49 protein-coding genes are annotated in these 57,671 nt (G+C 71.2%); 17 read left to right on the forward strand and 32 right to left on the reverse strand.

Translation table 11 applies throughout. The annotated features are described in order from the left end of the window. Nucleotides 1–166 precede the first annotated feature (166 nt). From rny to ABD259_RS15335, 6 genes are all read right to left on the reverse strand, one after another. Nucleotides 167–1,750, reverse strand: a complete 1,584-nt coding sequence (gene rny / locus ABD259_RS15310; RefSeq protein WP_425573529.1) for a ribonuclease Y — start codon at nt 1,748–1,750, stop codon at nt 167–169. A 391-nt stretch (nt 1,751–2,141) separates the two neighbouring features. Further along, nucleotides 2,142–2,756, reverse strand: a complete 615-nt coding sequence (locus ABD259_RS15315) for a regulatory protein RecX (protein WP_344163198.1) — start codon at nt 2,754–2,756, stop codon at nt 2,142–2,144. Beyond that, nucleotides 2,749–3,972: a recombinase RecA gene (gene recA, locus ABD259_RS15320; RefSeq protein WP_425573530.1), complete on the reverse strand. Its 1,224-nt coding sequence runs from the start codon at nt 3,970–3,972 to the stop codon at nt 2,749–2,751. The genes ABD259_RS15315 and recA overlap by 8 nt, the downstream gene beginning before the upstream one ends. A 212-nt stretch (nt 3,973–4,184) precedes the next feature. Further along, on the reverse strand, nt 4,185–5,510 hold the full coding sequence (locus ABD259_RS15325; RefSeq protein WP_344163203.1) for an ABC transporter permease: 1,326 nt from the start codon (nt 5,508–5,510) through the stop codon (nt 4,185–4,187). Further along, the gene (locus ABD259_RS15330; RefSeq protein ID WP_344163205.1) at nt 5,510–6,289 is read right to left on the reverse strand and encodes an ATP-binding cassette domain-containing protein; all 780 of its coding nucleotides are present in this window, start codon (nt 6,287–6,289) and stop codon (nt 5,510–5,512) included. The genes ABD259_RS15325 and ABD259_RS15330 overlap by 1 nt, the downstream gene beginning before the upstream one ends. 258 nt (nt 6,290–6,547) lie before the next feature. Further along, on the reverse strand, nt 6,548–6,742 hold the full coding sequence (locus tag ABD259_RS15335) for a DUF3046 domain-containing protein (RefSeq protein WP_344103918.1): 195 nt from the start codon (nt 6,740–6,742) through the stop codon (nt 6,548–6,550). Between the two features lie 107 nt (nt 6,743–6,849). Here ABD259_RS15335 and ABD259_RS15340 point away from each other — a divergent pair, with 107 nt between their 5' ends. Next, nucleotides 6,850–11,766, forward strand: a complete 4,917-nt coding sequence (locus ABD259_RS15340) for an ATP-dependent helicase (RefSeq protein WP_344163206.1) — start codon at nt 6,850–6,852, stop codon at nt 11,764–11,766. A 405-nt stretch (nt 11,767–12,171) separates the two neighbouring features. Here the strand turns inward: ABD259_RS15340 and ABD259_RS15345 are convergent, their stop codons facing one another. Further along, nucleotides 12,172–13,422, reverse strand: a complete 1,251-nt coding sequence (locus tag ABD259_RS15345) for an ROK family transcriptional regulator (protein ID WP_344103910.1) — start codon at nt 13,420–13,422, stop codon at nt 12,172–12,174. A 269-nt stretch (nt 13,423–13,691) separates the two neighbouring features. Between ABD259_RS15345 and ABD259_RS15350 the strand changes: the two genes are divergently transcribed. The 5 genes from ABD259_RS15350 (at nt 13,692) to ABD259_RS15370 (ending at nt 19,257) form a co-directional block, all read left to right on the forward strand. Next, the gene (locus ABD259_RS15350) at nt 13,692–14,966 is read left to right on the forward strand and encodes an extracellular solute-binding protein (protein ID WP_344163208.1); all 1,275 of its coding nucleotides are present in this window, start codon (nt 13,692–13,694) and stop codon (nt 14,964–14,966) included. 227 nt (nt 14,967–15,193) lie between these two features. After that, the gene (locus ABD259_RS15355; protein ID WP_344103906.1) at nt 15,194–16,180 is read left to right on the forward strand and encodes a carbohydrate ABC transporter permease; all 987 of its coding nucleotides are present in this window, start codon (nt 15,194–15,196) and stop codon (nt 16,178–16,180) included. Continuing rightward, entirely contained in the window at nt 16,177–17,052 is an 876-nt protein-coding gene (locus ABD259_RS15360; protein ID WP_344163210.1) for a carbohydrate ABC transporter permease, read from the forward strand. The genes ABD259_RS15355 and ABD259_RS15360 overlap by 4 nt, the downstream gene beginning before the upstream one ends. 93 nt (nt 17,053–17,145) lie before the next feature. Further along, nucleotides 17,146–18,636, forward strand: coding sequence for a glycoside hydrolase family 3 protein (locus ABD259_RS15365; protein ID WP_344163212.1), 1,491 nt, complete (start codon nt 17,146–17,148; stop codon nt 18,634–18,636). Nucleotides 18,637–18,804: 168 nt separating this feature from the next. Next, entirely contained in the window at nt 18,805–19,257 is a 453-nt protein-coding gene (locus tag ABD259_RS15370) for an RrF2 family transcriptional regulator (RefSeq protein WP_344103900.1), read from the forward strand. A gap of 141 nt (nt 19,258–19,398) precedes the next feature. On the opposite strand, the gene ABD259_RS15375 is transcribed toward ABD259_RS15370, so the two are convergent. From ABD259_RS15375 to ABD259_RS15415, 9 genes are all read right to left on the reverse strand, one after another. Further along, a complete protein-coding gene (locus ABD259_RS15375) occupies nt 19,399–19,758 on the reverse strand; it encodes a helix-turn-helix domain-containing protein (protein ID WP_344103898.1) in 360 nt (119 codons plus the stop codon). 158 nt (nt 19,759–19,916) lie between these two features. Continuing rightward, on the reverse strand, nt 19,917–20,459 hold the full coding sequence (locus tag ABD259_RS15380) for a CinA family protein (protein ID WP_344163214.1): 543 nt from the start codon (nt 20,457–20,459) through the stop codon (nt 19,917–19,919). An 8-nt stretch (nt 20,460–20,467) separates the two neighbouring features. After that, nucleotides 20,468–21,076, reverse strand: coding sequence for a CDP-diacylglycerol--glycerol-3-phosphate 3-phosphatidyltransferase (gene pgsA / locus ABD259_RS15385; protein ID WP_344163217.1), 609 nt, complete (start codon nt 21,074–21,076; stop codon nt 20,468–20,470). After that, the gene (gene rimO, locus ABD259_RS15390; RefSeq protein ID WP_344163220.1) at nt 21,073–22,542 is read right to left on the reverse strand and encodes a 30S ribosomal protein S12 methylthiotransferase RimO; all 1,470 of its coding nucleotides are present in this window, start codon (nt 22,540–22,542) and stop codon (nt 21,073–21,075) included. Before rimO ends, pgsA begins: the two co-directional genes overlap by 4 nt. Before the next feature lie 219 nt (nt 22,543–22,761). After that, a complete protein-coding gene (locus ABD259_RS15395; protein ID WP_344163223.1) occupies nt 22,762–23,817 on the reverse strand; it encodes a helix-turn-helix domain-containing protein in 1,056 nt (351 codons plus the stop codon). A gap of 178 nt (nt 23,818–23,995) precedes the next feature. Beyond that, the gene (locus tag ABD259_RS15400; RefSeq protein WP_425573531.1) at nt 23,996–26,518 is read right to left on the reverse strand and encodes a DNA translocase FtsK; all 2,523 of its coding nucleotides are present in this window, start codon (nt 26,516–26,518) and stop codon (nt 23,996–23,998) included. 152 nt (nt 26,519–26,670) lie between these two features. Continuing rightward, complete coding sequence (locus ABD259_RS15405) at nt 26,671–28,356, reverse strand: ribonuclease J (protein ID WP_344163226.1); 1,686 nt, start codon at nt 28,354–28,356, stop codon at nt 26,671–26,673. Then, the gene (gene dapA / locus ABD259_RS15410) at nt 28,353–29,330 is read right to left on the reverse strand and encodes a 4-hydroxy-tetrahydrodipicolinate synthase (RefSeq protein WP_344104584.1); all 978 of its coding nucleotides are present in this window, start codon (nt 29,328–29,330) and stop codon (nt 28,353–28,355) included. The genes ABD259_RS15405 and dapA overlap by 4 nt, the downstream gene beginning before the upstream one ends. 273 nt (nt 29,331–29,603) lie before the next feature. After that, a complete protein-coding gene (locus tag ABD259_RS15415) occupies nt 29,604–29,981 on the reverse strand; it encodes a phage holin family protein (RefSeq protein ID WP_344163229.1) in 378 nt (125 codons plus the stop codon). A 273-nt stretch (nt 29,982–30,254) separates the two neighbouring features. Between ABD259_RS15415 and ABD259_RS15420 the strand changes: the two genes are divergently transcribed. The 8 genes from ABD259_RS15420 to ABD259_RS15455 all read left to right on the forward strand — a co-directional run bounded on the left by ABD259_RS15420 (nt 30,255) and on the right by ABD259_RS15455 (nt 38,490). Then, nucleotides 30,255–30,797: a GNAT family N-acetyltransferase gene (locus ABD259_RS15420; protein ID WP_344163232.1), complete on the forward strand. Its 543-nt coding sequence runs from the start codon at nt 30,255–30,257 to the stop codon at nt 30,795–30,797. A gap of 194 nt (nt 30,798–30,991) precedes the next feature. Next, nucleotides 30,992–31,873 (forward strand): 1,4-dihydroxy-2-naphthoate polyprenyltransferase, encoded by an 882-nt coding sequence (locus ABD259_RS15425; protein WP_344163235.1) that lies wholly within the window; start codon nt 30,992–30,994, stop codon nt 31,871–31,873. A 118-nt stretch (nt 31,874–31,991) separates the two neighbouring features. Further along, nucleotides 31,992–32,552, forward strand: a complete 561-nt coding sequence (locus ABD259_RS15430) for a hypothetical protein (protein WP_344163238.1) — start codon at nt 31,992–31,994, stop codon at nt 32,550–32,552. Continuing rightward, nucleotides 32,536–33,165 carry an OmpA family protein gene (locus ABD259_RS15435; protein WP_344163241.1) on the forward strand — a complete coding sequence of 210 codons (630 nt, stop codon included), beginning with the start codon at nt 32,536–32,538 and terminating at the stop codon, nt 33,163–33,165. The genes ABD259_RS15430 and ABD259_RS15435 overlap by 17 nt, the downstream gene beginning before the upstream one ends. Before the next feature lie 269 nt (nt 33,166–33,434). After that, nucleotides 33,435–34,202 (forward strand): IclR family transcriptional regulator, encoded by a 768-nt coding sequence (locus ABD259_RS15440; protein ID WP_344163243.1) that lies wholly within the window; start codon nt 33,435–33,437, stop codon nt 34,200–34,202. Between the two features lie 207 nt (nt 34,203–34,409). Next, entirely contained in the window at nt 34,410–35,906 is a 1,497-nt protein-coding gene (glpK, locus tag ABD259_RS15445; protein WP_344163246.1) for a glycerol kinase GlpK, read from the forward strand. Nucleotides 35,907–36,128: 222 nt separating this feature from the next. Then, nucleotides 36,129–36,875, forward strand: coding sequence for an MIP/aquaporin family protein (locus tag ABD259_RS15450; RefSeq protein ID WP_344104603.1), 747 nt, complete (start codon nt 36,129–36,131; stop codon nt 36,873–36,875). A 415-nt stretch (nt 36,876–37,290) separates the two neighbouring features. Then, entirely contained in the window at nt 37,291–38,490 is a 1,200-nt protein-coding gene (locus ABD259_RS15455; RefSeq protein WP_344163249.1) for an alpha/beta hydrolase fold domain-containing protein, read from the forward strand. A 284-nt stretch (nt 38,491–38,774) separates the two neighbouring features. Here the strand turns inward: ABD259_RS15455 and ABD259_RS15460 are convergent, their stop codons facing one another. From ABD259_RS15460 to dapB, 7 genes are all read right to left on the reverse strand, one after another. Further along, a complete protein-coding gene (locus ABD259_RS15460) occupies nt 38,775–39,533 on the reverse strand; it encodes an urease accessory protein UreD (RefSeq protein ID WP_344163252.1) in 759 nt (252 codons plus the stop codon). Next, nucleotides 39,530–40,279: an urease accessory protein UreG gene (ureG, locus tag ABD259_RS15465; RefSeq protein ID WP_344163254.1), complete on the reverse strand. Its 750-nt coding sequence runs from the start codon at nt 40,277–40,279 to the stop codon at nt 39,530–39,532. Before ureG ends, ABD259_RS15460 begins: the two co-directional genes overlap by 4 nt. After that, nucleotides 40,272–41,177, reverse strand: coding sequence for an urease accessory protein UreF (locus tag ABD259_RS15470; protein ID WP_344163256.1), 906 nt, complete (start codon nt 41,175–41,177; stop codon nt 40,272–40,274). The genes ureG and ABD259_RS15470 overlap by 8 nt, the downstream gene beginning before the upstream one ends. An 11-nt stretch (nt 41,178–41,188) precedes the next feature. Further along, nucleotides 41,189–42,889, reverse strand: a complete 1,701-nt coding sequence (locus ABD259_RS15475) for an urease subunit alpha (protein ID WP_344163260.1) — start codon at nt 42,887–42,889, stop codon at nt 41,189–41,191. Continuing rightward, complete coding sequence (gene ureB, locus ABD259_RS15480) at nt 42,886–43,233, reverse strand: urease subunit beta (RefSeq protein WP_344104638.1); 348 nt, start codon at nt 43,231–43,233, stop codon at nt 42,886–42,888. Before ureB ends, ABD259_RS15475 begins: the two co-directional genes overlap by 4 nt. Then, a complete protein-coding gene (locus tag ABD259_RS15485; protein WP_344104640.1) occupies nt 43,230–43,532 on the reverse strand; it encodes an urease subunit gamma in 303 nt (100 codons plus the stop codon). Before ABD259_RS15485 ends, ureB begins: the two co-directional genes overlap by 4 nt. 234 nt (nt 43,533–43,766) lie before the next feature. Further along, entirely contained in the window at nt 43,767–44,507 is a 741-nt protein-coding gene (gene dapB / locus ABD259_RS15490; protein ID WP_344163263.1) for a 4-hydroxy-tetrahydrodipicolinate reductase, read from the reverse strand. Between the two features lie 218 nt (nt 44,508–44,725). Between dapB and ABD259_RS15495 the strand changes: the two genes are divergently transcribed. Then, entirely contained in the window at nt 44,726–45,400 is a 675-nt protein-coding gene (locus ABD259_RS15495) for a VIT1/CCC1 transporter family protein (RefSeq protein WP_344104645.1), read from the forward strand. A gap of 55 nt (nt 45,401–45,455) precedes the next feature. On the opposite strand, the gene ABD259_RS15500 is transcribed toward ABD259_RS15495, so the two are convergent. The 5 genes from ABD259_RS15500 to ABD259_RS15520 all read right to left on the reverse strand — a co-directional run bounded on the left by ABD259_RS15500 (nt 45,456) and on the right by ABD259_RS15520 (nt 51,317). After that, a complete protein-coding gene (locus tag ABD259_RS15500) occupies nt 45,456–46,904 on the reverse strand; it encodes an FGGY family carbohydrate kinase (RefSeq protein WP_344104647.1) in 1,449 nt (482 codons plus the stop codon). Nucleotides 46,905–46,909: 5 nt separating this feature from the next. Next, nucleotides 46,910–47,968 carry a 2-hydroxyacid dehydrogenase gene (locus tag ABD259_RS15505; protein WP_425573532.1) on the reverse strand — a complete coding sequence of 353 codons (1,059 nt, stop codon included), beginning with the start codon at nt 47,966–47,968 and terminating at the stop codon, nt 46,910–46,912. 23 nt (nt 47,969–47,991) lie between these two features. After that, on the reverse strand, nt 47,992–48,558 hold the full coding sequence (locus tag ABD259_RS15510; RefSeq protein ID WP_344104650.1) for a ribose-5-phosphate isomerase: 567 nt from the start codon (nt 48,556–48,558) through the stop codon (nt 47,992–47,994). A 330-nt stretch (nt 48,559–48,888) separates the two neighbouring features. Continuing rightward, nucleotides 48,889–50,631, reverse strand: a complete 1,743-nt coding sequence (locus ABD259_RS15515; protein WP_344104652.1) for a dihydroxyacetone kinase family protein — start codon at nt 50,629–50,631, stop codon at nt 48,889–48,891. Next, the gene (locus ABD259_RS15520) at nt 50,628–51,317 is read right to left on the reverse strand and encodes an HAD family hydrolase (protein WP_344104654.1); all 690 of its coding nucleotides are present in this window, start codon (nt 51,315–51,317) and stop codon (nt 50,628–50,630) included. The genes ABD259_RS15515 and ABD259_RS15520 overlap by 4 nt, the downstream gene beginning before the upstream one ends. A 115-nt stretch (nt 51,318–51,432) precedes the next feature. On the opposite strand from ABD259_RS15520, the gene ABD259_RS15525 reads away from it, so the two are divergent. Both ABD259_RS15525 and ABD259_RS15530 read left to right on the forward strand, forming a co-directional pair. Continuing rightward, the gene (locus ABD259_RS15525) at nt 51,433–52,227 is read left to right on the forward strand and encodes a DeoR/GlpR family DNA-binding transcription regulator (protein ID WP_344104656.1); all 795 of its coding nucleotides are present in this window, start codon (nt 51,433–51,435) and stop codon (nt 52,225–52,227) included. 600 nt (nt 52,228–52,827) lie between these two features. Continuing rightward, nucleotides 52,828–53,067 (forward strand): hypothetical protein, encoded by a 240-nt coding sequence (locus tag ABD259_RS15530; protein WP_344104658.1) that lies wholly within the window; start codon nt 52,828–52,830, stop codon nt 53,065–53,067. Here the strand turns inward: ABD259_RS15530 and egtD are convergent. Genes egtD through egtA form a run of 4 tightly spaced genes read right to left on the reverse strand, consistent with a single transcriptional unit; the run spans nt 53,064 to nt 57,393 of the window. Continuing rightward, entirely contained in the window at nt 53,064–54,026 is a 963-nt protein-coding gene (gene egtD / locus ABD259_RS15535) for an L-histidine N(alpha)-methyltransferase (protein WP_344163266.1), read from the reverse strand. The two genes, ABD259_RS15530 and egtD, sit on opposite strands and share 4 nt — an antisense overlap. A 19-nt stretch (nt 54,027–54,045) precedes the next feature. Continuing rightward, entirely contained in the window at nt 54,046–54,792 is a 747-nt protein-coding gene (gene egtC / locus ABD259_RS15540; RefSeq protein ID WP_344104662.1) for an ergothioneine biosynthesis protein EgtC, read from the reverse strand. Between the two features lie 46 nt (nt 54,793–54,838). After that, complete coding sequence (gene egtB / locus ABD259_RS15545; protein ID WP_344104664.1) at nt 54,839–56,194, reverse strand: ergothioneine biosynthesis protein EgtB; 1,356 nt, start codon at nt 56,192–56,194, stop codon at nt 54,839–54,841. Further along, the gene (gene egtA / locus ABD259_RS15550) at nt 56,191–57,393 is read right to left on the reverse strand and encodes an ergothioneine biosynthesis glutamate--cysteine ligase EgtA (RefSeq protein WP_344163269.1); all 1,203 of its coding nucleotides are present in this window, start codon (nt 57,391–57,393) and stop codon (nt 56,191–56,193) included. The genes egtB and egtA overlap by 4 nt, the downstream gene beginning before the upstream one ends. Between the last annotated feature and the right edge of the window lie 278 nt (nt 57,394–57,671).

The raw sequence follows: 57,671 nt of genomic DNA on the forward strand, positions 1-57,671 counted from the left end.
GAGCTCAACACCCGGCCGCGCCAGACGCTGGGGTGGGATACCCCGGCCCAGCGTCTGGCCGAGCTGATCGCTCCCGACCCGGTGGCGTGAGCCATGGTTGCACTCACCACTTGACGCGGCCCGCCGGAATTCGGTCGATACCGCCGAGATCAACGGAGGATGGTCGTCAGCGGGCGGTCTCCGTGGCGCGCGACTCGCGGATGACGGTGACGCGGACGCGGCCGGGATAGGTGAGTTCGTCCTCCACACGCTTGGCGACGTCGCGGGCGATGACCTGGGCTTGGATGTCGTCGACGGTGTCCGGGCGGACCATGATCCGCACCTCCCGCCCGGCCTGCATCGCGAAGACTTTCTCCACCCCCGTGTTCTCGTGGGCGATCTCCTCCATCCGGTGCAGGCGCTCGGTGTAGGACTCCAGGGACGCCCGGCGGGCGCCCGGCCGCCCCCCGCTGATGGCGTCGGCGGCCTGGGTCAGGACTGCCTCCACCGTGCGCGCCTCCACCTCGTTGTGGTGGGCCTCGATGGCGTGCACGACCTCCTCGGACTCGCCGTACCTGCGGGCGGCCCTCGCCCCGGCCAGCGCGTGGCTGCCCTGCGCCTCGTGCGTCAGCGCCTTTCCGATGTCGTGGAGCAGGGCGCAGCGTCGCATCATCGCGGGGTCAAGATCGAGCTCGGCGGCCATCGTTCCGGCGAGGTGCGCCGATTCGATGGAGTGCTTGAGCACGTTCTGCCCATAGGAGGTGCGGTACCGCAGCCTCCCCAGCAGGGCGACCAGTTCCGGGTGCATGCCGGTGATCTGGGTGTCGACGAGCGCGTCTTCACCCGCACGCACGCACTGCTCGCCCACCTCGGCGCGGCTGGCCTCGTAGACCTCCTCGATGCGCTGGGGGTGGATCCGCCCGTCGAGCACGAGCCTCTCCAGGGTGCGGCGCCCGACCTCGCGGCGCAGCGGGTTGAAGCAGGAGAGGAGGACCGCCTCGGGGGTGTCGTCAATGATCACGTTGACCCCGGTGGTCATCTCGAAGGCACGGATGTTGCGGCCCTCCCGCCCGATGAGGCGCCCCTTCATCTCCTCGCCCGGCAGTGGGAACACCGTGACCACCGACTCCGTGGTCTGCTCGGTGGCGAGCCGCTGGATGGCCGTGGTGATGATCTCGCGGGCCCGCGCCTCGCCGTCCTTGAGCGCGTCCTTCTCCATCGAGCGGACGAGCACGACCGACTCCCGCTTGGCCTGACCTTCGGCCTCCGCGACGAGGGCGGCCCTGGCCTCCTCGGCGGTAAGGGACGCGGCGGTCTCCAGCGCCCTGCGGCGCTCCTGCTCCACCTCGGTGACGCGCTGTTCGCGCTCGTCCAGCAGGGATGTGCGCTCGTCGACCCGCCGCTGGGACTCGGCCAGCCGACCGAGGTCGTCGTCGAGCCGCCGCTCGCGTTCCACCAGCCGGGCCTCGCGCCGCTCAAGTTCGCCGCGCCGGTCGGCCAGTTCGGTGCGGACGGCCGCCCACTCCTGCTCCGCGTCGGCACGCCGCACGGCCAGCTGCTCCTCGGCCTCCTGAATCTTTTGGGCGGCGGCCCGCTCCGCCTCGGCCGCGACGCGCGCGGCCCGGTCGCGTGCCGCGGCGATCTCCGCCCAGGCGGACGCCTGGCGTCGGCGCGCGGCGCACACGGCTCTGCCCAGGGCGACGAGGACACCCGCCAGCGCGACGAGGGCCACGAGTCCGACGAGTAGCAGGCTGTCACTGACAGCCCCCAATTGCCCCACCCCCACCATGTCCGCGACGGCGGGAATCCCCCGTCCGCCGTCCGGCCGACTGCGGCAACGACCCGCGACCGGCCAGACCGATACTCCTGGTGCACACGTCGTCTCTCTGCGCGAGAGGGCTACCCCCGCCTGTGACGTTGACTCATCGTTCACTTCGTCGCTGCGGCGAGGGTAGGGGTGCGCGCCCCCCGCGGCAACCGGAATGCGCGGCTGACCTGCGACGAACCAGAAGTCCGAGTTGCTGGCAGCGGGTGCCACCTGGGCGGACGGCCCGATATCGGATGTCCGCGGGGAGGGAAAAGTTCGCCCCGACACTGGGGCGGACACCCGGCCACCTGGAACTCCGGGCCGAGGCGCCGGACCCTACGTCGGCGCCCGCCTGCTATGTACCGAGGTCGGGGTCGGGCAGATCGAACTCGGACCCCTCGGCCTCCAGCTCCTCGCGGACCACCCGGTAGGCCAGGCCCGCGGCGTAGCCCTTGCGCGCCAGCATGCCCATGACACGACGCACCCGGGTTGCGTCGGGCGCGCCGCGCGAAGCGTCGAGCTTGCGCCGGACCAGGCGCCGGGCGGTGGCCTCCTCCTGCTCGGCGCTGATGTCGCCGACGGCGTCGCGGACCGTCTCCTCGGCCACGCCCCGACGCCGAAGCTCGGCGGCGAGCGCTCGGCGGCCCAGCCCGCGCCCGGTGTGCCGGGAGTCGACCCACGCACCGGCGAACGCCTCGTCGTCGATGAGTCCGGCCTCGCTGAAGCGGCCGAGGACGTGCGCGGACACCTCCTCGGGGATACCGCGTTTCCGCAACGCCTGTTCGAGCTGGGCCCGGGTGCGCGGCGCGGACGTGAGCAGCCGCAGGCAGATGCCGCGCGCCGTGGCTTCCGGGTCGTCGTCCGGCCGGGCGGCCCCGCCCGGCACGGTCGCCCGCTCGGTCCCCTCCTCTGTCACCCCTGCTGCGGGATGCGTCAGATCCTCGTCCATCGCCGTGCGCGGATCAGGCATCCGTCGACGGCGTGGCCTTGGACTTGGTGGTGCGCTTGGCGGCGGCCGCGGCGGACCCCTTGACCGGGGTCTCCTTGGCCGTGGTCTCCGTGGCGGCGCCGTCCTTGGCTCCGGCGGCGGGGGTGGTGGTGGAGCCGGCGCTGTCGTCGCCCTGCGTGGGGATGCCCAGCTTCTCCTTGATCTTCTTCTCGATCTCGTTGGCCATGTCGCCGTTCTCGCGCAGGAAGTTCCGGGCGTTCTCCTTGCCCTGGCCCAGCTGGGTGCCCTCGTAGGTGTACCAGGCACCGGACTTGCGCACGATGCCCTGTTCCACGCCGAGGTCGATCAGACCGCCCTCGCGCGAGATGCCGACGCCGTAGAGGATGTCGAACTCCGCCTGCTTGAAGGGCGGGGCGACCTTGTTCTTCACGACCTTCACGCGTGTGCGGTTGCCGACGGCGTCGGTGCCGTCCTTCAGCGTCTCGATACGGCGGACGTCGAGGCGGACCGAGGAGTAGAACTTCAGCGCCCGGCCACCGGTGGTGGTCTCGGGCGACCCGAACATGACGCCGACCTTCTCGCGCAGCTGGTTGATGAAGATCGCGGTGGTCCCGGTCTGGTGCAGCGCACCCGCGATCTTGCGCAGCGCCTGGGACATGAGCCGGGCCTGCAGGCCCACGTGGCTGTCGCCCATCTCGCCCTCGATCTCGGCACGCGGCACGAGCGCGGCGACGGAGTCGACGACGAGGATGGAGACGGCGCCGGACCGGATGAGCATGTCGGCGATCTCCAGCGCCTGCTCACCGGTGTCGGGCTGGGACAGCAGGAGGTCGTCGGTGTTGACGCCGATCTTCTTCGCGTACTCGGGGTCGAGCGCGTGTTCGGCGTCGATGAACGCGGCGATACCCCCCATGCGCTGGGCGCTGGCCACCGCGTGCAGTGCGACGGTCGTCTTACCGGAGGACTCCGGGCCGTAGACCTCGACGATCCGCCCCCGGGGGATCCCTCCGATACCCAGCGCGACGTCCAGGGAGATCGCGTCGGTGGGAATGGACTCGATCGGCGGGCGGTCGTCATCGCCGAGGCGCATGACGGAGCCCTTGCCGAACTGGCGCTCGATCTGCGCGAGCGCGGTTTCGAGAGCCTTGTCTCGGTCAGCAACTGCCACGGGGAACCCCTGTTGGGTCGGTGTCTTCTTCTTCATCTCGGGAGTGACGCTACGCGGTCGTACTGACATTTGACGACGGTTCCGCGTCACCCTGTGGATGGCCGCCGCGCTGGTAGCGCTGTGTGGGCCCAGCGAACTTCCGCCATCATGGGCGCTCCGTAGACCACTAGTGTCTCACGCCACTTCCGCGGACTCCGATTCCATGACCACACTACCCGAACTTCTGTTCGACTGTTCGACGCGGGGGCGGCGCGTCGCCGCGCACCGTGCCGGCCCCGCCATCACCCCAGCCAGGGCAGCTCCTCGGGGGCGACCTCGCACGCGTCGATGCTGCCCTGCTCCTCGCGGATCCACGCGCGCACCTCGTCGCCCGCCACCGTCCCGAAGAGGGAGTCGTCGGGGGCGGCGCCGTCCGGGTGCCGCGGGGTGTGGCTCTCCAGCCAGGCGCCGAGCTCCACCAGTACGGCGGCGCGCCGCTGTTCAGGTTCGGCGCCGGGATGCAGGCGCGCGACCCCGCCGGAGCCGCACGTCGCCGTGGCGTCGGGGACGAGCCGCCGCGCGATGGCCCCCGGAACCTCGTGTTCGGGGGCCCACCCGGGACGGATGCGCAGCCAGACCACCCCGTGCCGCGACCCGATGAGCACATCATCGTGGCTGCGCGCCAGGCTGAGGTCGCGCACCTCGTGGAAGTCCACCGCGTCGGGCCCGTAGGCGTCGACCACAAGGGCGGCCCGTTGGGCGGTCGCGGCGAGTTCGGCCTCGTGCCCGCGGTGGACGCAGACCCGCACGGAGGCGCGGTCCTCGCAGACCTCCGGTTTGCGCGGGTGGTGCTCCATCCAGCCCCACGCCGGGTGCTGGGGGACCACGGCGAGCCCCACCCCCAGCAGCACCGCCACCGCGCCGTAGGGCGCGACCGGCTGGCTCCGACCGACCCGCATCAGGTGCGCGGCCAGTACCGCCGCGACGACCAGGGCGAGGGCGGAGAAGGCCAGGCGGAAGGCGGCGAACGGACGCTCCTCGCGCATACCCAGGTGCGGCAGGTCCGCTGCCACAGCGGGGGCGAGCGCGCCCCACTGTCCGAGGAGGTCCGGCAGGTACAGGATCAGCAGCGCCGCGCCCGCCGCGGCAGGTACGGCCAACGGGGTGGCGATCACCGTGCCCACGAGGTACCCGAGGGCAACGAGAGCCGCGAATCCGAGGAAGGCGCCGCCCGCCACCAACGGGTCGGGGATGCCGTGTCCGGCCCGCACGGCGGTCTGCCACAGCAGCGGCACCAGCCCCAGCAGGTAGGCGCCGAGGAACCAGCCGAGGGCTGTAAGGAGATGGCGCCGTACGGTCGGCCAGCCGGTGCGGACCTGCCATGCCTGGGCGAAGATCCGGGTGCGGGGGGTGAGACGGGAGGCGATGAAGCCCGAGGACGCTGCTGCCAGGACGGTCGGCAGCCGGGCCTGGTCGGCGATCAGCCCCGAGGTGCGGGTCCAGTCCGGGGCGGACAGGGTGAGCTGGTCAGCGGTGGCGAACCAGGTGACGAGGGTGATCGCAGTGGAGGGCAGGAGGAGGACCAGGGGAGGTAGGGGCCAGCCGAGGCAGAGGAACCGTCGTGGCATCACGGCCCTCCTTGGGGCTGCCGGGTGTCCCGCCGGAGGCCGCCGTTCCCGACGCACGGCTCGGAGATGCCGACGCGCGACCCCTGGGAGAGCGCTCCGTTCTCCACCAGTGCCCCGGCCGCAGCGGGGCTCCCCCGGTAGACGATCCGGCCGCCCGCCAGCACCGCCGTCTCGTCGCACATATCGGCGATGTCCGCCGCGGCGCAGGAGGACAGGATGATCGTGCGGTCGCGCGCCAGGCGGGTGACAATCACGCGCAGTCGCGCCCGCTGTGCCTCGTCGAGGCCGTCGGCAGGCGCGTCCATCACCAGGATCTCGGGGTCGTGGGCGAGCGCCGCGGCTATCCCGACGAGGCGGCGCTCGTCAGCCCGGAGAGCGCGGACCCGGCGCCGCTCCCGCCCCGGCAGACCGACCAGGCGCATCGCGCGCTCCGCGGCGGCGTCGCACGTGGTGCGGCCCACCCCGCTCACCCACGCGGCGTAGGCGACGGTGTCGGTCACCGTGAGCTCTCCCGCCAGCGTGTAGCTCTGCGGGACGAAGCCGATCAGGCGACGTGCGGCACGCCGCCCCGAGGGGCGGGCGGCATCGTGCCCGCCGATGAGCAGGCGGCCGCGCTGCGGTCGTTTGAGCGTGGCGATGATCGACAAAAGCGTCGTCTTGCCCGCCCCATTCTCACCGATAAGTCCCGTGACTCCGGAATTGACCACCCACGTGGCCCTGTCGAGCACCTTGGATTCGGCGGAGTAGCCGAATTTCACGCCTTCAGCCAGGACCTTCATGGAGACCGCCCCTGGTCGATCACTGGTTCGCGCCGGACTCAAAAAAACACACGAATTCCATCCTACGACCACGCCGATTTGCGTCGACCCAAAATAGAGGAAGCGACTGGACGGACGATTTCAACAATCGAGCGTTTGTCGAAATGGGAGAATTCTACTGTGTCGTCGTCCGGGGGCCACCGGCGGCCCGTACTCCTTCTCGCACGGTGGGCACGCCGACAGCGCCGAGGAGCCGTCCAGGAGCGAGCGGCGCTGTGGCTAGCGGACGGTCGAGGGCAGGTTGAAGGTGTCGCAGACCGCCCGCCAGACCTCCTTCGCGCCGACCCCCTCGGCGAGGGCCTGATACACCGTGCGCGAGCCGAGGGCCTCGATCACGTAGTCGCGGGCGAGGCTTTCGGCGTAGGTTTCGCCGAACTGCTCGTGCATGCGGTTCCAGAAGTGGGAGAGTCTCATCCCTACCAGTATCGGGGGCGGCACGCGTGGTGTCGATTCGCAGCTGGGAACCACCGCGGGGAGGGCCGCGCCGCGACTCTGTCGGCGCGCCGATGCACACTGGGGCCATGAGCTCCGATCCCGATGGCGGGGGCGGCCGCGACGCCCTGTCCCGCTTTTCGCCCGCCACGCGGGCCTGGTTCCGCGATGCCTTCCCCGGCGGAGCGACCCCGGCGCAGACTGGTGCCTGGGAGACGATCTCCAGAGGCGAGAACAGCCTCGTCATCGCGCCCACCGGGTCGGGAAAGACGCTCTCGGCGTTTCTGTGGGCGCTGGACGGCCTGGCCCACGCACCCGCCGGGCCCCCGGACCGGGCGCGGCGCTGCCGCGTCCTCTACGTCTCCCCGCTGAAGGCGCTTGCGGTGGACATCGAGCGGAACCTGCGGGCGCCGCTGTCAGGCATCCGGCGCGCCGCCGAGCGGATGGCCGAGCACGTGCCGGACATCTCCGTAGGCGTGCGCACCGGCGACACCCCCGCGGCCGAGCGCCGCAAGCTCGGCACCGCACCGCCCGACATCCTCATCACCACCCCGGAATCACTGTTCCTCATCCTCACCTCACAGGCGCGCGGCGGCCTCGGCGGGGTCGAGACGGTGATCGTGGACGAAGTGCACGCGCTCGCGGGCACCAAACGCGGCGCCCACCTGTCGCTGAGTCTGGAGCGGCTGGACGAGCTGCTGGACCGGCCCGCCCAGCGCATCGGGCTGTCCGCCACGGTCCGCCCCGCCGCCGAAGTCGCGTCGTTCCTGGGCGGCGCCCGCCCGGCCACCGTCGTCGCTCCACCGAACCGCCCCCACCTGGATCTGCGGATCTCCGTTCCGGTCGAGGACATGACGGAGCTGGAGGCGACCATCGACTCGTCGCGCTCCGATGACACCGCGGCCAAGGCGCGCACCTCGATCTGGCCGCACGTGGAGGAGAAGATCCTCGACCTGGTGGAACGGCACCGGTCGTCGATCGTCTTCACCAACTCCCGACGCGTGGCGGAGCGACTGTGCGCACGGCTCAACGAACTCGCCACGGAGCGGGCGGACGAACGTCCCCTACCCCCGCCCGCTATCGCCGCCCAGCTCTCCGGGCAGTCGGGCCAGAGCCGGGGATCCGCGGCGGTCATCGCCCGGGCGCACCACGGGTCGGTGTCCAAGAGCGAACGCGCGGTGATCGAAAACGATCTGAAGGAGGGACGGCTGCCCTGCGTGGTCGCCACCTCAAGCCTGGAGCTGGGAATCGACATGGGCGCGGTCGACCTGGTGATCCAGGTGGAGTCGCCGCCTTCGGTGGCCAGTGGCCTGCAACGTGTCGGACGCGCCGGGCACCACGTCGGCGAGGTCTCCCAGGGCGTGCTGTTTCCCAAGTTCCGCGGCGATCTGCTGGCCACCGCGGTGGTGGCGGAGCGTATGCGGTCGGGGGAGATCGAAGAGCTGCGCATGCCCCGCAACCCGCTGGACGTGCTGGCGCAGCAGATCGTGGCGATGGCCGCGATGGACGCGTGGGCGGTGGCGGAGATCGCGGCGCTCGCCCGACGCGCGGCCCCGTTCGCGTCGCTACCGGACTCGGCGCTGTCCGGCGTGCTGGACATGCTGTCCGGTCGCTACCCGTCCGACGAGTTCGCCGAGCTGCGTCCCCGCCTGGTGTGGGACCGGGAGGCGGGAACGGTCAAAGGCCGACCGGGTGCGCAACGCTTGGCCGTGGTGAGCGGCGGGACCATCCCCGACCGGGGCGCCTACGCCGTCCACCTCGCCGACGGAAGCGCGACTCCCGGCGGCCCGGCCCCCGACGGCGGCGGGAGGCGGGCACGCGGGGCCGGTCCCACCCGCGTAGGCGAGCTCGACGAGGAAATGGTCTACGAATCACGCGTTGGCGACGTGTTCGTCCTCGGTTCGAGCGCGTGGCGCATCGAGGGCATCACCGCCGACCGGGTGCTGGTCTCCCCCGCGCCGGGCCGCCCGGGACGGCTGCCGTTCTGGAAGGCCGACGCGATGGGGCGCCCGCTGGAGCTGGGGCGGGCCATCGGCGCGCTGACGCGGGAGCTCGGCGCGAGGGACGCCCCGGCCGCGCTGGAGCGCGCCCAAGCGGCCGGACTGGACGCGTGGGCCGCCGCGAACCTCGTCTCCTACCTGGAGGACCAGCGCGAGGCGACCGGCCACATCCCCGATGACCGCACGATCGTCGTCGAACGCTTCCGCGACGAGCTGGGCGACTGGCGGGCGGTCATCCACTCGCCGCTGGGCGCCCGCGTCCACGCACCGTGGGCGCTGGTGATCGGCGCGCGGCTGCGCGAACGCTACGGCCTGGACGCGCAGGTAGTGCACGACGACGACGGGATCGTGCTGCGACTTCCGGACGTGGACGAGGTGGCGGACCCGGACAGGGGGACGGGGCCCGGCCGCGGAACCCGGGCGCGACGCTCCGGGGCACTGCCGGAACTCCTGACTCTGCACCCCGACGAAACCGAGAACGCGGTCACGGCGGAGATCGGCTCCTCCGCCCTGTTCTCGGCCCGGTTCCGGGAGTGCGCGAGCCGGGCGCTGCTGCTCCCCCGCCAGCGCCCAGGGCGGCGCATGCCGCTGTGGCAGCAGCGGCACCGGTCGGCGCAGCTGCTGGCAGTGGCCAGCCGGTTCGGGTCGTTTCCCATCGTGATGGAGGCGGTACGGGAGTGCCTGCGCGACGTGTTCGACGTGCCCGGTCTGACCGAGCTGATGTCCGACATCGAGGCCCGGCGCGTGCGCGTCGTGGAGGTGGAGACACCGCGGGCGTCCCCCTTCGCGCAATCCCTGCTGCTCGGCTACACGGCCGCGTTCCTCTACGAGGCGGACGCACCGCTGGCCGAGCTGAAGGCGCAGGCACTGACGCTGGACTCCGCCCTGCTCGCGGACCTGCTCGGCCAAGCAGACCTGCGGGAGCTGCTCGATCCGGACGTCGTCGCAGAGCTGGACGCGCGGCTCCAGCGGCTCACCGCCGAGCGGCGGATACGGCCCGACGACGGGGTGGAGGGCATGGCCGACCTGCTGCGCGATCTGGGCCCGTTGAGCACGGCCGAGGCGCGGGTCCGCACCACCGGGGCCGAGGACGGTGCAACCGGCGCCGACCCAGCGGAATGGCTCGCCGAACTGGAGGCACGGCGCCGGGCGATCCGGGTGCGGGTGGCCGGAGAGGAGCGCTGGGCGGCGGTCGAGGACGCAGCGCGGCTGCGCGACGCGCTGGGCGCGGAACTGCCACCGTGGCTGGCGGCACCGGACGCCGGGAGGGCCAGCGGCTCGGCCGGCGCGTTCGCGGGAACGGCCGAGGCGTTCGCCGAACCGGTCGCCGATCCGCTGGCCGACCTGGTATCGCGCTACGCCCGCACGCACGGTCCGTTCACCGTGGACGATGTGGCCGCGCGGTTCGGCCTGGGCCGCTCGGTGGTGCTGGACACCCTGCGCCGACTGGGCGCCAAAGGCCGGGTCCTGGAGGGGGAGTTCCGCCCTGGCGGACACGGGACCGAGTGGTGCGACGCCGATGTGCTGCGCCGATTGCGGCGAAGCTCGATCAGTCGGCTGCGCCGCGAGGTGGAACCGGTCCCGCCGCGGGCACTGGCCCGGTTCGTACCCGCCTGGCAGCACGTCGGTCCGATCACCAGCACGGCGTCCCCGACCACGCCCGGCCGGACCAGCGCCGCCGGACGGCGGCTGCGCGGGCCGGACGCCGTATTCACCGCCGTGGGGTCGCTGCGCGGCGCGCCCGTTCCCGCGTCGGCGCTGGAGTCGCTCGTGCTGCCCGCTCGGGTCGAGGGCTACGTCCCCGCCCTTCTGGACGAACTCACCCAGGCCGGTGAGGTGGTCTGGGCGGGCGCCGGCGGGATCACCTCGGGAGGGGGCGGCGCGCGCGCCGCCCGTTCCGGTGGCGGGGGACGGCCGGGGGGTCCAGCGCCCGCGTCCGACGGCTGGCTGTGCCTCGTACCCGCGGACGAGGCCGACACCCTGCTTCCCGAGCGGATCGACATCGCCTTCTCCCCCTTGCACGAGAAGGTGCTGGAGGCGTTGCGGGACGGCGGTGCCCTGTTCTTCCGGGACATCGCCGACCGGGTGATGAAGCGCGAAGGGGTCGCGGCGGTCTCCGACGCGGGGCTCGTCGCCACGCTGTGGGACCTGGCGTGGGCCGGGTGGATCACCAACGACACCCTCGCACCCCTGCGCTCCCTGCTCGGTGCGGGGCGCGCGACCCACCGCAGTCGGTCCCGGCGCCCCGCACTGCCCACGCGGACCGGGCCGCCGACGGTCGCGGGCCGCTGGTCGGTGCTGCCCGACCGCGAAGGCGACCCGACGCTCCGGGGGCACGCCGGGGTGGCCGCCTTGCTGGACCGCTACGGCGTGGTGACCCGGGGGCCCGTCGTCGCCGAGCAGGAGCGCCGGGGCGACCGGCGCGGGAACGGGGCCAGCCCACGCGGAGCGGGCGGGTTCAGCGCGGTCTATCCCGTCCTGCGCGCCTTCGAGGAGGCGGGCAAGGCGCGCCGCGGCTACTTCGTCGACGGTCTCGGCGCGGCCCAGTTCGCTCTCCCGGGGGCCGTCGACCGCCTGCGCTCGGTGGAACCATTCCCTGGCGGAGGCGGAGACACGAGCGCGGGCACAACTGGCGACCAGGAGTCCGCCCTGGTCCTGGCCGCCGCCGACCCAGCCAACGTCTACGGCGCGGCCCTGCCCTGGCCGGAGACACCGGAAGGCAGAGCACGACCCGGCAGGAAGGCGGGCGCACTGGTAGTCCTCGACGACGGCGCCCTGGCCCTCTACCTCGAACGGGGCGGACGGACCGTCCTCACCTTCGGTTCGGACGAACCGACGCTGGCCCGTGCCGCGTCGGCGCTCGCCGATCTCGTGCACACCGGCTACCTGTCCACCCTGACCGTCGAGCGCGCCGACGGAGAACCGGTTTTCGACACCCCGCTCGACTCCGCGCTGACCTCGGCAGGGTTCCATCCGACCCCGAAGGGCTTGCGCCTGCGGTCATAAGCAGCCCGGACGAAGGGAGCGGCTGGGTCTGCTGGGCGGCCTTGTCGGTGTTCTTCCTTTCCGGTGTTCTTGGGTGAAAAGCAGCACCGAGGGCGGAGGGGCTGGCGGCACCGGGCTCCTGAGGGGAGGCGGCCGCCGTGCGCCGGGTATGCCCGGTTTGCCACAAGTCCCCCGCGATGATCATGGGAACGGTCCCGGTTCTGTCCGGTTTGCCGGGACCATCCCCATGATCATCGCTAGAGGGGGCCTGCGGCAGGAGAGCGCTCACCGGCCTCGGTGCTGCTTTTCACCCAAGAACACCGACGAAGCCGCCCAGCAGACGTGATTGCCCCGGCAGAGCGCCATCGTTCCGGTGGACCACGACCACCCGCGACCAGCTCCCCCGCGCCGCCACCGCGTCGCTCGCTACGTGCGCGGTGGGGCGAGGGTGGAGGAGAAGACCTCCTCACGGGCCTGCTGGAGTGCCGACAGCAGGGCGCCTCGGAGGACGGGGCTGTCTACGCGGCCGATGTCGACCTTGGGGGCGTTGGGGCCGATGCGGGTCGTGGCGTCGGCGACGCGGCGGGCGAGGTCCGCGCCGACGGCCTGGGCCATCTCGCCGCCGAGGACCACGAGTCCCGGGTCGAGGACCACGCACACCGACGCCACGCCCCGGGCGATGCGCTCGGCGAACTCGTCGAGGAAGGCTTCTCCCTCGGGGCCGGCCTCGCGGGCGGCGCTGAGAACCGCGGTGACGTTGGCGGCGTCGCCGGGATCGACGTCGCTCCCGGCGAATCCGTGTTCGGCGGCGAGTTCGATGATCGCCTGTGCGCCCACCAGCGCCTGGAAGCCGTGGGCGAGCGAGGGTCTGCCATAGGCGGTGCGAAGTGACTGGTAGCCGCCGGGGAGGCCGACGTCGTCGGGGAGCGGCGCACCGGGGACGGGCAGGTAGCCGATCTCGCCCGCGCCGCCCGAGTACCCGGTGTGGATGCGGTCGTCGAGCACGATCGCCATGCCGACGCCGCCCCCGCTGCCGAGCCAGATGAGGACGAAGTCCGAGGTGTCCTCGGCCGCCCCCTCGGCGTGTTCGGCCAGGGCGGCGAGGTTGACGTCGTTCTGTATGGTTACCGCGCTGCGCAGGCCGGCCCGCAGGCGCTCCAGCACGCCGCCGTGCCAGGCGTGCAGGTCGAAGGAGAACCGGACGTCGCCGCTCCGCGGGTCCACCACGCCCGGCGTTCCAATGATGCAGGAGCTGAGGCGGTCCTGCGGGATGTCCGCGCTCTCCAGCAGTTTCAGGACGGTGGTGTGCACGAGTTCGACGGGGTCGGGGGCCGCCGTCGGGTCGATGCTGATCTCCCCGACGACCTGCCCGGTGATGTCGGCGACGGCCGCGCTCACCCCCGTGGCGCTCACGTCCAGGGCGGCCACGTATGCGCTGGAGGGCACCACGGCGTACAGGGCGGCGTTGGGGCCGCGGCCGCCCGCTTGGCTGCCCACGACGTGCACGAGCTCGCGCTCCTCCAGCCGTGAGAGCAGCTGGGAGGCGGTCACCTTGGACAGTCCGGTCTCGCGCCCGAGCTGGGTGCGGGTCATCGGCCCTGAGGACAGCAGCAGCTCCAGAGCGGCGCGGTCGTTCAGTTGCCGCAGCAGCCGCGGAGTCCCAGGGCGTCGAGACATAACCGTGATACCTCTATCTCTATTTATTAGGAAACTTTCTTGTTAGTTTAGCGGCCAACCCACAAGAGGCACGTTCCCCCACACCGTTTTTACGGGAACGCTGCGGCAGCGGCCCAACCAGGTGGACCGGTGTACGTGCTATCTCAGCACACCCCGCACAAATGACGAAGCCCGCGTCACGCGTTCGCAGCCGGCCCCGAGATGTATCAGGGGCGTCTCGTCCGACGCAACACGTCGTCCGGGCGGTAACGCGCGAAGGGAGAATTCAGGTGAGGTTCCCGAAGATCACGGCCGCCGCATCGGCCGTCCTGATGCTCACCGCTGCCTGCGGCGGCGGTGAAGACACTGGCACCGGTGCCGCGGAATCGATCGAGATCTGGCGCATGGGAGACGCCAGCGAGGCGCAGAACGAGTTCATGGACTCGGTGACCGCGGAGTTCCAGAAGCAGCACCCGAACACCGAAGTCGAGATCCAGTGGATCCCGTGGGACGAGTTCTCCCAGCGCTTCCAGACCGCCATGGTCAGCGACGGCCCCGACGTCGTCGAGATCGGCAACGACCAGGTGCGCACCTGGGCCGAGGCCGAGGCGCTTTACGACGTCTCCGAGTACGCCAGCGAGTGGGAGAACCGCGACGACTTCCTTGAGGGCGCCTACGCCAACGGCACCTTCGACGACGCGCAGTACAGCGTCCCGTGGTACAGCGGCGTCCGCGCCCTGTGGTACCGCTCCGACTGGCTGGAGGAGATCGGCAAGGAGCCGCCGACGACCTGGGAGGAGCTGCGCGAGGTCGCCACGGCCATCAAGGAGGAGAAGGACGCGGTCGGCTTCGCCGCCCCGACCGACTTCCTGAACGGCATCGCCAGCTTCGTGTGGAGCACCGGAGGCGAGTTCGCGACCAAGGACGGCGACACGTGGACCGGCCAGCTGGACTCCACGGAGACCAGAGAGGCCCTGGAGTTCTACGCCGACCTCACCAAGGACGGGATCTCGCCCTCGGCGTGCGTGGGACTGAACGAGGTCGACTGCGCCCACGCCGACTTCGCCAACGGCAAGCTCGCCATGTTCATCGACGGCCCCTGGGCCAAGCAGCAGATGGCCGGGATCAGCGACGAGGATGTCGAGCACTGGGCCACCGCCCCGATCCCGGGCAAGGACGGCATCGCCCCGGCCTTCGGCGGCGGCTCCGACCTCGCGGTCTGGGGGACCACCGAGCACCCCGAGGTCGCCTTCGACTACATCACGGTGCTGAACAGCAAGGAGAACGCCCTCGCCTACAACGAGGTCTCCTCGATGTTCCCCGCCTACGCCGACCTCCTGGAGAGCGACACCTTCTCCAAGGACCCGATCCTGGCCGGGGCCGCCAAGCAAGCCACCGGTGACCTGCGGCTGTTCCCCGACACCGCCAATTGGGGGCATGTCCAGTGGGAGCTGGCCACCGTCCAGACCGCCGTCCGCCGACTCGCGGACGGTGAGGATGCCGACAAGGTCCTACCGGAACTCAACGGTGAACTCACCGACGCGCTCAACCGGTCCGAGGACTGAGGGCACCCGACGACGGAGGAAACGCGGTCTGAGGGCGGTCGAGCGCGTGGAGGCGCCGGCGTCGACCGGCCGCAGGCCCCATGGCTCCGGCGGTGGAACACGTGCGGAGCCCGAAAGCGCACAGAGTGCTGCGTGAGCTGATCGCCGCGTGAGTTGACCGCGCAGCGGGCGGCCGCCGGTCCACCGACCGGTGGCCGCCCGCGACGAACCGAGTGATAGAGCGCCCCATGACACGAACGCTTGACCGCACCGGCCCCGAGGTCGCCGCCTCGGCCGGGCAGGACTCGCCCCGACGGCGGAGACGGCGCGACCGCACCGCCCTCGTTCCCTACTTCCTGATCCTGCCGGCGCTGAGCCTCCTGGCCCTCGTCCTGCTGTGGCCGATCGTCCAGATGGTCTGGATGTCGCTGACCACCTACGGGTTGCGGCAGCTGCGGGGCGAACCCGCCGAGTGGAACAACTTCGCCCACTACATCGCCATCCTCACCGACGACCGGTTCTGGACGATCTTCCGCAACACCATCGTCGTCTGCCTGCTGATGGTCGCCATCACGATGGTGCTGGGCACGCTCGTCGGCATCCTGCTGAACCGGCTGCCCACATGGCTGTCCACCACCGTGGGAACCGCGTTGATGCTGGCGTGGGCGACCCCGGTGATCAGCGCGGCGATCGTGCACCGGTGGCTGTTCGACGCGCGCTACGGGCTGGTCAACGCCACCTTGGACCGGCTCCCCGACTGGCTCGTCGGTTCGGGGTGGGAGCACTTCAACTGGTTCAACTCGCCCGGACCGCTGTTCTCCGTGCTGATCCTGACCGTGGTCTGGCAGTCCTTCCCCTTCGTCGCCGTCAGCGTGCTCGCCGGGCTCAAGAGCGTCCCCGGCGAGCTCTACGAGGCGGCCCGCGTCGACGGCTCCGGGGCGTGGAGGTCCTTCTGGAACATCACGTTCCCGATGCTGCGCCCGCTGTTCGCGCTCCTGCTGATCCTCCAGATCATCTGGGACTTCCGGATCTTCACCCAGCTCAACATCCTCGCCGGGGGCTTCACCAACCGCGACGTCTTCCTTCTGCCGTACTACTCCTACCAGCTCGGCTTCTACTCGACGCCGCCCAACTACGGCCTGGGGTCCGCGATCGCCGTGGTCATGACCGTCCTCGTTCTCGCTATCACCGCCTACTACCTGCGCGTCATGATCCGGCAGGGGGAGACCAGATGAGACACCGCCTCCAGAAGAGGGCCGGCCGCGTCGGCGACTACCTGGCGGCCGCCGCCATCATGCTGTTCGCCCTGTTCCCCGTGTACTGGGTGCTGACAACCGCGCTCAAGCCCAACGGGGAGATCTTCACCCGCGATCCCACGCTGTTCCCCCGCGAGCTGACCCTGGAGCACTACGAACGCGTGCTGTCCGGCGTGCTCATCCCCGAGACCTCGTTCTGGTCGTTCCTCGGCAACAGCCTGCTGGTGACGCTCGGGTCGGTGGCGCTCGCGGCGGTCTTCTCGCTGCTCGCGGCCGTCGCCGTGGCACGGTTCCAATTCCGGCTGCGCACCGCCTTCATCATCCTGCTCCTGATCATCCAGATGGTGCCGAGCGAGGCGCTGATCATCTCGATCTTCGTCAACTTCCACCACCTCGGCACGGCCACGTCGCTGCCGCTGACCGGCAGCCTCCTCGGGGTGCTCATCGTCTACACCACCGTCGCGCTGCCCATCACCATCCTGATGATGCGCAGCTTCGTGGCGGCCGTCCCCCCGGAACTGGAGGAGGCGGCCGCGATCGACGGCGCGACCCGCTGGACCGTCTTCTGGCGGATCATGATGCCGCTCGTGGCCCCCGGCCTGGTGGCGACCAGCATCTTCGCGTTCATCACCGCATGGAACGAGTTCGTGGTGGCCTTCACCTTCCTGCAGAGCAACACCGATTCGTTCACCCTGCCGATTTCCCTGAAGTACTACTTCGGCCGCGTCACGGTCGAGTGGGGATCGATCATGGCCGCCTCGACCCTCCTCACCATCCCGGTGATGGTGTTCTTCCTCTTCGTCCAGCGCCGCATGGTGTCCGGACTGACCATGGGGGCGGTCAAGGGCTGACCGCCCACCCCCATCACCCACCCGACCCACCCGCATGCCACCACCTACGCGGCGCCGCCTACCGCCGCCGCGCCCCCGATGAACGGAGCCGTGATGCCCGCAGATCCGACCCTGGATCGCCTCGCCAACGCCACCCTGTTGGTGCCGTTCGAATCCCACCACGCGCCCCGGTGGGTCCTCGACGGCCTGGCCGACGGTATCGCCGGAGTCTGCCTGTTCCACAACAACATCGGCGGGGCCGAGCAGGTCACCGCGCTCACCCGTGAGCTCGCCGCGGCCGCGGACGCCCCGCTCGTCTCACTTGACGAGGAGGGCGGCGATGTCACCCGTATCGGCCAGAGCGCGGGCAGCGACTACCCCGGCAACGCCGCCCTCGGCGCGATCGACGACACCGCCCTGACCCGGGCGGTGCACCGCGCGCTGGGCGCGGAGCTGCGCTCTCTCGGCTTCACCCTCGACCTCGCCCCCGCGGTCGACGTCAACACCGTCGACGACAACCCCACCATCGGCACCCGCTCGTTCGGCTCCGACGCCGAACTGGTGGCGCGGCACGCGGCCGCGGCCGTCGCCGGCCTTCAGGACCACGGCGTCGCCGCCTGCGCCAAGCACTTTCCCGGCCACGGCGCCACCCACCAGGACTCCCACACCGAGCTGCCGGTCGTCGACGCCGACCCCGAGCTGCTGGCCCGACGCGAGCTGGTGCCGTTCCGGTCGGCAATCGCGGCGGGGGCGCGCTCTCTCCTCACCGCGCACATCTCCCTGCCGGCCTTTGGCACGCGTGAACCGGCGACGCTGGCCCCGAGCATCGTCACCGGGCTGCTCCGCGGAGAGCTCGGGTTCGACGGTGTGGTGATCAGCGACGCGCTGGAGATGGAGGGCGTCAGCAACGGGATCGGCGTCCCCGAGGCCGCCGTGCGGGCGCTGGTCGCCGGGTGCGACCTGCTGTGCCTGGGCCGGTTCGTCTACGGCGACGAGGTCGCCGCCGTCCGTTCGGCCATCGTGCGGGCCGTCCGCGACGGCCGCCTGAGCGGGGAGCGGCTGGAAGAGGCCGCCGGGCGCACCCAGGCCCTGCGACGGTGGACGCGGGACCACCAGGTCCGCACGGTCCCCACCGGGCTGGACGGGACCGCGGCCGGGCTGCCCGCCGCCGACGCCATCGGGCTGGACGGCGCCCGCCGCGCGGTCCGGGTCGACGGCATCGTCCCTCCCCTGCACGACCCGCTGGTCGTGGAGTTCGACGCGCCGCCCGGGATCGCCGTGGGCGAGGTTCCCTGGGGGCTGTCGCCATGGTTTCCCGGGACCGAGCGCGTGGACCCCGCCTCCGTGGACATCGCGACCGTATTGGAGCGCGCGGTCGACCGGGACCTGGTCGTGGTGGTGCGCGACGCCCATCGCCATGCTGCCACGCGCCGCCTGATCGGGGAGATCTGCCGGAACCGCCCGGACGCCGTCGTCGTGGAGATGGGGCTGCCCGCCTGGCGGCCGGCGTGCCAGGCCCACATCAGCACCTACGGAGCGGCCCGGGTGAACGGGCAGAGCGCCGCCGAGCTGCTCGGCGCGGCCAGCGCGACGCCGGTACGCTGACCAGCAAGGCCCCCGGGCGGCAATGGAGTGACCAATGCCGCCCTCTGGGCGCTCGTCAGCCCCATCCCCCGGTAGGAGGACCGATGCCGCGCTTCCGCATCGTCACGTCGGGCGAACCCCGCCGTCCCATTGACCCGATCTCCCCTCGATTCACGGCATAATCGCAGCATGCGCCTTTCTGCCCGGGTCGATTACGCGTTGCGCGCCGCAGCCGAACTCGCAGCCGCCAGTGGCGGCCCGGTTACGGCCGAACAGCTCGCGCGCGCCCAGGCCATACCCGGAAAATTCCTGGAGAACATCCTGACCCAGCTCCGCCGTGCCGGCCTGGTCCGCAGTCAGCGAGGTCCGGTGGGCGGGTACTGGCTGGCCCGCCCTGCCCCCGAGATCTCGCTGGCCGACATCATCCGCGCCGTGGACGGGCCACTGGCCAACGTGCGCGGGGAACGCCCCGAGGACGTCGACTACGACGGCGCCGCCCGCAGCCTGCAGCAGGTGTGGATCGCGCTGCGCGCCAGTGAACGATCGATCCTGGAGAGTGTCACCCTGGAGCACCTCGCGACGGGCAAACTTCCCGAGTCGGTGCGCGCTCTGGCCGAGAACCCGGACGCCTGGGCCAGCTGAGGCGGCGCCGCTCCTTCACCGCCCGCACGCCGCATCCGCGGCAGGGCACAGCATCATGACGGGGCTCACCATGGGGCCGAGAAAAAGCGGGAGCGCCGACCACCTCGGGGTGGCCGGCGCTTCCGCTGAGACGAGGGGGCGTTACACGCCCACCATGTCGACGACATCGGGAACGCGGTCGGGCACCGAATCGATGCCGATGCGGTCGGGGGCTGGGACGGTGTCGGCGGGAACCGATCCGTCGAGGAGAGCGGCCTCCTGCAGCTCGGCGAGCGCCAGCTGGTCGGCGACCTCACGCAGCACCTGGGAGAGGGGCACACCCAAAGCACCGCAGATCGAGGAGAGCAGCTCGGAGGAAGCTTCCTTCTGTCCCCGTTCGACCTCCGACAGGTACCCCAACGAGACACGGGCATCGGCCGACACCTCGCGGAGAGTGCGGCCCTGCCGCTGCCGGAGCTGCCGTAGCACGTCACCAAGTAGGTGACGAAGCAGGACCATCATTCGCGCTCCCTCCCACCGGTAGCGACCATCATAAAAAACACCGTACCTGCCCTGCGCCAGATCGTCGCACCTCACGGCTTCCTGTTCGCTGGAGGGGTAACACGATCTTGGTGACGGTTTGTTCCCTCGATACGGCGACTTGAACGGATCGGGCGACCCTATTTACCGGCATACGCTTTCACCGAATCGGCGAGCATGCCCAGTGCCTGGACCACTGTTGACGACCGTACCTGGTAACGGTCCCCCGGAAACACGAACTCCCGCACCTCCTGAGCACCACCGGGACCAGCGACGGCGATGTAGACGAGGCCGACGGGACGGCCGCCCTGGGGTTCCGGCCCGGCGACCCCTGTAACGGCGAGACCGAAATCGGACGCCAGGCGGTCACGAACCCCGGCGGCCATCGACCGGGCCACGTCCGGATCGACCGCGCCCTGCCGCTCCAGCAGCTCCCGGGGCACCCCCAGGACCCCGCTCTTGAGGTCGGTGGCGTACGCGATGGCGCCGCCGCGGTAGGTGGCCGACGCCCCGGCGATACCGGTGAGCACAGCGCCGATCAGCCCGCCGGTGAGCGATTCGGCCGTCGCGACGGTGGCCCCGGCGCCCCGCAGGAGCCGGTGCACCGCCGCAGCCGTCTCGTGGGCGGCGGCCGGAACGAGTGCGACCTGACCGGTACCGGCTTCCTGGGCGAATTCGGGCATGGTCCGCCCTAATTCTCCGCGTCGCGCCGGGCCTTCCGGCGCAGCCGCAGGGCCTGGACGACGTAGTCGACGCCGGTCGACACGGTGACCACGAGCGCCGCCCCCATGAGCAAGTGGGGGACATACAGCAGCGGGACGGGCGTCCAGGCCGGCAGCGGGATCAGGTAGGCGGTGATCGCGACGATCTGCAGAACCGTCTTGAGCTTCCCGCCCCGGCTGGCCGGGATCACCCCGTACCGGATGACGGCGAACCGCAGCAGGGTGATCCCCCACTCGCGCACCAGGATCGCGATGGTCACCCACCACCACAGGTCGCCCAGCAGGGACAGCACGACCAGAGCCGCCCCAGTCAGTGCCTTGTCGGCGATGGGGTCGGCGACCTTGCCGAAGTCCGTGACCAGGTTGCGGCGCCGCGCCAGTTCGCCGTCGATCCTGTCGGTGACGGCGGCCAGCACGAACACCCCCAGCGCGGCGAGGCGCCACGCCGGAGGTTCCAGGAACATGAACACGACGAAGAGCGGCACCATCACGAGCCGACTCATCGTCAGAATGTTCGCGATGTTCCAGACCGGAACGTGGCGGGGGACGGGGGTGGCGGGGGAGTCCTGCGGGCTCATTGTGTATCCGGGGTGTCCAGGTTGTCGTCGGCCGCCGCGCTCCGGCCGCCTTCCTCGGCCTCTGCCACCAGATCGGCGCCCATCGCGGCGGTCACGGTCGCCGGAACCAGGTCGCCGACTTTCAGGCCCTCGCCGTGCACGATCGTGCTGCCGTCCACCTCGGGCGCCTGGTGCGCGGCACGGCCCTCGTAGGTGCCATCGTCCAGCTCCGCTTCGATGAGCACCTCCACGGTGGTTCCCACGCGCTCCTCAGAACGCTGGGCCATGAGCTCCTCGGCGAGCCGGTTGAGCTGGTCGACGCGCTCGGCGACGACCTCCTCGGGCAGCTTGCCCTCGAAGTCGGCGGCCTCGGTCCCGTCCTCGTCGGAGTAGCCGAAGACACCGATGGCGTCGAGCCGGGCCGACTCCAGGAAGGCCACCAGCTCGTCGAAGTCCTCCTGGCTTTCGCCGGGGAAGCCGACGATGAAGTTCGAGCGGGCACCGGCCTCGGGCGCCGCCGTGCGGGCGGTCTCCAGGAGTTCCAGGAAGCGCTGCCGGTCGCCGAAACGCCGCATCCGGCGCAGCAGCGGGCCGCTGGCGTGCTGGAAGGAGAGGTCGAAGTAGGGAACGACACCGGGGGTGGAGGTCAGCACGTCGACCAGCCCCGGGCGCACCTCGGCGGGCTGCAGGTAGCTGACCCGGACCCGCTCGATGCCCTCGACAGCGGCGAGGCGCGGCAGCAGCTTCTCCAGGGCCCGCAGGTCGCCCAGGTCCTTGCCGTAGGAGGTGGAGTTCTCACTCACCAGGAAGAGCTCGCGGACGCCCTCACCGGCCAGCCACTCGGCCTCGCGCACGATGTCGTCGGGCTGCCGGGAGATGTAGGCGCCGCGGAAGGCGGGGATGGCGCAGAAGGTGCAGCGGCGGTCGCAGCCGGAGGCGATCTTGAGGTTGGCCACCGGGCCGCCGGTCAGCCTGCGGCGCGGGATGCGCGGCCCGGACGCGGGCGCGATGCCCTCGGGCAGCGGGTCGAACTCCGCGTGCCCAGGGACGTGGGTCTCGGCCCCGCGCCGCTCCACCGGGGAGATCGGAAGCAGCGTGCGCCGGTCGCGGGGCGAGTGCGGGGCGAGCTCGCGCCCCTCCACGACGTCGTCGAGGCGCTCGGAGATCTCCGCGTAGTCGTCGAACCCGATGACCTGTGCCTCGGGCAGGGCCTCGGCAAGCTGGGAGCCGTAGCGCTCGGCCATGCAGCCCGCCGCGACGACCTTTGTCCCCTCCTCGGCGGAGTCGAGCAGGGCCTCGATGGAGTCCTGCTTGGCGGCCTCGATGAACCCGCACGTGTTCACGACGACGACGTCGGCCTTCTCGTCGCTCTCGGCGTCGATCAGGTCCCAGCCGCCGGCCGAGAGCCTCCCGGCGAGTTCTTCGGAATCAACCTCATTTCGCGCGCATCCCAGGGTGACGAGCGAAACAGTACGGCGCGATGACATGGCTTCCAAGGTTCGACAGACGATTTGAGGGTGCGGCGATCTGCCACGGCAACCAGCCTAGACGCCCTGCCGCGAACTTCGTCCACGTGGCCTCTGCGAACCCCCATGGGCGCGGGGATGAACTTCGGGTGCGCGCGGGTATCGGCGCCGCTTATGCGCCCGGCTCCACCCGGTCCCAAAGCGGCCGGACCGGTCGACTCGGAAGCGTGTGCGCTGGGACTATCGGTCGTCCTCCGAGCGCTCCTGGCTCTTGCTCGCGAACTCCCGGTCAACAGTAATCCGGGTCACTTCCCCCTTGGCGCCGGGCGCGCCGCGCTGATGGCCGTTGACGTCCAGCAGGACGCCTCCCGCGTTGCCCAGGTCGAGGCGTAGCTCCTCGGGGTGGGTCCACTCCCGTTGCTCACCGGAGCGCAGGAATCCGGTGAACCTGTGCTCACCATCGCCGTCGACGACCCGGATCCAGCTGCGCGCACGGGCGCTGACCGTGACCTCGACCTCGTCGGGCAGTTCGCGTTCACGCGTTTCGGCGACCACCGTCGCCTGCCCCTGCTCCCGATTCGCCTCGGTCCGCTTCGCGGAGTCGACCCGGGACTGGGCGACGTCCGGCCCGGACGTCGTGACGAAGCCGTCGGCGGCCTCGCTGTTGGTCCACGCGTGGATTCCCGCGACGACCGCGGCGGCGGCGAGCGTCAGGGTCACCAACGTCGACCAGTAGCGATTCGCGGCCGCGGCGAACGCCGCCGCGATCCGGGCGCGCGCCGCCGCATAGCGATCGTCCTCCGGTGCGGGCCCCTCGCGCGGCGGTGGTGGCGGAGAAGGCGGGGGCGGAGGCGGCTTGACGGCTCGGACGTTGTCCGGACCGTCCTCCTCCGCGGGCACCTCGCCCCGCGCCCGATCCGGCAGTTCGCGCCTTCCCCGCGCCTTGCGGACGGCCTCCGCCCACCGGCCGAACAGCTCGGAGGCGCCGCTGGGGACCGGCCGCTGCTCGGCCGCGGAATCGTCGTTCGGTGGGATCGCCGGGACCATGCCCACCTCCTCGCGGGAGGCGTGCTCGCGGTCGTACTCCTCGATCAGCGGCGTGTGGTCGACCGCGATCGCCCGGCACACCGATCGGATGTGTCCGCGCGCGTAGAAGTCCCCTCCGCACGGGGCGAAATCGTCCCGTTCCATCGCCGCGAGGACGGTTTCCCTGATGCAGGTGCGAGCGCTGAGTTCTTCGATCGAGTAGCCGACCCGTTCGCGGGCAGCGGCCAGAGTCCGGCCGATCGTGGTCATGTCCGTCCTCTCCCCCCAAGAGCGCTTTTCCACGGACCGCTACGCAATCTGTACCCACTGTGCTCGCCAGACCGTGCGAAGAGGCCCAGACACTCCCCGTCGATCAGTTAAAAGTCGGTCAATGACGGCATCTTCCGAAGTTTGACCTCACGCGGAAACCGCTGTGGGGGCGCGGAAATCACCCTCCTCGGATAGACGCGAGCACACCGGGCAGCTCGTCAGGGGTCACCAGCACGTCGCGCGCCTTGGACCCCTCGCTCGGGCCCACGACGTCGCGGCTCTCCATGAGATCCATCAGCCGACCGGCCTTGGCGAAGCCGACGCGCAGCTTCCGCTGCAGCATCGAGGTGGAGCCGAACTGGGTGGTCACCACCAGTTCGACGGCCTGGAGCAGCAGATCGAGATCCTCGCCGATCTCCTCGTCGATTTCCTTCTTCTTCGCCTCGGCGGTGCCGACGTCCTCCCGGTAGCTGGGTTCGGACTGCTTCTTGCAGTGGTCGACGATCGCTCGGATCTCCTTCTCCGAGACCCAGGCGTTCTGCAACCGGATCGGCTTGCCCGCCCCCATGGGCAGGAACAGCGCGTCACCCTTGCCGACCAGCTTCTCCGCCCCCGGCTGGTCGAGGATGACCCGGCTGTCGCTCAGGCTGGAGGTGGCGAACGCCAGCCGCGAGGGCACGTTCGCCTTGATCAGGCCGGTGACGACGTCGACGCTGGGCCGCTGGGTGGCCAGGACCAGGTGGATCCCGGCCGCGCGGGCGAGCTGGGTGATGCGCACGACCGAGTCCTCGACGTCGCGCGGCGCGACCATCATCAGGTCGGCCAGCTCATCCACGATGACCAGCAGGTAGGGGTAGGGCTCGTACTTGCGCTCGCTTCCCGGCGGCGCGGTCAGCTCGCCGGTGCGCACGGCCGCGTTGAAGTCGTCGATGTGGCGGTACCCCGACGCCGCGAGGTCGTCGTAGCGCCGGTCCATCTCACCCACCACCCACTGCAGCGCCTCGGCCGCCTTCTTCGGGCTGGTGATGATCGGCGTGATGAGGTGCGGGATGCCCTCGTACATGGTGAGCTCGACGCGCTTGGGGTCGACCAGGATGAGCCGCACCTCGTCGGGCGTGGCCCGCATCATGATCGAGGTGATGAGGCCGTTGATGCACGTCGACTTACCGGCACCTGTGGCACCGGCGACCAGCACATGGGGCATCTTGGCCAGGTTGGCGACGACGTTGGCGCCCTCGATGTCCTTGCCCAGTCCCACCAGCATGGGGTGGTTATCGGACGTCGCGGCGGGCGAACGCATGATGTCGCCCAGGCTGACGATGTCCTTGTCGGCGTTGGGGATCTCCACCCCGATGGCCGACTTGCCGGGGATCGGCGACTGGATCCGCACGTCGGAGCTCTTCACCGCGAGCGACATGTTCTTGGTGAGCGCGGTGACCTTCTCGACCTTGACGGCCGGGCCGAGCTCGATCTCGTAGCGCGTGACGGTCGGCCCCCGGGTGAAGCCGGTGACCTCCGCGTCGATGTTGAACTGCTCCATGACGCCCGACAGCGCCGCGACGACCTCGTCGTTGGCCTTGGTCCGCGGCTTGGGCGGGGTGCCCGGCTTGAGCATCGGGGGCGGGGGAAGCTCGTAGTCGCCATCGACGACGCGTGAGGGGATCGACAGCTGCTCGGCGGCCTCCGGCGCGGGGGTGGGGTCCGGCGGCGGGGCGGCCTTGGCCTTCCCCGGTTTGGCCGACGGCTCCTGCGCGGTCGTCGCGACGACGGGGCTGTCGTAGGGGCGCTCGTTGTGCCCCGCGACGGTCGTGGGTTCGTCGGCGTCCGCGGCCTCGGGTTTCGGCCGCGGCCTGCGCTTGCGTTGGTTCTGCGGTTTGGCCCGGGGTTCGAGGATGCCCACCCCGGCGTCGGGCCCGCCGTCGCGCTCCATCATCGGGCCGAGCAGCCCGGCCAGGCGCTCGGGGATGCGGTGGATGGGGGTCGCCGTGACGACGAGGACACCGAACGCGAAGACCATGCACAGCAGTACCCCGGTGATCCACGGGGTGATGAGGTGGCTCAGCAGCCCGGAGGCGGCGAAGCCGATGAGGCCTCCAGCCGCGCGGATCTCCTCGGCGCCGTCGGAGGGCCACGGGATGCCGTGGGCGATGTGGATCAGGCCGAGCAGCCCGATCAGCAGCGCCGAGTAGCCGATGAGGAGCCGCCCCACATCGGCCTGGCCGTCGCTGCCGGGGGTCCGCATGAGCCGCCACGCGAACGGGATGAACAGCAGTGGCAGGACCGGGGAGAACGCGCCGAAGGCCCCCACGACGATCATGCGCGTGACTTCGGGCAGCGGCCCGTCGGTGTCCCACCACACCGCCGCGGCGATCAGCAGGCCGAGGGCGAGCAGCACCATGCCCAGGCCGTCGCGGCGAAGGTCGGGGTCGAGGTCGCGGGCACTGCGACCGACCGCGCGGATGATGCCGCCGACGGTGTGCGCGAGCATCCTCCAGACGAACATCAAGGCGTGTCCCATCCAGACGACGAACATCTCGATGGGCCCTTGCGGAGTGCTGCTCTTCCGGGCGGGCCTGCGTGTGCGCGACGTGGACGATCCGGAGGGCCGGCGGGCCGGGGCCTTCTTCCGACCCGAACCGCCGCCGCTGCGGGCCGCTCCACCACCGGAACGCTGGGAGGACTTGGGCGATCGGGTGGCCATGGCGCTCAGCCTACTAAGGAACCCTCCGCAGATCAGCGCAGAAGCGCCCCGGGCGTGTCGCGCACACCCGCGCCCGCCCTCACCGTTGATCTCGGCGATATCGACCTTATACCAGCGGGTATTCGGTCGATATCGCCGAGATCAGCGAACGGTCAGACCTCGACGATGACCGGAACGATCATGGGGCGACGGCGGTAATTCTCGTTGACCCACCGTCCGGTGCCCCGGCGCACGAGCTGGCGCAACTGGGTCGGGTCGGTGATGCCGTCAGCCGCCGCGCGCTCCAGGGAGTCCTGCAGCTTCGGGATGATCTCGTCGTAGGCGTCGACGTCGATGCCCGCGCCGCGGGTGTGGATCTCCGGCTCGCCGACGATCTTGCCCGAGGCGGTGTCGACCGCGACGACGACGGAGATGAACCCCTCCTCGCCGAGGATCCTGCGGTCCTTAAGCGCCGACTCGGTGACGTCGCCGACCGAGCTGCCGTCGACGTAGACGTAGCCAGCGGGGACCGCGCCGGTGATGCGCGCGCGGCCCTTGTGCAGGTCCACGACGACGCCGTCCTCAGCGATGCAGATGCGGTCCTCGTCGAGCCCGGCCATCGCGGCGATCTTGGCGTGCTCGCGCATGTGGCGCCATTCGCCGTGCACCGGCATGAAGTTGCGCGGGCGCACCATGTTGTGCACGTACATCAGCTCGCCCGCGGACGCGTGCCCCGAGACGTGCACCAGCGCGTTGCCCTTGTGCACGACCTTGGCGCCCCACCGGATCAGGCCGTTGATCACCCGGTTCACCGAGGTCTCGTTGCCCGGGATGAGCGAGGAGGCGAGCAGCACGGTGTCGCCCTCCTCGATGCGGATCTGGTGGTCCCGGTTGGCCATCCGCGTCAGCGCCGACATCGGCTCGCCCTGCGAGCCGGTAGAGATCAGCACCGCTTCGCCCGGCGGGAGGTCGTCGAGCTGCTTGACATCCACCAGCAGGTCGCCGGGGATAGTCAGGTAGCCCAGGTCGCGCGCGATGTTCATGTTGCGCACCATCGACCGGCCCACGAAGGCGACCTTGCGGCCGTGCGCCTTCGCGGAGTCCAGGACCTGCTGCACGCGGTGGATGTGCGAGGCGAAGCAGGCCACGATGATGCGCTGGGTGGACTGGTCGAAGACCTTGTCGATGGCGGGCGCGATCTCACGCTCACTGGTGACGAACCCGGGGACTTCGGCGTTGGTGGAGTCGGCCAGCAGCAGGTCGACGCCCTCGTCCCCGAGCCGGGCGAACCCGGCCAGGTCGGTCAGCCGACCGTCCAGCGGCAGCTGGTCCATCTTGAAGTCGCCCGTGTGCAGCAGCGTGCCCGCGGGTGTGCGGATGGCGAGCGCCAGTGCGTCGGGGATGGAGTGGTTGACCGAGAGGAATTCCAGGTCGAAGTCGCCGAACGAGCGCCGCTCGCCCTCCTCCACCTGCACGGTCACCGGCTTGATGCGGTGCTCTCCGAGCTTGGCCGAGAGCAGGGCCAGCGTCAGCCGCGAACCCACGAGCGGGATGTCGGCCCGTTCACGGAGCAGGAACGGCACGGCGCCGATGTGGTCCTCGTGTCCGTGGGTGAGGACGAGGGCCTCAACGTCGTCGAGCCGGTCCCGGATGTAGTCGAAGTCCGGCAGGATCAGGTCGACGCCGGGCTGCTCCTCCTCGGGGAAGAGCACACCGCAGTCGACGATCAGCAGCTTGCCGCCGTACTCGAAGACCGTCATGTTCCGGCCGATTTCGCCAAGGCCGCCGAGGGGGACGACCCTCAGCGCGTCCTTGGCGAGCGGCGGCGGAGGGCCGAGCTCGGGGTGCGGGTGACTCATGCGGATCCTTCCGTCAGGCGTTCCACACCCACCACGCTGGCCGGGACGGCCTGGTGCGGCGCGAGGCCGGTCGGCCCCTTCACGCCCGCGGCCGCCAAGTCCTCACGGAGCAGCGCCTGCAGTTCGCCCGAGGCGTCCGCGAGCGGGGTGCGCACCGTTCCGCCCGGCAGGCCGAACATGTTCAGCACCGCCTTGGTCGTGATCACGCCCTGGGTGCGGAAGATCCCCGTGTACACGGGCGTGAGGCGGCGGTGGATCGCCAGCGCCATCGCCGGGTCGCCGGACTCGTAGGCATCGATCATGTCGTGCAAGTCCGCGCCGACGATGTGCCCGACGACACTCACGAACCCGCAGGCACCGACCGACAGCAGCGGCAGGTTGAGCATGTCCGAGCCGCAGTAGTAGGCGAGGTCGGTGCGCTCCATGACCCAGGAGCTGGCGCCGATGTCGTCCTTGGCGTCCTTGTTGGCGACGATGCGGGGGTGCTCGGCCAGCCGCACCAGCGTCTCCGACGCGATGGGTGTCCCGGTACGTCCGGGAATGTCATACAGCATCACCGGCAGCTCAGTCGCGTCCGCGATCGCCGTGAAGTGCCGGATCAGCCCCTCCTGGGGAGGCTTGTTGTAATAGGGGGTCACGGTCAGCAGCCCGTGCGCGCCAGCGCGCGCGGCCGCCTCCGCGAGTTCGATGCTGTGCCGGGTGTCGTTGGTGCCGACACCGGCAACGACGGTGGCGCGGTCGCCGACGGCCTCCAGCACGGAGCGCAGCAACCGGTCTTTCTCGTCGTCGTCCGTCGTGGGCGACTCACCAGTGGTACCGCTGATAATGAGGCCGTCATTGCGCTGCTCATCGACCAGATAGGACGCGAGGCGGGCGGCACCGTCGTAGTCGACGTCGCCGTTCTCGTGCATGGGCGTGACCATCGCGGTCAACATCTGGCCGAAGGGCGCGTTCGGCTGAGAGCTGCCTGCCATATGCAAAACGTACCGCGCTCGGACGCCACCTGCGGCCATGCGACCCGGTCGAAGTGGATTTTTGGGACGTAGGCCCACCTTCCAACGCGCCCCGGCGCATCCGGGATTCGCCGCACGCTCCTCCGGCAGGGCTGGGCTTCCGGCGGCGTGACCTCCGAGATCCCGGTGACACGGTTAACATCCGGGAGCCCGATCCCGCATCGGTGGGCCCCGACATGAAGAGCCGGTGCCCGGGGCACCGGCTCTGTCACACGCTTGGGGTCCAGGGGCCCGTTAGTCCTCGCCGTCCGGGAGGAAAAGACTGAGAAGCCAGCTGACCACGGCGATGACGATCGCACCCCAGAAGGCGGGCCAGAAGCCGTCGATGGTGAAGGGAAGGTCGAACAGGCCTGCGACCCACTCGGTCAGCATAAGCAGCAGGGCGTTCACGACCAGGGCCACCAGGCCGAGCGTGAGGACGTAGAAAGCGCATCCCACGGTCTTCACGATCGGCTTGATGACAGCGTTGACGAGACCGAAGATCACCCCGACCGCCAGGTAGACGATGATCTGGTCGGCAGTGTCCGTGGCGGCGACGTTGATCCCGTCGATCAGGAACACCGCCGCCCACAGGGCGATCGCATTCACGAGGATTCTGATGATGATGCTCACGGACTCGATATTCCCACGTACAGGCAGGTACGCGAACTCGACCGTCGGCATTTCCGGGCAAAACCCGGGTCCACCCCGATCCGCTCTCAGGGAGATGGACGCCCTGTTGGCGGTGCTGTAGCGCGGCCGCGCTTCCCGCACGGCCAGAGCGGCGGCCGCAGACGGCGCCGCCCTCTCGAACACGCCGCCCCGCGCGGATTTCACCGAAGGGCACCGGCGGTGCGACGATTTGCCGTGTTACCGCGCCGCCCGTCGACCCGGATGAGAGCCTCCATGTCCGAACAGCGATTCGTCCGATCCGCCCGACTGGAGGACATCGACAACGTCGTGGCCATTCAGGTCGCGGCGTGGCGCTCGATGTACGGGCAGACGCTGCCCGCCGCCGTGCTGGACGAGCTCACCGGGCAGGAGGCCGGGACGAAGTTCCGCGAGCAGTGGCGGGGCGCGGTGGAGAGCCCGCCCACGTCGCGGCACCGGCTTCTGGTCGCCACCGATGAGCGGAAGGTCGTGGGGTTCGCCTCGCTTGGCCCTGCCGAGGACGACGACCTGTGGCCCGGCACCGACGCCGAGATCTACGCCCTGCATGTCCACCCGGACCACCTGCACCTCGGGCACGGCAGCCGCCTGCTCAACGCCGCCGTGGACCACCTCGTCGACGACGGGTTCCACCGCGTGGTGATCTGGACGCTAGAGGCGGACAACCCGCTGCGCGACTTCGCCGAGTCCGCCGGATGGCGGCCGGACGGGGCCCGGCGCGAGCTGGACATGGGCGAGCGCGTGCCGATGGTCCGGCTGCACGCCGCCATCAGTGTGTGACCCCGCCGACCTACCCGTCCGCCCGGTCGACACGTGGAGCACGCGCCGCCGGGGCGTTCGCTCCAGCCCTCGAATCCGGCGCTACGGTTGAAGCGCGGCGCCGTGAACGCGTCGACCAAGCACACCACACACCACCGTTCCGGGCGCCGCGCTGCCCGGACGGAGGCGGAGAAAGTAGAAAGTGGGGCCGAGGCGTGGCCACGCTCAACCAGTGGGTCGCGGGGGCGCGCCCACGCACCCTGCCGAGTTCGATCGTTCCGGTCGCGGTCGGTACGGGGGTCGCCGTCGGTGTCGGCGCACCCGTGTGGTGGAAGGCCCTGCTCGCGATGGTGGTGGCACTGGCGCTGCAGGTCGGTGTCAACTATGCCAACGACTACAGCGACGGTATCCGGGGCACCGACACCGAGGAGCGGGTCGGCCCCGTGCGACTGACCGCCGCCCGGTTGGCGCCGCCCCGGCAGGTGTTCTGGGCGGCGTGGGCGTGCTTCGCGGTGGCCGGGGTGGCGGGCCTCGTCCTGGTGGCGACCTCGTCGTGGTGGCTGCTGTTGATCGGGGCCGTGGCGATCGTGGCCGCCTGGTACTACACCGGGGGCACGAACCCCTACGGCTACCGGGGCCTCGGCGAGTTGTCCGTCTTCGTGTTCTTCGGCCTGGTGGCGGTGGTCGGAACGGTGTTCGTCCAGGTCGGGCACGTGCCGTGGCAGGCGTGGGTGGCGGCCGTTCCGGTAGGGCTGCTGTCGTGCTCGGTGCTGGTCATCAACAATCTGCGGGATATCCCCACCGACGCCGAGACCGGCAAGATCACGCTGGCGGTGCGCCTCGGCGACGCCTGGACGCGACGGCTGTACCTGGCGTGCGTGGCGGGGGCCTTCGTTATCGCTCTGGCAGCCCTCCCCGCCAGCTGGTGGGTGGCGCTCGTCGTGCTCGCCATTCCCCTCGCGACGGGCCCGGTGCGCCGGGTGACGGGCGGCCAGACCGGCCGCGACCTCATCCTCGGGCTTGGTGAGACCGGCAAACTGCAACTGGCGTTCGGGGTCCTGCTGACAGCGGGCTTGGCCCTGGGGGCGCTTGGCTGAGCGTCGGGGACGCAGCGCCGACAGCGGTGGTTCCCCCAGCGCACAGGCCACATCCGGTCCGCTCCCGAGCCGTCGGCCGCGGTGACACGTCCGAATCTTCCCCGATACGCTTCCGGGCATGGTTTTCCCCCGAAGTACCGGAATATCCCTGATGTCGCTCACCGCGTGCACGCTGCTGCTCACGGGGTGCGGCGCGTTCGGCGGCGACGATGGCGGTTCCTCGGACGCGTCCAAGGAACCGGTGAACGGCGGCAAGGTCGACCCCGGCGACGCCGAGGCCCGCGAGACCCTGGCGAGCCAGGACATCAACACGCTCGGCGCCGACCTGCACTACGCCGTGCACGAGCTGTCGCGCGGCGCCAAAACCGTCGAGCTGACGTTCTCTGTCACCAACATCGGTGATGAGAAGTCCGACAGCGTCTTTGACTTCCTGGGAAGCGGCGGCAAGTACAACACCTCGGGTGTCAAGCTGATCGACCCCGACAACGGCAAGGTCCACCTCGCCGCCACGGACAGCAACGGCGACTGCGTCTGCTCCTCATACGAGGGCCTGATGGAATTCGAGCCGGGTAACTCCGTCCTCTTCAGCGCGACCTACGGTGCTCCGCCGGAGGACGTGAAGACGATGGACGTGTCGATCCCCAACGTCGGAACCCTGACCAATGTCCCGCTCAGCTGACGCCCGCGTCCGGCTGGTAGCCGCGTCTGCGGCGCTGCTGGCGCTGGGGGCTCCAGGCGCCGCCAGTGCGGAGACCTCCAATGAGCCGCGCGAGACCGTGGCCGAGGTCAAGGGCGGGGAGGTCGCCGAGGCTCCCATCATGGAACTCAGCCCGCCCGTTGTGGCAATCGATGCTCCGATCGACGACCTCACCTTCGCGACCGAGGACGCCGACGGCTCACTCACCAACGCGGAGAACGACGAGGAACGCGTCGTGACCCTCGCCGCGGATGTCCTCTTCGAGTTCGACCGGGCCGACATCAGCGACGACGCCGGGGAAACGCTGCGCGAGGCGGCCGACATCCTGCGGCGTGAGGCTGACGGGAAGACCGTGGACATCGACGGCTACACCGACGCCAAGGGCGACGACTCCCACAACCAGGCCCTATCTGAGGACCGGGCGAAGGCCGTGGAGAAGAAGCTGTCCGAGTTGATCGGGGACGACGCCGACGTCACGTTCTCGGTCACCGGGCACGGCTCGGCCGACCCGATCGCGCCGAACGAGATCGACGGCGGCGACAATCCCGAGGGCCGGGAGATGAACCGGCGCGTGGAGATCAGCTTCCCCCGCTGACCCGCGCCTCCCTCCTGCTCACCCCGGGCGGCCCGGCATGCTCCGGGTCGCCCGGCCACCCGATTTGCGTTGGTGCGGGCCACCGGGGTAAGAACGCGTTCCACGCCGTCCGGCGGCTCCAGCGCTCGTCGCCGTCTCCCACGTGGGCGGCCCCCAGCTCCCTCGCTCCCTGTGCACGTAGTGCCACAGACCTCGCCAGTAGTACAGGTCACACATTCCAGTACCATCACCGTGTGACATTGTCGTACTAGGGAGTGGTGGTACCCCGCATGGCTGGCAGGATCCAATCGATCGAGCGCGCCGCCGCCATCCTCCGGTTACTCGCCGGTGGTGCCCGCGGGCTGAGCCTCGCGGAGATCTCCCGCACCGTGGAACTGCCCAAGGGCACCGTCCTGGGCCTGCTGCGCACCCTTCAGCACGTGGGGTTCGTAGAGCAGGACAGCGAGACCGGCCACTACCAGCTGGGTGGAGGGGTGCTCCGGCTCGGCACCCGTTATCTTGACGGCAATGAGCTGCGCACCCGCGCCCTGAACTGGGCGGACTCCCTCGCCGCGCGCAGCGGTGAAAGCGTGCGCATCGGGACGCTGCACGAGGCTCAGGTCCTGGTGGTGCACCACGTGTTTCGCCCGGATGACACGCGCCAGACGCTGGATGTCGGCTCCCTCCTCCCCCTGCACGCCACGGCGTTGGGCAAGACGCTGATGGCCTTCGACCCGCTCGCAGCCCCCCTGGACCTGGCCGAGGACGACCTCAAGAGCTTCACAAACCACACCATCACCGAGGTCAGCGCACTTTTGGACGAGCTGGAGGAGATCCGGCACCAGGGGTGGGCGGCGGAGATGGAGGAGCTGGTAGAGGGGGAGGTCGCGATCGCCGCACCCATCCGTGACCGGCGGGGAATGACCGTGGGCGCGATCGGGCTCTCGGGAGCGGTGGAGCGACTGTGCAACGGGGACGGGTTGATCATGGAGCAGGTGTCCTACGTCCGCGATGCGGCCCGGTCGATATCGCGTGACCTGGGAGCTCATCCCTGGTAGTCGCAAAGGTGTGATGACAGGAGGATATCGTCATGAAACAGTCACGGATTCACATTCCTGGCTTGACACACCCTAGAGACCTGACTCACACTCGTAACACGCGTTCTACATTGTCGTACGCCATGCGTAATCCCCTGATGCGGCTCCCAGCAAGCCATCGGGGGGACCCCGCCGCCCCAATCCCTTTCGCCGGAGGCGAGTAATCGGATGACCAGCCAGTACATTGCCGCGATCGACCAAGGCACCACGTCCAGCCGGTGCATCATCTTCGACCACGAAGGCAGGATCGTCTCCGTCGGTCAGCGCGAGCACCGGCAGATCTTCCCCCAGCCCGGATGGGTCGAGCACGACGCCTCTGAGATCTGGGACAACGTCAAGATCGTCGTCGAAGAGGCCCTGGACAAGGGCAACATCACCCGCGAGCAGCTCGCCGCCGTCGGCATCACCAACCAGCGCGAGACCACCGTGGTGTGGGACCGCGAGACCGGCGAGCCCGTCCACAACGCCATCGTCTGGCAGGACACGCGCACCGACGATCTGATCCACGAACTCGCCGGCGTTGTCGGCCAGGAGCGCTTCCGCGAGCGCTGCGGCCTGCCGCTCGCCACCTACTTCTCCGGGCCGAAGCTGCGCTGGCTGCTCGACCAGGTCCCCGGCGTACGTGAGCGTGCTGAGCGCGGCGAGCTGCTGTTCGGCACCATGGACACCTGGATCATCTGGAAGCTGACGGGGCGCCACGTCACCGACGTGACCAACGCCAGCCGCACCATGCTGATGAACCTGCGGACCCTCGACTGGGACCCGTTCATCCTCGACGCCATGAACGTCCCCCGGAGCATGCTGCCCGAGATCGCCTCCTCCGCCGAGGTCTACGGCGAGGCCCACGAGTTCCTCAAGGGCGTTCCCGTCGCCTCCGCGCTGGGTGACCAGCACGCCGCCCTCTTCGGCCAGACCTGCTTCGACCCGGGCGACGTCAAGGGAACCTACGGCACCGGCACCTTCCTCGTCCTCAACACGGGCACCGAGCCGGTCATGAGCTCCAACGGCCTGCTCACCACCCTCGGCTACAAGATCGGCGACCAGGACGCGGTCTACGCCCTGGAGGGCTCCATCGCCGTCACCGGCTCCCTGGTGCAGTGGATCCGCGACAACCTCGGCCTCATCTCCAGCGCCGCGGAGATCGAAACGCTCGCACGCACGGTCGAGGACAACGGCGGCTGCTACATCGTTCCGGCGTTCTCCGGCCTGTTCGCCCCGCACTGGCGCAGCGACGCCCGCGGCGTCATCAGCGGCCTGACCGGATACGTCAACAAGGGCCACATCGCCCGCGCCGTGCTGGAGGCCTCGGCCTGGCAGACCCGCGAGGTCGTCGACGCGATGCGCCAGGACTCCGGCGTCGACCTGTCCAGCCTGCGCGTGGACGGCGGTATGACCGCGGACAACCTGCTCATGCAGATTCTCGCCGACGTCCTCGACGTCGAGGTCGTGCGCCCCATGGTCGCCGAGACCACCTGCCTCGGCGCGGCCTACGCCGCCGGTCTCGCCGTGGGCTACTGGCCCAACATCGACAGCCTGCGCGCCAACTGGCACAAGGCCGCCGAGTGGGCTCCGAAGATGGAGCCCGAGGTACGCGACCGCGAGTACCACAACTGGAACAAGGCCGTCCAGCGCACCCTTGGCTGGGTCGAGCGCGAGGACGCCTGAGGGGCCACGCCCTTCGTGCGCGGGCCGTCCTCGCACAGACGGCCCGCGCACCGCACCTAAGGCGACAGCCCCTCGCCTGATGCCGAACCATCGGCACTTCCCACCGGCCGCAGCAGGCAGTGAAGCCTCCGGCCACCCCACCCGGCGCCCCGCACGCGCCGTTCCACCACCCCCCTGGGACAGCCCTGTCCCGGACGGTTCACTCCGTATAGGAGGCCCATCATGGTTTACATCGCCGAATTCGTCGGCACAGCGATCCTCACACTGCTCGGCTGCGGTGTGGTCGCCGGCGTCCTCCTCGCCAAGTCGAAGGCGCACGCAGGCGGCTGGATCGTCATCACCTTCGGCTGGGGTATGGCCGTGGCGATGGCCGTCTACACCGTTGGGCAGTACAGCGGCGCACACATCAATCCGGCCGTGACCATCGGACTTGCCTCGATCGGTGATCTTGACTTGAAGCTAGTGCCGGGCTACATCGCGGCTCAGCTCGCGGGCGGCTTCTTCGGCGCCGTGCTGGTCTACCTGGCCTACATCAACCACTGGAAGGTGACCGACGACGCGGGTGCCAAGCTCGGCGTCTTCAGCACCGCCCCGGAAGTCCGCAACATCCCGGCCAACTTCGGCACCGAGGTCATCGGCACGGCCATGCTGGTCTTCGGCGTTCTGGGCATCGGCTCCAACGTCAACCCGGTCGGCAAGGAGACCGACCTGGCCCTCCTGTTCAGCAGCGGTATCGCTCCGCTTCTGGTCGGTCTGCTGGTCTTCGCCATCGGTCTCTCCCTCGGCGGGCCGACGGGCTACGCCATCAACCCGGCCCGTGACCTGGGCCCGCGCATCGCCCACGCCCTCCTGCCCATCCCGGGCAAGGGCGGCTCCGACTGGTCCTACGCGTGGGTCCCGGTCGTCGCCCCGATCGTCGGCGGTGTCATCGGCGCCCAGGCTTTCACCCTCCTGGGCTTCGGGGGCTAGCTACCGATCTCGTCTCGACCGCAAAGGGCGCGAACCCGAGGGGAGTTCGCGCCCTTTGTGTTTCCACGACACGTCGCTGTCTCCCTCGTGTCTTCTTCGTTCACGGGGCTCACGCGATGTTCCGGGCACCGTCGCGCAGGTCATAGGCCAGCTAAGAACCACACATACTGGTGGCTGACCCACCCGCTGTCGCCCCGCTCGGTGGCGAACGGGACTGTCAACGGAACGGCCGTGTCCTGGTTGCGGTGGCAACGGCACGGCGCAGGAGCGGATCCAGGTTGAGCGCGTGGCGGGGACCCCCTCAACCTGCCAACCGTGGGACTCGGCATCTGGAGCGAGGCCGGAGCGGATCACTTGTCTGTGATCTCGGTGTGGCTGCTTCACCTGAGACCTGTGCGGCCGCGATGCTCGTCCCATGGCTTCGAGTTCGGCATCGGGCGCTCCGGCGCGGTGGGTGCGATGGGTGCTGATGATCCTCGCCGTGCTGCTTGCCGTGGTGGCGGCAGTGGCGGTGTTCCTCGTGGCGCGTCCTGTCGGGTACGGCAACCCGGGAACTTCACTCGCGATGTTCTTCCTGGCGTATCCGCTGCACCTGCTGGGTGTCACGCTGCTGGCCCTGGTGCTGGGGCTGCTCGCCTGGCGGCACCGCTCCCGCGTTCCGATGGCACTGTGTGCTGTCGCGCTGGTGCTCAGCCTCATCGCGGCGCTGTGGCCGAGCACCGACATGTGGCGGTACGCCCGGCAAGCCAACGTGCCGCTCTCCCTGGGGACCTATGCTGCCAACGCCTTCCGCGCAAATCTCGGCGAGCCGCAGCCCGACCGTACCCGCACCTACGGCACAGCCTCTGACGGGACAGAACTGAAGCTGGACGTCTGGCAGGCGGAGAACGCCCCGGACAACCATCCGGCGGTGGTCATGGTGCATGGCGGTGCGTGGGTCAAGGGGACGCGCGGCATGGCACCCGACTGGAACCGGTGGCTGAACGAGCGGGGCTACGACGTTTTCGACGTCGGCTACCGGCTCGCCCCGCCCATGCGAGGGAAGCAGGAGGTCGGGGATGTCAAGTGCGCCCTTGGCTGGGTCGCCTCACACGCCGCGGAGTACGGAATCGACCCGCAGCGCATCAGCATGATGGGGCAGTCCGCGGGCGGGAACCTGGCCCTACTCGCCGCCTACTCCACCGGCGACTACCGGCTCCCCGCCTCCTGCGATGTGCCCGACGTGCCCGTCGCCTCGGTGGTCAACATGTACGGTCCCACAGAGCTCGCACGCGGCTACCGCACCACCGGCAGCGGAGAATCGGTGCGCGAAGCCATGCGGAAATACCTCGGAGGCTCCCCCGACGAACGCCCCGACCTCTACCGGCTGCTGTCGCCCCTGTACTACGTCGATGAGGAGGCGCCGCCCACGCTCACACTGCTGGGTCGGCGCGACCGCCTTGTCCCCGTTGATCAGGCGAAGTTACTGGGCGCGGCCCTGGACGACGCCGGGGTGCGCCACGAGACCTGGCTGCTGCCCGGCACCGACCACGGGTTCGACAGCAACTGGGGCGGCCTCGCCACCCAGTTCGCCCGCGACAGGATCGCCGACTTCCTGCCTCCGGCACGCGGCTGACCCGGCACTGCGCCGGACCCGACAACGCGGGGGTGGGCCGCGTTGCGCGTTGCGGGAACCGAGCCCGTCCGGCGCGAGGCGGTGCGGCTTCACACAGGAGCGGCTCCGACTCCACCTGGTGAAGGCGGCGGCGCGCGGTCAAACTGGACGGGCCGAACACCGGAAGCGGATAAGCCCCGGTGCCACGAAGATTATCGCGGCCGGGACCTCGCGGTCTCCGTATCCACGCAGGCCCACGCCCCGCTTCACCGGGGCGTGCTGCCCGGGCAGGGTCTGGGTCGCTGTTACCCCCGTGCCGACCATGTCGTCCACACCGGCTCCAGAAGGCGGTCCGCCTCGTAGGCGCGGTGGGTGACCGCGCGGTAGAGCGCGCCGGGGCCTGCGAGGTCGAGGCGCGCCGGGGCGGGGGCGCCGGAGGGGATGCGGCCAAGGAGGGCGACCTGGCCCAAGACGCGGGCGTCGCCGAGGATGCCGGGGAGTTCGCGCACTCCTGGGTCGCGGAGGTCGAGGTCTTCCACCAGCAGATCCTGCCCGTCGTGGGTCACGTGGGTGCGGGACCGCAGGGCGCCGCCCTGTTCGTGCGTGCGGCCCAGCACGAGGGTTTCGCGCCACAGGAGTTCGGCCCCCGCGGCGAGGTCGGCGCGGACCTCGCGGTGCACGTCGGCGCCGTCGGAGAGGACGAAGGGCTGTTCGTGCCAGTGCAGGACGGCGCCCTCCCCCAGGGTCACCTCGGCGCGCCAGGACGCCGTGCCGCCGCGCATGTTGTAGGCGAGGGTGCCGTTGGGATCGACCAGGTCGACCCGGGCGCCGGGGCCGGCCTCGACCCGCAGGACGAAGTCGTCCCCGGCGCACAGCGACGCGCGGATCCCGGCGAGGGCGATCCTTACCCCCGGCCCGCGCGATGCCATGGGACGCGGGGAGACGAAGGTGCCCGCTTCCAGGACCCGCGCCCGGGACCGGCCGTCCTCGACCTCCACGACGATGCGGGCCGGGTGGTGGACCGACACGTGGTCGCGCGCCGCGTCGCGGGTCTTGGAGTTCATGCGTGTGCGTGCTCCGACGTTTGTCCGTGGCCATGACCGTGATCGTCGTCGGGACCGTGGCTATGCGGGGCCATGGGGCCGGGGTCCTGCGGGATGTGCTCGCCCGAGCGGTGGGCGCGCAGGACGGTGCGGACCCAGTCGCACAGGGCGGCGACCGAGGCCGGGTCGTGCTGGGAGAGGCTCAGCACGGCGCGGCCGCCGCGGGCCGCGGCGGCGTCGGCGACCATCCGCTCGGCGTCGACGTTGACGTACGACGCCAGGTCGACCTTGTTGACCACGAGCAGGTCGGCGCGGCCGATGCCGGGGCCGCCCTTGCGCGCCACGTCGCCGCCGCCCGCGACATCGAGGCAGAAGATCTGCGCGTCGATGAGGGCCGGGCTGAACGTGGCGGTGAGGTTGTCGCCGCCGCTCTCGACCAGGACGAGATCGAGCGGGGCGAACTCCTCCTCCAGGTCCTCCACGGCGTCGAGGTTGGCGGTGATGTCGTCGCGGATGGCGGTGTGCGGGCACGCCCCCGTCTCGACGGCGTGGATGCGCTCGGTGGGCAGGACCCCGGCCGAGCGGAGGAAGCGGGCGTCCTCGTCGGTGTAGATGTCGTTGGTGACGACGGCCATCGACAGCTCACCGGACAGCTCCCGGCACAGGGTGGCGATCAGTGAGCTCTTGCCGGTGCCGACGGGTCCGGCGACGCCGAGGCGCAGGGTGCGGCGCGGCTCGCTCTCCGGCGCGGTGCTCTGGTCAGGCATGGAAAAGTCTCCTTGTCGAATGTGCGTGTGCTCCGGCCCACTGGTCGATCAGTGGGGCGGAGCAGGCGGGCAGCCGGTCCGGACCGGTGACCGCCAATGCGGCGGCGACGCCTTCTTCGAGGGCGTCGTGGACGTCGAGGACCCACTCGACGGCCGTGGCCGGGTCGCCGGGCAGGAGCTTGAGCGCGGCCGCGGTGACGGTCTGCGCGTCCTCGTACAGGACGGCACGCGCGACCTGCTCCTCGCTCATGTCCAGTGCGGCGCCCAGTGCCCCGAGGACCACCGGTCGCAACGGGCGCAGCCCCGGCGTGGGGGCGGAGGCGGTGGGCAGGGCGAGGACAGCGGGGTGATCGCCGCGCAGGCGGCGCGCCAGGCGGGCGAGGCCGCGTCCGAGTGAGGCCGAGGCCTCGCGCAGCGGGGCGCTGGGCGTGCGCGCGGCGAGCGCGGCCTGGATCGGGCCGTAGTCGATTCCGGTGGCGGGGCCGCGGCCTCCGCCATCGGGCCGGGTGGCGTCCGCTGCCCCGATGCGGCGACCGTCCGCGGCGGCGGCCCCACGGTCGCTCCCGTCCTCAGGACCGGACGCGCGCCCGCTGCCGGTACCGTCCACGCCATCATCGGCATCGCCGTCCAGGGCCGCCTGGGCCACGCGCAGGACCAGGACGGCCGCGGCCGCCTCGGTGCGGGCGACCGTGCGCAGCCGCGCCTCGATGTAGGCGGGGACGCTTTTCGGCTCCAGCCCCGCCGCGACCGCGCCCTCCAGGGTGGCCGAGTGGGCGTGCCCGCCGGTGGGCAGCCGCGCGTCGGCCAGCAGCAGCGCTCCCAGCGCTCCCATGCCGGTCCCCGCGGCCGTCCCGGCGGCCGTGCCCGGTTCCCCTGTGCCCCGTTGGGCCATGGTCATGCGATTCCCTGTCAGAAGAGGCTGTACCGCTGGGCCAGCGGCACCTCGGTCGCGGGCGTGGCGGCGGCCGGCTCGCCGTCGATGGTGACGACGAAGGTCTCCGCGTCGACCTCGACCCGCGGCAGGGCGGTGTTGTTCGGCAGGTCGGTCTTGCGCACATCGCGCGTGGGCCGGACGCCGACCAGGCGGCGGCGCAGGCCGAGGCGCTCGGCCAGGCCGTCGTCGAGCGCCGCCGGGGAGACGAAGCTGACCGACAGGTCGGCCGCCGCTCCGTTGACGAGCCCGCGCCGGAGCAGCACCGGCTGGTTGGTGGGGATCGACGCGTTGGGGTCGCCCTGCGGCGCGTAGATCGCCCCGCCGCCCTTGACCACGATCGCGGGCCGGACGCCGAAGAACGCCGGGTCCCACAGCACCAGGTCGGCCATTTTGCCGGGCTCCACCGACCCGACCTCGTGGTCGATGCCATGGGCCACCGCCGGGCAGATCGTGTACTTGGCGACGTACCGCCGCGCGCGCTCGTTGTCGGCGGGCAGCGCGGAGTCGGTGCCGCGCTGCGTTTTCATCACGTGCGCCATCTGCCAGGTACGGCAGATGACCTCGCCGATGCGGCCCATGGCCAGGGCGTCGGATCCGATGATCGACAGCGCGCCGATGTCGTGCAGGAAGCCCTCGGCCGCCATCGTGGTCTCCCGGATCCGGGAGTCGGCGAACTGCAGGTCGGCCTCGACGGCGGGGTTGAGGTGGTGGCACACCATCAGCATGTCGAGGTGCTCGGCGTGCGTGTTGACGGTGAACGGCAGCGTCGGGTTGGTCGAGGCCGGAAGCACGTTGGGCCGCGCGGCGACGGTGATGATGTCGGGGGCGTGCCCGCCCCCGGCGCCCTCGGTGTGGAAGGTGTGGATGCTGCGGTCACCGATGGCGTCGATGGTGTGCTGCACGTAGCCGGATTCGTTGAGGCTGTCGGTGTGCACCGCGATCTGCAGGCCCCAGGCGTCGGCTCCCTTGAGGGCGGCGTCGATGGCGGCGGGGGTGCTGCCCCAGTCCTCGTGCACCTTGTACGCTCCGGCGCCGGCGAGCGCCTGCTCGCGGAGGGCCTCGGCGCTGACGGTGTTGCCCTTGCCGAACAGGATGAGGTTGAGCGGCACGTCGTCGAGGGCCCGGTGCACCGTGCTGATGTTCCACGGGCCCGGCGTCACGGTCGTCGCCTTGGATCCCTCGGCCGGTCCGGTCCCGCCGCCGACGATGGTGGTGATGCCGGTGGTGCCGGCCTCGTGCAGCGCGTCGGTGTTGATCAGGTGCACGTGGCTGTCGATGCCACCGGCCGTAAGGATGCGCCCCTCACCGGCGATGACCTCCGTGCTGGGGCCGATCACCAGGTCGGGGTGGACCCCGTCGGTAATGTCGGGGTTCCCGGCTTTGCCGACGGCGGTGATGCGGCCGTCGCGCACGCCCACGTCGGCGCGGACGATCCCCCAGTGGTCCAGGATGACGGCGTTGGTGATGACGAGGTCGAGCGCGCCCCCCGAGCGGGGCACGGTGGACTGCAGCATCGACTCCCGGATGGACTTGCCTCCGCCGAAGACGGCCTCGTCACCGCCGAAGCAGTGGTCGTGCTCGACTTCGATCCAGAGGTCGGTGTCGCCGAGCCGCACCTGGTCGCCGACGGTGGGACCGAACCGGTGCGCGTACTCGTCGCGGTCGATGCGGCTCAACGGGTCTCCTTCCCCTCCTTCGCGGGGGCGCCCGTGGCGATCTCCGCTTCGGTCTTGTCGCGCTGGATTCCGGGGACGCGCCCGGTGCCGCCGAACGGGACGATCGCGACCTCCTTCGCGTCGCCGGGCAGGAACCGGATGGATCCCCCGGCGGGAATGTCGAGGTGGTGGCCGCGGGCGGCGGCGCGGTCCAGTTCCAGGGCCGGATTGGCGTCCGGCAGGTGCAGGTGCGAACCCACCTGGATCGGCCGGTCCCCGGTGTTGGTCACGATGATGCTGCGGGCGCGTTTGCCCGCGTTGAGCTCCAGTTCACCGCCTGGGGTGCGGATCTGGCCGGGGGTCACTGGATCGGCTCCGTGATCGAGACCATCTTCCGGCCGTCCGGGAAGGTCGCCTCCACCTGGACGCTGTCGATCATCTCGGCCACCCCCTCCATGACGTCGGAGCGGTGGAGCACCTTGCGCCCGTCGACCATGAGGCTCTCCACGGTCGACCCCTCGCGTGCGCGCTCGATCACCCAGCACGAGAGCAGGGCGGTGGCTTCGGGGTAATTGAGCTTGATACCGCGGTCCAGGCGGTCACGCGCGACCATTCCGGCCACGCTCAGCAATAACTTCTCCGTGTCGGACGGAGTCAAATACATGTGTCGCCTCCTCCAGCGCGATACGACCGCACCGTGAGCACATGGTCTCCGACGCCAGAAAAGCACCGTTTCCCACGTGTTAAGGCAAGATTAAACCTGTTTGTCGTACTCACTCCACTGGGGTGGCAGCGGTGCGGGGTAAGTGACGTGACCACGAAAAACAGTGATGGCGGCCCCGTTCCCGGGGCCGCCATCACTGGTCAGGAATTGATGAGTCTCGCCGACCGACTCGGATCACAGGCCGAGCAGCGGCTCCAACCCCACGGTGAGCTGTTCGGGCAGGTCGGCCACGGACCGCACGCCCAGCAGCACGCCCGGCATGAACGACTCGCGGTTCATCGAGTCGTGCCGGATCTTCAGCGTCTCGCCGTGCGTGCCGAAGACGACCTCCTGGTGAGCGATCATGCCCTGGATACGCAGCGCGTGCACCCGCACCCCGCCCACCTCGGCGCCGCGCGCGCCGTCGATCTCGGAGGTGGTGGCGTCCGGCATCGGATCGGAGCCGGCGTTAGCGCGCGCCTGGGAGATCAGCTCGGCCGTGCGGTAGGCGGTGCCGCTCGGAGCGTCCGCCTTCTTCGGGTGGTGCAGCTCGATGATCTCCGTCGAGTCGAAGTACGGCGCCGCCTTCGCCGCGAAGTTCATCATCAGCACGGCCGCGATCCCGAAGTTGGGCGCGATGAGCACGTTCACACCCGGGTGCCGGGCCAGGATGTCGCGCAGCTCGGCCGTCCTCGCCTCGTCGAACCCGCTGGTGCCGACCACGGCGTGGATGCCGTTGGCGGCGAGCCAGCGCAAATTGTCCATGACGGCGTCGGGATGGGTGAAGTCCACGACGACGTCGGCGCCGCGCACCTTCTCCCGCTCATCCGCCCTATCGGTACCGGCCACTAGTTCGGTGTCCGCGGCCCCCTGGACCGCCTTGATGACTTCGGACCCCATGCGCCCGTGGGCGCCGAACACTCCTACCTTGATCACAGAGTCGAGCGTACCGGAGCCGCCCGAGTGGCTGACGTGGGATCATGGGTTCCAGGGGGATCGGTCAGCGCGCTGGCGGGAGGCGAGACGCGATGGATAGCACGGGGGACGCGCCGGATCAGGGATACGGGAAGGCGAACGGGTCCGACCGGCCCAATGGGGGCGAAGGGTCCGACCGCCCCGATCACCCGGGGCACCGGGAACCGCACCACGCGAGTATGAACGCCCGCCTCAACTGGCTGCGGGCCGGGGTGCTGGGGGCGAACGACGGCATCGTCTCCACGGCGTCCCTGGTCGTGGGGGTCGCCGGTGCGACAGCGAACAGCACGGCCATCCTCATCGCGGGCGTCGCCGGGATGTTCGCCGGTGCCCTTTCCATGGCGGCCGGTGAGTACGTGTCGGTGAGCACCCAGCGCGACACCGAGGTCGCGGCGCTGTCGCGGGAGCGCCGCGAGCTCGCCGAGGAGCCCGACGAGGAACTCGACGAACTGACCTGCATGTACCAGGACCGCGGCCTGAGCCCCGGCCTCGCCCGGAAGGTGGCCGTCGAGCTCACCGCCCGCGACGCGCTGCGGGCGCACGCGGAGGTGGAGCTGCGCCTCGACTCCGGTGAACTGACCAACCCGTGGGTGGCCGCGTTGGCCAGCTTCCTGGCCTTCACCGTGGGCGCGCTGATCCCGCTGCTCTTCATCACGCTGAGCCCCGCGGACTGGCGCGTCCCCGCCACCTTCGTGGCGGTCGCCTGCGCGACCGCCGCCACCGGCGCGATCAGCGCCCGCCTCGGCCATGCCCCCGCCGGACGCGCCGCCGTGCGCTCCGTGCTCGGCGGCGCGGTCGCCATGGCCGTGACCTTCGGGATCGGCTCGCTGGTCGGCACCACGACCGGGGTGTGACCCCTCTTCCGTTCCGAGGGGCCACCCTCCTCCCGACGCGGAATTCACCCGGCCGTCAAACCGTCCAGCGTCCGCGCACCTCCGCCAGTGCCGACCGGTACTCGGTGTAGGCGTTCTGGTAGAACTCCGCCTCCCGCGGGCGGAGGGCCACCGTGGTGGCCGCCTCCAGCCAGCGCTCCTCGTCGACGGGGTCCCCCAGGGCACGCGCCGCGGCCATCACCGCTCCGCGCGTCCCCACCCCCGGCTCGTGGGGGATGGTGATCGGACGCCCCAGGACGTCGGCGAAGATCCGCGTCCACTCCGGCGAGCGCATCCCGCCCCCGCATGCGTACAGGGCACCGTCGAGACCCGCCTCCTCCAGGCAGTGCCGGGCGGCGTACGCCACCGACTCGCACAGTGCCCGTACCACGTCCGCGCGGCCGCTCGTCAGGCTCAGCCCGGTGAAGCGGCCGCGCGCCGCCGCGTCCACGAACGGCGCCCGCTCCCCCGACTCCGCGAGGAACGGCAGGGCCCGCACCCCGCCCGCGCCGGGCCCCGACACCGCGAGCATCGCGTCGGTGTCCTCCACCCGCGCCCCGAGCAGCTTGCAGGCCCACTCCAGGCCCGCGGTGCCCACCATCGCCGCCATCGCCCGCAGGTACTCGTCGCGGCGCGGGGTTGCCAGTATCATCCCGGCCGGTTCGCCCTCGCGGTCGAAGTCGGGCCCCTGGCGCAGCACCTCGCAGCCCAGGGTGGTGCCGACGATGAGCACACCGTCACCCGGGCGGCGCACGCCCGCCCCGATCGCGCAGGCCGGCATGTCGAACGGACCCGCCGTGACCGGAAGCCCCTTGGGCAGGCCCAGCAGGCGCGCGCCCTCGGCGTCCAGGCGGAGCACTGTCCCCGGGGCCGCCGGTTCGGCCAGCAGGCCGCGGCGGTGGGACAGCCCGCACGCCTCGATGGCGGCCGCGTCGTACCGGCGCGTTCGGGGGTTGAGGAAGGGCAGCGAGGCGTCGGAGACGTCCACCGCGACCGTTCCGGTGAGCCGCTGGGCGACCGCGTCGACGCAGTACCCCGCCACGGCGGCGCGGTCCAGTGCCTCGGGTTCCTCGGCATCCACATGGGCGAGCAGTGCCGCCGCGCAGCCCGGGAAGAGGCCGGAGCCGGTGCGGCGGAAGACCTCCTCGGCCACGCCGCCACTCTGCCACTTGGCGACCAGAGAGGCGGCCCGGCCATCGAGCCAGGAGATGGCGGGCCGCACCGGCCGCCCGTGCTCGTCGCGCAGCCACAGGCCGTCGCCCTGGCCGGTCAGCGCGAGGGCGGTGACCGGGGCGTCCACCCCGGCGGCGACCTCGCGGACGACCCGGGCGACCGTTCCCAGGACCTCCTCAAGGTCCTGCTCGACGCGCCCGCCGGACAGGTTGCGCAGCTCTGTGGCTGCGCCCGCGTTGGCGATCGCCGCGCCGTCGCGGTCGAACACGACCGCCTTGGTCAGCGACGTCCCGATGTCCACACCGATGATCACGGCGGTTACCGGTCGAGAACGGCGGGGTTGGCGAGGAAGGCCAACGCTTCGCCCCGGTGGTACCGCCCCACGTCGGCGGCGACGATACGGGCGGCACGCTCGGCCGTCTGGCGGCTGGCCCCCGCCAGGTGCGGGGTGGCGATGACGTTGGGCGCCTCGCGCAGCGCCCAGTCGGCGGGGGGAGGTTCGACGTCGTAGACGTCGAGGGCGAGGGCGCCGAGGCGTCCGGACCGCAGCGCCTCGGGCAGGGGCGCGTAGTCCATCAGCCCGCCCCGCGCGGTGTTGACGAGGACGGCGCCCTCCGGCATCAGCGCCAGGCGTTCGGCGTCGATGAGGTGGCGCGTCCCCTCGGTAAGCCGGGCGTGCAGGCTCACCACAGCGCTGCGCCGCAGCAGGTCCTCCAGTTCCACGGGCTCCGCGCCGTCGTCGGTAATCCGCGCGGGGTCGGCGAAGGGGTCGGAGACCAGGACCCGGGCGCCGAACGCGACGAGGACGCGGGCGACGCGGGAGCCGATCGCGCCGTAGCCCACCAGCCCGACGGTCGTGCCTTCGAGTTCGACGCCCGCGTTGGCGTAGGCGTAGTAGTCGCCGCGCCAGGTCCCGGCCAGCAGCTCGGCGGAGGAGGTGGAGATGCGCCGCATGGCCGCGAGGATCATTCCGACGGCGAACTCGGCCGCCGCGGCGGCGTTGCGTCCGGGGGCGTAAGTGACGGCGACCCCGGCGGCGGTCGCGGCGTCCAGGTCGACGTTGACCGGGCCGCCCCGGCACACCGCGACCAGGCGCAGGTGGGGCGCGGCGGCGAACACCTTCTCGGTGAAGGGGGCCATCTGGGTGACGGCGGCCTCGGCGTCCGCGATCGCCTCGATCATCAGCTCTTCGGTGCCGCTGGCCTCCCGCACGTTGCCGACCGGGCCGAAGGGCTCGATCGGCCAGGGCAGGACCAGCTCGGTGAACTCGGGGTCGCCCGGCCCGGCGGGCACCGTACCCAGTTCCTGTCGGACCGCGCCGGTGAGAAGCCCGGTCCCGACGAATTCATCTCCCGCGGCCAGAATGCGCACGGTCATCCCTCTCTTGCTGTGAACGGTACTCAGGCGCGGCCGACGCCGGCCGCGCGGCCCTCGCGGGCGCGGTCGTCCTCACCACCGGTGGCGTGGGGGTGGGGGGTGCGGTGGGTGGTTTCGTAGGCGGTGATGCAGGCGACCTTCGCGGCGCTGGGCGACGTCGCGTCGAAGGTGAAGCCGAGCCACTCGGTCAGGATCTTCTCCGCCGCCTCGGGGCCGATGACGCGCGCCCCGAAGGTGATGATCTGGCAGTTGTTGGACGTGATCGAGCGTTCGGCGGAGTAGGAGTCGTGGGCGACCGTCGCGCGGATGCCCGGGACCTTGTTGGCGGAGATCGCGACGCCGATACCGGTGCCGCAGACCAGCACACCCCGGTCGGCCCCGCCGCGGGCGATCAGCTCGGCGGCGGCCACGGCCGGGACGGGGTAGGCACTGTCGTCGGAGGCGTCGGCCACGCCGACGTCGGTGACCTCGGCGACGCGGGCGTCGGCGCGCATCAGGTCGCGCAGCCGGTTCTTCAGGTCGACGCCCGCGTTGTCGGCCGCGACGACGACGCGCAGCGCTCCGTTGGGGACGCCGGTTGCCTCGCTCATCAGAATTCCTCCCTAAATGCGCCCGTTACTGGGCGGGGGTGGGATCGGGATTGCGCGGAACGCGGCCGGTGAGGGCGCGCCGCCGCTGGGTGCGCTGCCGCCCGCCCGACGGCCCGCGCGGGCACGCGGTGGGGTGCTCCGGCGGGCGTCCCCGTTCGGCGAGGCCGGACGGTCCGCCCGCGGGTCGTGTGGGGTGTCGGGCCGGTGGCCCAGGCGTACGACCTGGGGCCGGTGCCCCGTGCCGCACCACTCGTGCGGCACGGCGGCCGTCGACGAAGCGGACGGCTCGGCCCGCGAGGGGTGCGCCCCCTGCTGCGGCACGGAGCGACGTCATGCTGTGTGCTCCTTGTCGGGTAGGGCCCGCTGGGCGGCCTCGGCCACCGCGCCGACCACCAGGGCGAACGAGGTCGCCCCTGGGTCGGGGTGGCCCTTGCTCCGGTCGGCCAGACGGGCCGCGCGCCCCCTGGCCGGGGTCAGGTGGGCGGTGGCGCGAGCGGCCCGGACGGCCCGCTCGGCGGCTTCGGCCCAGCAGGCGGCGGCTTCGACGTGACCCGCGAGGGCGTCGGCCCCGTTCGCGCGGGCGCGCAGCCGGGCGCGGAACGGCTCGATCGCGTCGAGCATGGTCTTGTCCCCCGGGCGGGCACCGCCCAGGTCGGCGAAGGCGCGGACGGCGCCGTCGACGGCGTCGGCCAGGGCGGTGGGGGTGATGTCTTCGGCCTCCACCCCGCGCAGGCCAGCGCCGACCTCGGCGAGCAGCACCCCGTACAGGGCGCCGGAGGCGCCCCCAGCGGCGTCGGCGAAGGCGGTTCCGGCCGCGAGCAGCGCTTGGGAGACTCCGTCGCCCGCTTGCTCGGCGTCCCGCGCGGCGGCGACGGCGGCGCGGATGCCGCGCGTCATGCCCAGTCCGTGGTCGCCGTCGGCGGCGACCGCGTCGAGGCGGCCGAGCTCGCCCTCGTTCTCCTCCAGGCGGAGCATGGCGGCGGTCAGCGCGTGGTCGACCGGTCCGGCGACGGGGACCTCCGCGGGCCGCTCCAGACCGGCGTCGACGGTACGTACGGGCTCGACCGGTCCCGGCCGGAAGCTGGTGCCGCTGCGGTAGCCGGGAGTGTCGCAGGGGGCCGCGTAGAGTTCGGCCAGCTCGTCGTCGAGCACCATGACCGACAGCGAGAGCCCGGCCATGTCGAGGGAGGTGACGAACTCGCCGACCTCGGTGTGCACCGGGGTGAGCCCCGCGACCGATAGCCGCTCGTGGATGCGGCCGAAGACGATGAACATCTCCTCGTACGTGGTCCGCCCCAGCCCGTTGACCAGGACGGCGACGCGTCCGCTGGCGGGAAGCTCGGGCAGCAGGCCGTCGACGAGCTCGTCGGCGAGGCGGGCGGGGTCGAGGCGGTCGACGGTGCGCACCCCGGGCTCCCCGTGGATACCCAGCCCCAGTTCCATGGCGTCGTCGGCGACGGTGAACAGGGGGTCACGGGCGCCGGGGAGGGTGCAGCCACCGAAGGCGACGCCGAAGGTGCGGGTGGCGGCGTTGGCCCTGACAGCGGCGGCGTAGACGCCGTCGAGGTCGTCGCCGCGCTCTGCCGCGGCCCCGGCGATCTTGAAGACGAGGAAGTCACCGGCCACGCCGCGCCTGCGCTCGGGCGCCTCGGCCGGGCCGCTGGCGATGTCGTCGGTGACCAGGATGGTGCGGCTGTCGATGCCCTCGGCGGCCAGGCGGCGGGCGGCCAGCCCGAAGTGCAGGACGTCGCCCTGGTAGTTGCCGTAGCCGAAGAGCACCCCGCCGCCGTTGTCGGCCGCGCGGGCGGTGCGGTAGACCTGCTCGGCGCTGGGGCTGGTGAAGACGTCGCCGACGACGGCGCCATCGGCCAGGCCGGGGCCGACCAGCCCGGCGAAGGCCGGGTAGTGGCCGCAACCGCCGCCGATCACCACGGCCACCTTGCCGGGTCGGGGCGGGCGCCGGGCGACCACGCCGTAGGCGTCGGGGACCTTGCGCACGGTACGCCCGTAGGCGGTGGCGAAGCCGTCGAGCCAGTCGCGTTTGAAGGTGGTGGCCGTTGGGAGGACGGTCATCTCCTTGCTCCTTCAGGTTGGCGCTCGCCGCCGAGGTGGGCCAGGAGCAGGGCGCGGGCGTCGTCGTTGCTCGCGGCGATGTCGGTGGCCAGCGCGAGGGCGTCGCATTGGGGCGGATAGGCGGGGTTGGGCAGGGCGACCACGGTCAGTCCCGCCGCCGCGGCGGCGCGGATGCCGTTGCTGGAGTCCTCAACGGCGAGGCATTCGGTGCCGGTGCGGCCAAGTCGGGCGGCGGCCTCCAGGTAGACGTCGGGGCTGGGCTTGCCGCGGGCGACCTCGGCGCTGGAGACGGTGGTGGTGAAGGCCGAGCTGAGGCCGTGGGCGGCCAGCACCGCGTCGATGACCGGGCGCGCGGCCGAGGAGGCCAGAGCGACGGGCACGCGCGCCGCGACGTCGCGGACCATCGCGGCCGCACCGTCGAGCAGCGGTGCCTGCCCTTCGCGCACGGCGGTGATCATCCCGTTGACGACGGCGCGCTCGGCGTCGTCGCCGCGGTCGGGGACCCCGCTGAGCCCGGCCAGGTAGGCGGCCCATTCCGGCGCGCTCTTGCCCTGGCAGGCGGCGGTGTCCTCCGGACTCCAGGTCGCGCCGTGGGCCGCCGCGTAGGCGGACCAGTTCCGCTCCCAGAGGTGTTCGCTTTCGACCAGGACACCGTCCATGTCGAACACGACTGCGGCGAGTGTCATCTATTCAGCCCCTCTCACATTCTCAATGCGAATTTAACACTACAAGGGTTATATGTCACGGCCGAGTTCACACAAATCCGCGCGGCACCGCTCCCTGATGCGCGATCCTGATCCCATGAGCAAGGAGACGCCGAGCGGCGGCAGCACGCGTTCCCGCACCATCCGGCAGCAGCGGATCACCGACTACGTCATCAGCCGGGGTTCGGCATCAGCGGCTGAGCTGGTCGAGCTCACCGGGGTCAGCCTGATGACCGTCCACCGCGATCTCGACGAGCTGGCCCGCCGCGGGCTGCTGCGCAAGTACCGGGGCGGGGTGTCCGCACTGCCCTCCACCGTGTTCGAGAGCAACGAGGAGTACCGCCGGGCCGCCCACGTCGAGGCCAAGGCGGCGATCGCCCGGCGCGCGGCGGAGCTGGTCGAGCCGGGGATGTCGGTCATGCTCGACGACTCCACCACCGCCCTCGAAGTCGCCCGCCTGCTACCCGAGGTCGGGCCGCTCACTGTGGCCACGAACTACCTCGGCGCGATCGACGTGCTCAAACGGGCCGATGAGATCCGGCTGATCTGCATCGGCGGCGACTACTTCGGCACCCACGACTCTTTCAACGGCATGGACTGCATCGAGGCCGTGGAGCGGCTCACCGTGGACATGGTGTTCCTGTCCACCTCGTCCATGACGCCGACGATGACCTTCCACCAGGAGCCGGAGATCGTCATGGTCAAGCGGGCCATGATGGGCGCGGCGCGCACCCGCGTGCTGCTCATGGACTCCAGCAAGATGCCGCGCCCGGCCCTGCACCGACTGGCCCCGCTGTCGGACTACCACCGTCTGATCGTGGACGCCGGAAGCCCTGAGGACCTGGTCGAGGAGGCGCGGCAGCACACCGAGACCGACGTCGCCCCCTGGTGACGGCCTCCCTCACCCCCACCGCGGCCCGCTCGCTGCCCCACCGGAACGCATCCCCACCGCACCGGCCCCGACGGCCGGGTTTCCCGACGGGGCGGGTCAGCGCTTCTCGACCGGCGCGCGGAACACCGGCTCCGGCCGGATCGGGGCGTCGATGGGGTCCGTCGGCACCGTCCACGACAGACGAGTCGCCTCCTCCTCGCTGCCCTGGGGATGGCCGAACGCCGCCGGGTGAACACGGGTGGACTGTGGCGCCGTCCCCGGCCGTCCCCCGCTCGCGCCAACGTCCCGCATCGCGGAAACGCCGCGCCCGGGAGCACCGCCGCCGCACGGTGACCGCCGAAGACGCTCGCACGGCAAAGAAATCACGGAGATCCGATATCGCACATTCGATGCGAATTTAACATCTCTCATGATGTGATTCAGGTCTCACTCTGGAGGGCATATGAACGCAGGCCCACCGACAGCCACCGCCCCCATCGCCGCACCACTCACCCGCCTGCCCGACCGCGTCGGCCTTCCAGCCCCGCTCGCCCTGGGCGGGCCGCTCTGCCTCGGCGTCCGCGAACGCACCGGGGACACGCGCCTGGCCGCGGCGGCGCCGTGGCCCTGCTCAACGTCGGCGCCGGAGCCGCCGCCTTCGTCGGACCGGCCGTTGCCAGCCTGCTGCTCGGCCCTGACGGTCCGGGCGGCGTGGTGGTCACCTTCGCCGTCCTGTATGTCATCGCCGCGGTCATGACCAGGTTCCTGACCGCGCCCGGCGATATCGCCGGGACGGCACCGCCGAGCGACCGCGCCGCGGAGACGGGTGCCGCTCCCGTCTCCGCGGGCGAACCCGGCTAGGGGACAGCCACCAGCAGGGCGAAGTCGCCATCCGGGTCGGTCCACCAGTGGGTGAGGGTGAGACCGGCCCGGGCGAGTTCACCTTCGACGCCCTCGCGGCGGAACTTCGCGGAGATCTCGGTGCGCATCTCCTCTCCCGCGTCGAACCCGACGTCGAGGTCGAGCGCGCCCACGTGAACGTGCTGCGGCCCGGTCGAGCGCAGCCGCATCTCGATCCACTCGGCTTCGGCGTCCCAAACGGCGACGTGCGCGAAGGCGTCCGGGTCGAAGTCGGCGTCCAGCTCCCGGTTGATGACGCGCAGGACGTTGCGGTTGAACTCGGCGGTCACGCCCTGGCTGTCGTCGTAGGCCGCGCGCAGCCGGTCGGGGGCCTTGACGAGGTCGATGCCGAGCAGCAGCGCGTCGCCGTCGGCCAGGCCGCCGCCCAGCTCGGACAGGAAGGACTGGCGTTCGACCGGGGGGAAGTTGCCGATGGTGGAGCCGATCATCGCCACCAGCCGCCGACCTGCCGTCGGCAGCAGGTGCAGGTGGCGCACGAAGTCGGCGACGACCGGGCGGACGTCCACGCCCGGGTACGACGCGGCGATGCCCGCGGCGGCGTCCCTCAGGAAGTCGCCGCTGACGTCGACCGGGACGAACCGGCGCAGCGTCCCGGCCGCGCCGAGCGCGTCCAGCAGCAGCCGGGTCTTGTCCCCGGAGCCCGCGCCGAGCTCCACGAGCGTGTCGGCCCCGGTCGCCGCGGCGATGTCGGCCGCGTACCGCTCCAGGATGACGCGCTCGGTGCGGGTGGGGTAGTACTCCGCCAGCTCGGTGATCCGCTCGAACAGGACACTGCCGCGCTCGTCGTAGAACCACTTCGGCGGCAGGGTCTTGGGGCGTGAGGTCAGGCCGTCGTGGACGTCCTCGCGCAGGGATTTCGCGAGGTCATCGGCGGTCAGGTGGTACTCGATCGGGAGCATGGAGCCCCTTTCGCTCTGTTCAGATCGTCGTGACTTCGACGCCCTCGCGGTCGGCGGTGACCAGCGATCCGTCGGGAACCCGCTGCCAGGCGGGGTCGTCGTCGAAGGGCTCGGAGGCGACGCACACCCCGTCGGGGCCCACCCGGGTGTAGAGGGAGTCCCCGGCGGCGGTCGCGGCGAGGCGGTGCCCGTCGGACACCAGCAGGTTGTAGCGCCCGCCGGAGCACGCGCGGGCCTCCCGCACCACGTCGGCCACGGCCCGGCCCAGGTCCTCCCCCTTGCGCCACAGGCGCATCGCGTGGGCGAACAGCGGGGCGGAGTCGACGGGGGTGCGGACGTCCAGCACACCGGAGGGCGCGGGCGCGGAGAGGCGTTCGGCGAGCGCCTCATCGTCGTCGACGGCGCCGTTGTGGCTGAACAGCCAGGGGTCCCCGCGGCCGGGGTCGCCCCGGAACGGCTGGGCGCAGGACTCGTCGGAGCCGAACCCGGGGGTGGCGTCGCGCACCGCCGCCACCACGCATTCCGACCTGATGACCCGCGCGGCGTCGGCGAACGAGGCATCGGCCCAGATCGGCAGGGACCGCCGGTAGCGCAGCGGCGCGTCGCGCCCGGGGGCATACCACCCCACGCCGAACCCGTCGGCGTTGACGGTGCCGTGCAGCTGCGCGCGGGGCGCGTAGGACTGCCGCTCCAGCGAGAAGGGCGGTGCGTAGAGCAGGTCGTGCAGGGTCGTGGGCACACCGAGGTAGGCCAGGTGGCGGCACATCAGCGGCTCTCCTTCCCGGTGGCCGGGCGGCGTGCGGAGCGCGGCATCACTCCACCTCCGCGTCGCGTGCGCAGCGGAATCCGCTGAAGATCTGGCGGCGGATGGGGTGGTCCCAGTTGCGGAAGGTGCCCCGGACCGCGGTGGGGTGCGTGGCCCACGAGCCGCCGCGCAGCACCTTGTAGTCGCCGCCGAAGAAGACCTCGGAGTACTCGGGGTAGGGGAACGCCCGGAAGCCCGGGTAGGCGGTGAAGTCGGAGCTGGTCCACTCCCACACGTCGCCGAGCATCTGCTGGGCCCCGCACGGCGCGGTCCCGGCCGGGTGCGTTCCGGCGGGGGTGGGGTGCAGCAGGCGCTGGCCGAGGTTGGCGTGGCGGTCGGCGGGCGCGCCGGCGCCCCACGGGAAGCGCAGCGAGGTCCCGGTGGCCGGGTCGTGGCGGGCCGCCTTCTCCCATTCGGCCTCGGTCGGCAGCCGCTTGCCCGCCCAGCGGGCGTGGGCCTCGGCCTCGTAGAAGGACACGTGCTGCACCGGCTCGTCCGGGGGCACCGGCTCGACCCGCCCGAACCGGCGGCGCAGCCACTGTCCGGCGTCCCGCTTCCAGAACGCCGGCGCGCGCTTCCCGGTGCGGGTACGCCAGGCCCAGCCCGCCTCGCTCCACCAGCGGGGGTCGTCGTAGCCGCCGTCGGCGATGAAGTCCATGTGGGCGGCGTTGGTGACGGCCCGCGTGTCGATCCAGAAGGCCGGGAGGTCGACGGTGTGCGCGCCGCGCTCGTTGTCGTAGGCACAAGGGTCGTCGTCGGTCCCCATGGTGAACGGCCCGGCCTCCACCAGCACCTCCGGCGGGCCGGGCGGCACCGCCGGCGCCGGCGGGGGCACCGCGCCGACACCGAGCACCGGCTCGCCGCGGCGGAGCTGGTGGGTGGCGAGCATGGTCTCGTCGTGCTGGTGTTCGTGCTGGATGACCATGTGGTAGACGAATCCTCTGTCGAGGAGCGCCGACCCGGAGTCGAAGGAGACGTGCTCCAGCGAGTCCAGCACCATGCGCCGGACCCGCGCGTTGTACTCCTCGGCCTCGCGCGGCCGCAGGAGGGGCAGGGTGACCCGCTCGGCGCGGGGGTTCTCGAAGGCGTCGTAGAGCACGTCGATGTCGGGGCGCAGCGCCTCCCGTCCGGCCGCGGCGCGCACCAGCCACTGCTCCTCGTAGTTGCCGACGTGGGCGAAGTCCCACACCAGCGGAGACATCAGGGGGGAGTGCTGGGTGAGCAGGTCGTCCTCGTCGAGGACGCCGACGGTCAGCCCCTGGCTGCGGCGCCGCCCACTGTCGAGTTCGGCGGCGATGCGCTCGCGGAGAGCGGACGGGGTGGAAGTGTCGGCGCTCTGCGTGGGGTCGGGGTTCTCGGTCATACCGCTCCTTGGTGGGTGAGCACGTCGTCCGCGGGGCAGCGGCCGCGCTCGACGTAGTGTTCGCGGTAGGCGTCGACGATCGGCACGAGTCGGGCGGCGCCCATGCGGCCCAGGGCCTCGCTCGCCGCCGCGAAGCAGGTGCGGGCGCAGGAGGCCAGATCAGGGTCGGTGAGGGCGTCGCTCGCCGCGATGCGCCAGGTCGTCGGCGCGGTGCCGTGCGGCAGTCGGCCGGTGGCCTCGATCGCGGCGGCGGTCGCCGCCGGGTCGTCGAGCAGGGCGGCGACGACGGCGAGCGGCACCGGCCACCACCGTTCCGGAAGCGCGTCGATCATCCGGAGTTCGAGGTGGCCGCGCGGGCGCACCGGCGGGAACAGTGTGCTCAGGTGGTAGACGAGGTCGTCGTGGGTGGGCCGGCGCGGATGTCCGCTGTCCAGCCACTGGGCGAAGGTGATGCCGGGTGAACTCAGCCAGGGCTGGTCGTCGCGGCGGATGGTCATCAGCTGGGCGTCCAGGGCGTAGCGCGTCCAGGAGTCGACCGGGTCCCCGACGGGGACCGGACGGGTGCGGGAGGCGTCGATTCCCGCCCAGATCGCCCAGCGCGTGGAACGCCAGCCGGTGCGGCGCCCCCGCCAGATGGGCGAGTTGGCGAACGCCCCGACGAGGAGGGGGCCGAGCGCGTGCGCCAGCCGCCAGCGGTGTTCGGCGTCGCCCGGGTCGGCCCCGATGTCCACGCAGACCTGGAGTGAGGCAGTGCTGCACATCATGGTGTGCCCGGCCGCCCCGCCGCCTTGGGCGAAGAAGCGCTCCATGGCCGCATAGCGGGGCAGGGTGAGCTGCTGGGTGGGGGGCCGGCGCGGGTCGAGTCCGAGACCTTCCAGGCGGAGCCCCGCGTCATGCAGGTGCTTGCCGATGTGGGTCAGGTCGGTGGTGAGCGCCGAGTGCGCCGATGCGGGTCCGGGGAGGGGCGGCGAGCTGAGCTCCAGCTGCCCTCCGGGTTCGTAGGTCACGGTGCTGCCGCTGGGCGGCGGCCCCGCCTCGTCAACGAGTTCCGATAGCAGGTTCAGGGATACGGGCTGGTCAGGGCGGTGCGGGTCGGTCACGAGCCATTCGGCTTCGGCCCCCACCCGCCCGGGTGGGCCGGTCTTGAAACAGATGCCGTGTACGTAGTCACGGACGTCGTCCTTGGCGAGGTACGCCATGCTTGCTCCCGGTCTTTCTCCTGATCGCAGACGTACGCACTTCTTGTGCCCGGTTAGTCGACACTCGAACGCACTCCCGGCGATCCGAATCGTCGCGAAGCCGACACTCGCGGGAAACCAGTGCATGCCGTGATTGTGATCTATGTCACACACAGCATGGGTGCGGTAGCGTTCCGCCACCCCGATGCCAGGAGCGGCGTTGTGGATCACCCGCCCCGCCCAGAACCGCTTCGGGGCCAACCCCCGCCACACGCCGCGCCAGTGCTGCCGTCGGGGCT

Origin of the sequence: Nocardiopsis rhodophaea (genome assembly GCF_039530945.1) — a bacterium.
Taxonomy (GTDB): Bacteria; Actinomycetota; Actinomycetes; order Streptosporangiales; family Streptosporangiaceae; genus Nocardiopsis_C; species Nocardiopsis_C rhodophaea.

Coding starts and splice junctions, on each gene's coding strand:
- ABD259_RS15315 (WP_344163198.1), bottom strand. CDS start 2,756: ATGCCTGATCCGCGCACGGCGATGGACGAGGATCTGACGCATCCCGCA.
- recA (WP_425573530.1), bottom strand. CDS start 3,972: ATGTCAGTACGACCGCGTAGCGTCACTCCCGAGATGAAGAAGAAGACA.
- ABD259_RS15325 (WP_344163203.1), bottom strand. CDS start 5,510: ATGCCACGACGGTTCCTCTGCCTCGGCTGGCCCCTACCTCCCCTGGTC.
- ABD259_RS15330 (WP_344163205.1), bottom strand. CDS start 6,289: ATGAAGGTCCTGGCTGAAGGCGTGAAATTCGGCTACTCCGCCGAATCC.
- ABD259_RS15335 (WP_344103918.1), bottom strand. CDS start 6,742: ATGAGACTCTCCCACTTCTGGAACCGCATGCACGAGCAGTTCGGCGAA.
- ABD259_RS15340 (WP_344163206.1), top strand. CDS start 6,850: ATGAGCTCCGATCCCGATGGCGGGGGCGGCCGCGACGCCCTGTCCCGC.
- ABD259_RS15345 (WP_344103910.1), bottom strand. CDS start 13,422: ATGTCTCGACGCCCTGGGACTCCGCGGCTGCTGCGGCAACTGAACGAC.
- ABD259_RS15355 (WP_344103906.1), top strand. CDS start 15,194: ATGACACGAACGCTTGACCGCACCGGCCCCGAGGTCGCCGCCTCGGCC.
- ABD259_RS15360 (WP_344163210.1), top strand. CDS start 16,177: ATGAGACACCGCCTCCAGAAGAGGGCCGGCCGCGTCGGCGACTACCTG.
- ABD259_RS15365 (WP_344163212.1), top strand. CDS start 17,146: ATGCCCGCAGATCCGACCCTGGATCGCCTCGCCAACGCCACCCTGTTG.
- ABD259_RS15370 (WP_344103900.1), top strand. CDS start 18,805: ATGCGCCTTTCTGCCCGGGTCGATTACGCGTTGCGCGCCGCAGCCGAA.
- ABD259_RS15375 (WP_344103898.1), bottom strand. CDS start 19,758: ATGATGGTCCTGCTTCGTCACCTACTTGGTGACGTGCTACGGCAGCTC.
- ABD259_RS15380 (WP_344163214.1), bottom strand. CDS start 20,459: ATGCCCGAATTCGCCCAGGAAGCCGGTACCGGTCAGGTCGCACTCGTT.
- pgsA (WP_344163217.1), bottom strand. CDS start 21,076: ATGAGCCCGCAGGACTCCCCCGCCACCCCCGTCCCCCGCCACGTTCCG.
- rimO (WP_344163220.1), bottom strand. CDS start 22,542: ATGTCATCGCGCCGTACTGTTTCGCTCGTCACCCTGGGATGCGCGCGA.
- ABD259_RS15395 (WP_344163223.1), bottom strand. CDS start 23,817: ATGACCACGATCGGCCGGACTCTGGCCGCTGCCCGCGAACGGGTCGGC.
- ABD259_RS15400 (WP_425573531.1), bottom strand. CDS start 26,518: ATGGCCACCCGATCGCCCAAGTCCTCCCAGCGTTCCGGTGGTGGAGCG.
- ABD259_RS15405 (WP_344163226.1), bottom strand. CDS start 28,356: ATGAGTCACCCGCACCCCGAGCTCGGCCCTCCGCCGCCGCTCGCCAAG.
- dapA (WP_344104584.1), bottom strand. CDS start 29,330: ATGGCAGGCAGCTCTCAGCCGAACGCGCCCTTCGGCCAGATGTTGACC.
- ABD259_RS15420 (WP_344163232.1), top strand. CDS start 30,255: ATGTCCGAACAGCGATTCGTCCGATCCGCCCGACTGGAGGACATCGAC.
- ABD259_RS15430 (WP_344163238.1), top strand. CDS start 31,992: ATGGTTTTCCCCCGAAGTACCGGAATATCCCTGATGTCGCTCACCGCG.
- ABD259_RS15435 (WP_344163241.1), top strand. CDS start 32,536: ATGTCCCGCTCAGCTGACGCCCGCGTCCGGCTGGTAGCCGCGTCTGCG.
- ABD259_RS15440 (WP_344163243.1), top strand. CDS start 33,435: ATGGCTGGCAGGATCCAATCGATCGAGCGCGCCGCCGCCATCCTCCGG.
- glpK (WP_344163246.1), top strand. CDS start 34,410: ATGACCAGCCAGTACATTGCCGCGATCGACCAAGGCACCACGTCCAGC.
- ABD259_RS15450 (WP_344104603.1), top strand. CDS start 36,129: ATGGTTTACATCGCCGAATTCGTCGGCACAGCGATCCTCACACTGCTC.
- ABD259_RS15455 (WP_344163249.1), top strand. CDS start 37,291: ATGGCTTCGAGTTCGGCATCGGGCGCTCCGGCGCGGTGGGTGCGATGG.
- ABD259_RS15460 (WP_344163252.1), bottom strand. CDS start 39,533: ATGAACTCCAAGACCCGCGACGCGGCGCGCGACCACGTGTCGGTCCAC.
- ureG (WP_344163254.1), bottom strand. CDS start 40,279: ATGCCTGACCAGAGCACCGCGCCGGAGAGCGAGCCGCGCCGCACCCTG.
- ABD259_RS15470 (WP_344163256.1), bottom strand. CDS start 41,177: ATGACCATGGCCCAACGGGGCACAGGGGAACCGGGCACGGCCGCCGGG.
- ABD259_RS15485 (WP_344104640.1), bottom strand. CDS start 43,532: ATGTATTTGACTCCGTCCGACACGGAGAAGTTATTGCTGAGCGTGGCC.
- ABD259_RS15495 (WP_344104645.1), top strand. CDS start 44,726: ATGAACGCCCGCCTCAACTGGCTGCGGGCCGGGGTGCTGGGGGCGAAC.
- ABD259_RS15505 (WP_425573532.1), bottom strand. CDS start 47,968: ATGACCGTGCGCATTCTGGCCGCGGGAGATGAATTCGTCGGGACCGGG.
- ABD259_RS15510 (WP_344104650.1), bottom strand. CDS start 48,558: ATGAGCGAGGCAACCGGCGTCCCCAACGGAGCGCTGCGCGTCGTCGTC.
- ABD259_RS15515 (WP_344104652.1), bottom strand. CDS start 50,631: ATGACCGTCCTCCCAACGGCCACCACCTTCAAACGCGACTGGCTCGAC.
- ABD259_RS15520 (WP_344104654.1), bottom strand. CDS start 51,317: ATGACACTCGCCGCAGTCGTGTTCGACATGGACGGTGTCCTGGTCGAA.
- ABD259_RS15525 (WP_344104656.1), top strand. CDS start 51,433: ATGAGCAAGGAGACGCCGAGCGGCGGCAGCACGCGTTCCCGCACCATC.
- egtD (WP_344163266.1), bottom strand. CDS start 54,026: ATGCTCCCGATCGAGTACCACCTGACCGCCGATGACCTCGCGAAATCC.
- egtC (WP_344104662.1), bottom strand. CDS start 54,792: ATGTGCCGCCACCTGGCCTACCTCGGTGTGCCCACGACCCTGCACGAC.
- egtB (WP_344104664.1), bottom strand. CDS start 56,194: ATGACCGAGAACCCCGACCCCACGCAGAGCGCCGACACTTCCACCCCG.
- egtA (WP_344163269.1), bottom strand. CDS start 57,393: ATGGCGTACCTCGCCAAGGACGACGTCCGTGACTACGTACACGGCATC.